This is a genomic window from Flavobacterium reichenbachii, from assembly GCF_002217435.1.
In the GTDB taxonomy this organism is placed as follows: domain Bacteria; phylum Bacteroidota; class Bacteroidia; order Flavobacteriales; family Flavobacteriaceae; genus Flavobacterium; species Flavobacterium reichenbachii.
This window is the reverse complement of the sequence record NZ_MUHF01000041.1, coordinates 1-57671: the sequence shown is the minus strand read 5'-3', so window position 1 is coordinate 57671 and position 57671 is coordinate 1. Positions and strand designations below refer to the sequence as shown.

Sequence of the window (57671 nt, the reverse complement as noted above, 5' to 3'; positions counted from 1 at the left end):
CTCATGGGATAATTTTTTTACTCGTGAGTTCAGACCTGGACAACGTCCTGTAGCAAGTCCAAATGATAATAATGTTATTGCCAATGCCTGTGAATCTGCGCCTTATAGAATTGCTAAAAATGTTGAAGCCAAAACTAAATTCTGGATAAAAGCACAGCCTTATTCTGTAGAATATATGATGGCAGGAGATTCTTTTACAGAAAAATTTATAGGCGGTACTATTTATCAGGCTTTTTTAAGTGCTTTAAGTTATCATAGATGGCACAGCCCGGTTAGCGGAACTATCGTTAAAGCTTACACTGTTGACGGAACTTATTATGCAGAAGCCATTTCTGAAGGGTATGATGATGCCGGACCAAATAATTCTCAAGGATATATTACCGAATTGGCTACACGAGCCCTTATTTATATTCAGGCAGATAATCCGAAAATTGGCTTAATGTGTTTTATGCCAGTTGGTATGGCAGAAGTTTCTTCGTGCGAAATCACTGTGTACGAAGGACAGCATGTAAACAAAGGGGATCAATTAGGAATGTTTCATTTTGGAGGTTCGACACATTGCCTGTTCTTTGGTCCGAAAGTTCAATTAGATTTTGATATGCACGGACAAAAACCAGGATTAAATTCTAAAAATATTCCCTTAAAATCTAAGATTGCAACAGTATTATAAAATATAATCCTGCTTTTTATAGCGCTCCGTCAGTTTTCTGGCGGAGTTTTTTTTGGACATTATTATCGAATTGGTTAAAATATAGCAGCATTCAAACAAAAATGAATTTATATATTTGAACATCGTTTACTTAAAATTAAATACAATCCACCTATACCTAATTCTATAGTATAATAATGAAAGAAGAAAATAAGCCTTTTGAAAATATGAAGTTTAGCGGAGTAGAATTTAAAGTGATTAACAGACAAGAAGCCCACGAAATTATTGGAAATCTGACAGACTTTAAAGATCAAAAAATCTACAATGTTTTTGAAGATACATGGCGTTTTCCTGATTATGAAGACAATGCAATATTTCTATTGGCAGAAAGAGATGTAGAAATGGATTCGTTTGAAATGGATTACAGTACAGAAGAACATGCAGATGTTTTTATACTTGGTTTTATTTTTAAAGGAAATTTAGTAGTGAATAAATTAATCAGTTCATACGATACAGACAATTCCCCTGCATTGATAGTATTCGGCAAAACCATAACTATAAATATTACATTGTTTGGCAGCGTGCATTATCTTGGAGGCGGTGTGCAATGCGATTCGCTTTTTGGAGAATACAATCATGGCGAACTTTTTGTAAAAGGCGAGTCTAGTGCCTGGCTGATCTACAGCGATGATATGGTTATGCATTTTGAAAGTTTTAACAACGTTCAGGCTGTTATTAGTGCAAATCGTCCTGATGTAACAATCTGCAGCAGACTCAGCACAGGAGATGGAGAAACTATTATGATAGAAAGTTATTTTCCCTCTACTCATAAATTATCTGATATTGTAAACGATTTATATATTGAACAATCTGCAGATTACAATAGAGAAACACTAACTTCTGATTATTACGAAAAGGTTTTTAAAGAAGGCCTTTCGCTTATTGACCACAGCAAAGAAGAGCGATATTTATATACCAATTTTCGTGAGGAGTTTGCAGTTATGATACAAACATTATTAGATAATGAAGTTACCATAAAAGATGGAAGTTTGTATGTTGAAGAAGGAATCTCAAAATATAGTTTTGTTAAGTTTTCTCACGAAGGAGAGCAGTACTGCCAGATCGCAGCAACGATTGGAAATGGATTTGATATTAGAATGCGTGCATTATGGAGTATTGATACAAAAGAAATAACACTTTTGTTAGAATATCTTGACGAAGAAGAAAACACTAAATACCAATGGATTAATAATGAAACAGCGGTCGGAATCGAATATTATGCTATAAAAAATGCTGTTAAAGAAGCATTTGAAATATTGAATCAAGAAAGTCTTGCTCAATATGATGAGCCTGAAACCTATGAGGAAGAAGAAGAAGAAGATAAATTATCTCTTGATGAATTTTTAGTGCAGTTTGGAACATCTAAAGCGCCTGATGATTTACTGAAATTATTTGAATTTCAGTCTCAATTTGGCGGAGAGTCATTTTCTGAATCGTTTTATTTATATGCCTTCAATTCTAAAACAGGATTAAAAACATGGTCTGAAGACGAAGAATTCTATAATAGTTTTATCGAATTTGCCACTGCCAACGGATCAGGAAGTTCCTATGCGTATTGGCTTACAGATAAGGATTTAAATAATTGTCCAATTGTAGTTTTTGGTGATGAAGGCGGCATTCATGTCGTGGCAGAAAACACTCAAGATTTTATTAGGCTGCTTACTTACGATACCGAAATTTCTGTCGATCACGAAAATATTTATTTCTATAGAGATGACGAAGAATATGAGGAAAGTGAAAATAAAGAAGAATTTGTTAATTGGGTAAAAGAAAATTTTGGTCTGGATGCTGTTGATACAGAAGAAGAAACAGAATTAATTATTGCTAATGCCAAAGAAAAATTCGGAAAGAAATTAAATGCTTTTTTAGAGAAATTTGACATTGAAACTTTTGAAGAAGTGTATGAACCTAAAGTAAAAGTAAAATCTGATAAATATGACTTTCAAAAAATTGAAGGAGAAAAAATAGAATTTAAAGATTTTAATTTTAAGCTCGCAGTTATCCAGATTCTGATGTACGAAAAAGAACTGCTGCTTCCTAAATTTGATTTGTATGAGTTTGTAGAAATCTATGATAAAAGAGAAATTGATATTGAAGAAGAAGGCTATGATTTTATTCCGGAAGTAACCGAATATTTTGAAAAGCTTGAAATTGATAAGAAATTTGCAGACGAAATAACAGAAATAATTCAAGATGGTGGAGATGATATTTACTTAGAATTATACCGTTTTTGGGATGGAGAAGATGATGCTTTTAATATTAAATCTGCAGAAGATTTTAAGAATTTTAAAAACATCACCAAAGTAGAATTATTTTATGATGAAGATGACAGTCTGATTAATGAGCTTAAGAAAATGGGAATTGAAACAGACTATATTTAGACTTTATAATTTATTAGAATACTTATCTTTGGATAAAACTTATTTAAATGACAACACATTTAGCACTTTTACGCGGTATCAATGTTTCCGGCCACAATATGATGAAAATGGAAGCTCTGAAAACAATGTTGGAAAATATTGGTTTTCAGAATGTTCGAACCTATTTACAATCGGGAAATGTTTTTGTTGATAGTGAAGAAAATGCTTCAAAAGTTGGTTTTAAGATCAAACAGGAAATTTTTAAAGTCTTCGGACATGACGTTCCAGTCGTTGTCATTACAAAAGAAGATCTCGAATTGTGTTTTGCAAACAATCCCTTTTTAAAAGAAAAAGATATTGACACTAAAAAGTTATATGTTGCTTTTATTTCAATCGCTTTGAAAAAGGAAAATATTAATGATTTGAAAATCAGTCAGTTTAAGCCGGATGAAGCGAGTATTGATGAAAATAAAATTTTTATTAAATACGCGGTTGGAGCCGGAAAAACAAGATTTGATCAAAAATATATTGAGAAGAAACTAAATGTTACGGCAACAATTCGAAACTGGAATACCGTTACCAATCTTTTAAATATGTACTCAGAATAATGAAAAAAGCACTAATTCTTTTTTGTATTTTTCTTTTAAATAATTCATTAACAGCGCAGAATAAAGCTGTTTATAAAGAAGAGGTTTTTAGCTCTTTTCTAAAGAAATTTAAAGAAAGTCAGGATTTTCAATTGAGCAGAATTCATTTTCCTCTAACGGTAAAAATGAATAATGATGATTATGAACTGGTTGATTATGTAATTGCTAAAAGTGATTATAAAATGATCAGACTAGATGATAAAGGAAGCCAGTATCAGCAAAAAAATGTTCCTAAAAACAGTACCGTTATTATAAAGCAACGCGGCAAGGATAACGGAATTTTTGTAGAATATATCTTTATCCAAAAGAAAGGTTTATGGTATTTAAAAACCTGGGTTGATATGTCGACTTAAGATTTTATTTCTTTATCAAATCACAATACCAGAATCCGAAATCAAAAGCATCGCTGGTATTGGTATCGCAGGCGGTATTTGACAAATCTTCAGATTTAGGCCTTTCGTATTTTCTATAGACAATTTCACCCTTTTCAAAATCAATTGGTTCTGAGAAAATAGGTCCATCAAAAGTAAATGTGTGAAACTCTCCTTTTTCACCGCAGACATCAACATTTTCGGGTAAATCATTTATAAAATCCTGATCGATAATTCGGCCGACAAAACTTTTGTCTAAATAGCGTTCGTTCACACAAACGACAATTGTTTTAAATCCTAAAGTAATAAATTCTTGAATTAAATCTTTTGTTTCAATTTTCCAAAGCGGAAAAACGCCTTTAAAACCTGCTTTAGCCAATTGATCTTCGCGATATTTGCGTAAGTCTTCCAGAAAAATATCACCAAAAACAGAATGTGTAAAACCTTGATTTTTCATTTCAGTCAAGGTTTCGAGCATGATATTATCATAAACTTCCATCGTTGGCATTTCGGGTATTTGAATAATTTTTAATGGTAAACCAATGCTTTTGGCTTGCGCTTCTAATAATTCAACACGAACGCCATGCATAGAAATTCTCTGATACTGCTGGTTAACACTCGTTACTAAACATTCGATTTTATAATCCGGATTTTGCAGGATTTTATACAATGCAAGTGCAGAATCTTTTCCGCTGCTCCAGTTAAATAAGGCTTTTATTGGTATTGACACGTTGTTGTAATTTTCTGCAGTAAACATACAAATTTCATTCGATTTGTTACTTAAACCTTTGTAACTTTGGGATCTTGGCATTAATTTATTTTCAATGAAATACATCTTCCTGTTTTTTACCAGCTTAATCTTTGCACAACAAACTCAATATGTTGATTTTAAAACTGTTTCAGGACAATTAACATTAGATCCAAAACAAAGATCAGTTGCAGGGGCTGTTGCTTATGATTTTGAAATTTTAAAAACGACCGACACCATAAGCCTTGATGCAAAAAATATGGAGTTTTCTAACGTTAAAATCAATAATAAAGAAGTCATTTTTCTCAATACCACAAAACAACTTAAAATCATAAAAAATTTTGAGAAAGGTCAAAATCACCTCACGTTTAATTATACTGTAAAACCAAAACAAGCATTATATTTTATTGATATTGAAGGTTCTGAAGTGCAAATCTGGACGCAAGGGCAGGGAAGATATACAAGTAATTGGTTTCCGAGTTTTGATGATGTGAATGAAAAAGTAATTTTTAATATCGGAATTACTTATGATGCCGCATATCAGGTCGTTTCAAACGGAATTTTAAAAGAGAAAAAAGCAAACGGAAATTCAGTTCATTGGCAGTACGAAATGGAAAAACCAATGAGTTCCTATTTACTAATGCTTGCAATTGGAAAGTACGATAAAAAGGAATTTAAGGCGAAATCTAAAATTCCGTTAGAATATTATTTAGAAAATAAAGATTCTAATCGTTTTGAATATACTTACCGCTATTCTAAACGTATTTTTGATTTTTTGGAGAAAGAAATTGGAGTAAAATATCCGTGGAAAATTTACAGACAAATTCCAGTTCGTGATTTTCTTTACGCCGGAATGGAAAATACAACTGCTACGCTTTTTGCCACCCGTTATGTAGTTGATTCTATTGGTTTTGAAGATCGAAATTATACAAATGTCGATGCTCATGAACTGGCACATCATTGGTTTGGAGATTTAATTACGGCCGAAAGCAGTACACATCACTGGCTTCAGGAAGGTTTTGCAACTTATTATGCGGCGTTGGCAGAAAGAGAAATTTTTGGAGACGATTACTTTTATTCAAAATTATACGACACAGCGCAACAGATCAAATTTGCCTCCAGGACAGATCCTAACCCTGTATTAAATGCCAAAGCAAGTTCACTTACTTTTTACGAAAAAGGAGCTTGGGCATTATTTGTTTTGCACGAATCGATTGGTGATAAAGCTTTTAAAAAAGCCGTTAAAAGTTATTTGAATAAATATGCTTATCAAAATGTAAACACTCAAAATTTCTTTGATGAAATTAAAAAAGTATCTGATTTTGATTTGGATAAATTTCAAAAAACCTGGCTCGAATCGACTGCTTTTGATACTGCAGCCGCAAATGAATTATTAAGCAAAAATAAAACGATTCAGCTTAGATTAGAGGTTGATAAATTGAAGAAAATACCACTTGCTGAAAAAGAAGTTTTCTTGAAAAAAACATTAGATTCAGATGTTTACTATACTGTAAAAGTGGCTGTTATTGATCAAATTGAAAATGAAAAGTATGAAGCTAAAAAGCCATTTTTGCTAACCGCTCTGCAATCAAATAATATGCAGCTGCGTCAGGCCGTTGCCAATTCTTTAACCAAGATTCCAGAAGATTTTAGAACAGCATATGAAACTTTACTTGATGATAAATCGTATCAAACACAAGAAATTGCATTGTATTGGCTGTGGAGAAATTTTCCCGATCATCGTGCAGAATATCTGGATAAATCTAAAAACTGGATAGGTTTTAACGATTATAATCTTCGCACCTTATGGCTTTCGTTGGCTTTGTCAACGCAAAATTACAGCGAAAATCCTGAAGTATTAATCTCAGAATTGATTGCTTTCTCTTCTACAAAATATGAGGCTACAACCAGACAAAATGCGCTCGAAAAACTGATCGCCTTTAAGATTATTAACGATCAGGTTTTGAGTAACTTAGTGAGTTCGACCACGCATCATATGTGGCAGTTTTCAAAATTTGGAAGAGATACAATTCGAGTTTTATTAAAAAATCCTGAAATGCGTGCTTCGTTTGAAAGAATTTTGCCTAATTTGAACCCCGATGAACAGTTTCAATTGAATCGTTTGTTGAAAGAGTAAAAGAGAATAGAATATAGAGAATAGATCAAAATATGGAAAAGTCTTTGTTCTTTGTTCTTTTTTCTTTTCTCTAAAATAAAACCCAAAAAACAAAACCTACATTATAATTTATGAGAGCATTGGTTATTTCTGGCGGCGGTAGTAAAGGCGCATTTGCCGGCGGTGTTGCACAGTATTTAATAGAAGAAAAGAAACACGAATACGATTTATTTTTAGGAACCTCGACAGGAAGCTTACTAATTCCGCATCTGGCTCTCGGACACATTAAAAAAATTCATTCCGTTTACACGAATGTAACGATGGCAAGTATTTTTAATATTTGTCCGTTTGTAGTCAAAAATAAAGATGGAGTAGATATTGTAACGATCAATCACTTTAATGTAATTCGTCAGTTTTTTAAAGGAAAAAGAACTTTTGGAGAAAGCAAAGGATTAAAAAAATACATAAGAAATAATTTTTCATTATCTGATTTTAATAAATTGAAAAAGCTGAATAATGATGTTGTTATTACAGTGACCAATTTTACCAAGAATGAATCAGAATATAAATCGGTAAAAGATTGTACATATGAAGAATTCTGCGACTGGTCTTGGATCTCTAGCAATTATGTTCCGTTTATGAGTTTGGTTGAAAAAGATAATTTTGAATACGGTGACGGCGGATTTTCAAGCTTAGTTCCGATTCGCGAAGCAATCAATCGCGGTGCCACAGAAATTGATGTTATAATATTGGAAACAGAAGTGAATATGGATAAAATGGTAATAGGTAAAAATCCGTTTTCACTTATGATTGATTTGTTCCGAATTGCTTTAGATCAGGTGGAAAAACACGATATTGCTATAGGAAAACTTATGGCAAATAATAAAAATGTTAAACTTAACTTATATTACACTCCAACAAAACTAACCGACAATGCATTAATTTTCAATAAAGATGTAATGAAAGAATGGTGGGAGCAAGGATATGAATACGCTCAAAATAAATCTGAAGTGATGAGCGATAACAGAAACATGTAAATGAAAATATCTTTCGATTTGGATGATACTTTAATTGCCAAAAATAAATTTACATTAGAAAAGATAAATTTATTTCATAAGCTTTTTGGAATTGAAAGAATAAGAAAAGGAACAATAGATTTGTTTCGGATATTAAAAAAACAAAAGCATAAAATTTATATTTATACTACTTCATATAGAAGTAAATGGAGAATAAAGTGGATATTTTATTCTTACGGTATTTCTGTTGACTGCATTATAAATCAACAGAAACACCTAAGGAAAATTAAAAAGTTAGATTTTCAATGTTCCAAATTTCCGCCAATGTTTGATATCGATATTCATATCGACGATTCGCAAGGAGTAAAAATGGAAGGAGAAAAATATGGATTTAAAACCATTATAATTTCTGAAAAAGATGAAGATTGGACTCAAACAATCTTAAAATCAATCTAAAATATCAATTCCTAATAACTCTTACCAAAGATCAGCAACCTCATTTTTAATATACCCCAAAGCGGCATTACTTGGTGATTGTTTCTCTAATAAATCATGTAAAATAACTTCACGTAATTTATCAGCACTGTCTACGCGGTCGCTCATAGCAGCTTTGCGAATCATTTGTATGGTTGAATTTTTGGCTGTTGTAATAATAGTCCAGCATTCGTCAGACATATAAATCTGCTGTGTCAGATTATGTTCAAATTCTTGTTCGATCTGATCGATTACATAATTTTCATAATCATGTTTTTCATTTGAAATTGGAGCAATTCTAATCAGTAATTTGGTTAAATTAATACGCTCCAAAAATAAAGTCATACGCTCATATGCCTGCAAACGGATTGGTAATGACTCTTTGTGAGCTTCTCTGTTTAATAAAAAATTGCGCTTTTTATCATTGTTTTTTATGTGAAGTTCAAAAAAACTGTAAGCTACAAATCCGGTAACAATGGCTGGCAAAGTATAACTTGCTAATTCGATAATTCTATTAAAATCCATTTTAGTAATTTTTGAACAAAAATATACTTTTTGAGGAGAAATCCACTTTAAATTTTAAGTAATAAACAAAACGGAAAACTTACTTTTGCAACTTGTTTTAAGTTATTGAAATTTACTTCTAAATGGATTCATCTATATTATTTTTTCTATGTCTCGCTGCTTTTGCTGCAGGTTTTATTGACGCAATTGTTGGCGGAGGAGGTTTAATCCAGACTCCAATGGGATTAATTCTTCTGCCAAATCTTCCCGTTTCTACAGTGATCGGAACTCTAAAGATGCCAGCATTTACTGGTACTGCTTTTGCAGCATTTCAGTATCTTAAAAAAGTAGTCATTCAGTGGAAATTGCTTTTAATTATGATGTGTCTCGCAGTTCCGTCAGCATTTTTAGGATCCACAATATTAACATTGGTAAGCAACGATTTTATGAAACCGCTTTTGCTGGTCGTTTTATCTCTGTTATTTGTTTATACTTATGCCAAGAAAAATTTCGGACAGCATGCAGCAAAAGACCATTCTGCTGCAACACAAATTACTTACGCCGTTATAATTAGTATAATTGTTGGCTTTTATGATGGATTTATTGGTCCCGGAACCGGAAGTTTTTTTGTAGTGGCCTTTATTGCGCTTCTGGGTTTTGATTTTTTGCACGCTTCTGCGAATGCTAAAATGGTAAATCTGGCGACAAATTTTGGCTCGATTTGTTTGTTTATGATCAAAGGAAAAATCATTTGGGCGATTGCAATTCCTATGGCAGTCAGCAACGGACTTGGCGGCTGGCTTGGAGCAAAACTCGCTATTAATAAAGGAAATGGTTTTATTAGAATTTTCTTTTTGATAGTTGTAGTAGGAACATTGATTCGATTTGCCTATGATGTGTTTTTTAAATAGAAGGTGCTAAGGCTCTGAGAGGCTAAGGTTTATTTAACTTATATTTCTGCTAAATATCATTTTATTAGATTATTTTTGTTAAATAATAATACTCAAAATATCATTTTATGATAGAAATAGTCGAAAATTACGAGAATTACATTAATACTCTGCCTGAATTGATAAGCAAATCCTACTATAAAGCAGATTTCTTTATACAGAAATTAGGCTTAAAGCATGCAACGTATTACAGAAAATTAAAATCTAATAGTTTTACTCATCAAGAAGTAAAGCTGATTACAACCTTACTGTTTCCAGAAGAAATTTTAATGCAGGAATTGCAAAAAAGTGAGGAAGATATTAAAGCAGGCAGAACTATTAATTTTGAAGATTTTAAACAAAAATTAAAAATTAAGTATAACATCTAACTCCGTTGGATTTCTTTTATTATCCCAGAATAAAGCAATGTATATAGTTTGTTTTTCGATTGTATAAAATAAATAGACTTGATTTGATATTAAAAACTTACGAAAGCAAGTTTTTTTATATTTAGAACCAATATGATTGTTTTGCGCAATCATTTGAATAACTGAAAGAGTTTGGCTTGAGAACTTAGCTGATTTAGAGTCGTTATAATTGCTGATAATTTGATAGAAAGTTTTCTCTGCAATTTCTGTTATTTCTACATTCATTTATAAATTTAATAGGTGTTACAAATATATAGTTTTTTAAGTTTTTTCTTTCAAAATATTTAAAAGAAGCCCATTGTTTGAAACTAGCCCCGATTGAGGCGGTATCCTCGAAATGAAATGGAGAGATAAAGCCGAAGCGGGAAACCGTGTTTAATAAAATGCCAATTGTTTGGCTACTAAAGAAAAAAAATTCAGCGTCTCAGAACCTCAGAATCTTAGTAGCTAATTAGAGTATTAATTCTTATTTTTGCATAAAAGGAGAAAATTAAATGCATAAATATATAGACCAGCTCAACGAAGCGCAGAGAGAACCCGTTTTGCAGAAAGATGGGCCAATGATTATTATTGCTGGTGCAGGTTCGGGAAAAACGCGTGTGTTAACGATCAGGATTGCCTATTTGATGCATCAGGGTGTTGATGCTTTCAACATTTTATCGCTTACGTTTACCAATAAAGCGGCGCGTGAAATGAAACACAGGATTTCTGATATTGTGGGCCCAACAGAAGCAAAAAATCTTTGGATGGGAACTTTTCACTCTATTTTTGCTCGTATACTTCGTTCTGAATCAGAGCATTTAGGATATCCGTCTAATTTTACCATTTATGATTCGCAAGATTCACAGCGCCTTATTTCTTCTATTATTAAAGAAATGCAGCTGGATCGCGATATATATAAACCTAAACAGGTTTTAGGAAGGATTTCGAGTTATAAAAACAGTTTGATTACGGTAAAAGCTTACTTTAATAATCCGGAATTGGTGGAAGCTGATGCAATGGCAAAAAAACCAAGATTAGGAGATATTTATCAGCAGTATGTTGAGAGATGTTTTAAAGCGGGTGCAATGGATTTTGATGATTTATTATTGAAAACCAATGAATTACTTACTCGTTTTCCTGAGGTTTTATCGAAGTATCAAAACCGTTTTCGTTATATTTTGGTTGATGAGTACCAAGATACGAATCACTCTCAGTATTTGATTGTAAGGGCATTATCAGATAAATTTCAGAATATTTGTGTGGTTGGAGATGATGCGCAGAGTATTTATGCGTTTCGTGGAGCAAACATTAATAATATTTTGAATTTCCAGAAAGATTATGAAGGTGTAAAAACATTCAGGCTGGAACAAAATTACCGTTCAACACGAAATATTGTTGAAGCAGCAAATACTATTATTGACCATAATAAAACCAAACTGGATAAAATTGTATGGACGGCAAATGATTTTGGTCCGAAGATAAAGATTCACAGAAGTTTGACCGATGCCGAAGAAGGGCGTTTTGTAGCCAGCACAATTTTTGAGCAGAAAATGCAAAATCAGCTTCATAATGGTTCCTTTGCTATTTTGTATCGTACCAATGCACAATCTCGTGCCATGGAGGATGCTTTAAGAAAAAGAGATATTCCGTATAGAATTTACGGAGGTTTGTCATTTTATCAGCGTAAAGAAATTAAGGATGTTTTGTGTTATCTGCGTTTGGTAATTAATCCAAAAGACGAGGAAGCCTTGATTCGTGTGATCAATTATCCGGCACGTGGAATTGGTGATACTACTGTAGAAAAACTAACAATTGCAGCCAATCACTACAAACGCTCGATTTGGGAAGTAATGGTTAATATTGATAAAATAGATTTAAAACTAAATTCTGGTACGAAAAACAAATTGAAAGATTTTGTGACTATGATTCAGAGTTTTCAGGTAATAGATCAGAATCAGGATGCTTTTTATATTACAGATCACGTTGCTAAGAAAACTGGTTTAGTTCAGGAATTGAAAAAAGATGCTACTCCAGAAGGAATGGCGAAAATTCAGAATATAGAAGAGCTCTTAAATGGTATTAAAGATTTTACCGAAGGTCAGAAAGAAATTGACGGCGCAAGAGGTGCATTATCTGAATTTATGGAGGATGTAGCGCTTGCAACTGATTTGGATAAAGATACAAACGATGAAGATCGTGTGGCTTTAATGACAATACACTTGGCTAAAGGACTTGAGTTTCCTCATGTTTTTGTGGTTGGAATGGAAGAGGATTTGTTTCCGAGTGCAATGAGTATGAGTACACGAAGCGAACTGGAAGAAGAACGTCGTTTGTTTTATGTGGCTTTAACTCGTGCAGAACATCAGGCTTATTTGACTTATGCACAATCGCGTTACCGCTGGGGAAAATTAACGGATAGTGAACCTTCTCGTTTTATTGAAGAGATTGATCCTCAATATTTAGAACATTTAACTCCTGCAGAGAGTAATTACAGATATAAGTCTCCAATAGATGGTGATATTTTTGGTGATGTTGATAAATCCAAACTCAGATTATCAAAACCGGTAGGAGGAACACCTCCTAAATACATTACAGATAATGAACCTAAACCAGATTTGGGTATTCGAAAGCTGAAACCTGTTTCTGGAAATGCGCCAAGCAGCGGTAATTCGAATTTATTTGACAGCAAATTAACGGTTGGAAATATTGTAATGCATGAGCGTTTTGGAAAAGGCGAAGTGGTTAATTTAGAAGGTGTTGGAGCTGATAAAAAAGCTGAAATCAAATTTGAAGTAGGCGGAATTAAGAAATTGCTTCTAAGATTTGCTAAATTAGATGTCGTAGGTTAAGAAAAAATATTTCAAGTTTTAAGTTTCGGGTTTCAGGTTGCTTAGGTTTGAAAATAAATTTATCTTAAAGTCTTCAAAGTTTTGTGGTTAAACGATATTAACCTCAAACTTGAAACCTGAAACAAATTAAAACAAAAAAGAAAAATGGCTGAGTTCATAAAAATATATCCTGATAAACCTAGTGAAGCTGCTATAGCAAAAGTGGTAAAAGTACTTCAAAACGGAGGTTTAGTAATTTATCCAACTGATACCGTTTATGGTTTAGGATGTGATATTACAAATTCAAGAGCATTAGAAAAAATTGCAAAAATTAAAGGTGTAAAACTAGAAAAAGCAAATTTTTCATTTATATGTCATGATTTAAGTAATCTTTCAGATTATGTTCGGCAGATCGATACGGCTACTTTCAAAATTTTAAAAAGAGCTTTGCCTGGGCCTTATACTTTTATTTTGCCTGGAAATAATAATCTTCCAAAAGAATTTAAAAAGAAAACTACCGTTGGTATTCGTGTTCCCGATAACAATATTATTTTGGAGATTGTGAGACAATTAGGGAATCCGGTAGTATCAACTTCTATACGTGATGAAGATGATGTAATAGAATATACGACAGATCCAGAACTAATTTTTGAAAAATGGCAGAATCTTGTAGATTTGGTTATAGATGGTGGATATGGTGATAATGTGGGGTCTACTATTATAGATTTATCAGAGCATGAGGCCGTTGTAGTAAGAGAAGGTAAAGGAAATATCGATATTTTGTAAAAAAAAACTTTAATTGTATAATTTTATAAAATAAATAACTAACTTTATTGTAGTTAAAATTTAGTTAGTTAATTAAAATAATGCTATCCTTAATTTAGATTTATTGCTTATAAAAAAAATTAAGGATACATAAAAAAGCAGGTCAATTGACCTGCTTTTTCTGTTTTTATAAATAAACAAGAGATTATTTCGCTTGTTTCTTCATTTCTTTTTCAATCATATCATAAAATTGATCGATTTTTGGCATAACCACGATACGAGTTCTTCTGTTACGTGCTTTGTTTTCTGGAGAATCATTTGCTACTAAAGGAACATATGAACTTCTACCAGCAGCAATCAATTTAGCAGGATTAACACCTAGCTCACCTGATAATACACGTACGATAGAGGTAGAACGCTTAACACTTAAGTCCCAGTTGTCTAGCAAAACACCATTACTTTTGTATGGTACGTCATCTGTATGACCTTCAACCATACATTCGAAATCTGGTTTATCGTTTACAACTTTTGCAACTTTAGCTAAAACAGATTTTGCTTTATCACTTACGTCATAACTACCACTTTTAAATAATAGTTTATCTGCAATAGAAATAAATACAACACCTTTTTCTACATTGATTTCGATATCCGGATCATTAATCCCAACAGCACCTTTTAAGCTTGTTACTAAAGCAAGTGTAACACTGTCTTTTTTGGTTAAAGCATCTTGAAGTCTAGATATTTTTAAATCTTTCTCTTTTAAGCTTTCTAATGATTTTTCAAGGTTTTCAGCCCCTTTTGTAGTCAATACAGTTAAATCTTTAGATGTGCTTATTAAGTCTTGATTATGTTGTTTGTAGCTTTCTGCTGTAGCTGCCAATCCAGCTTTTTCTTCAAGGCAAGAATTAAGTTTTACAGTACAAGAATTTAATAAATCTTGAATTTCCTTGTTTTTAGCTTCCAAAGCTGCATATTCCTTTTTTGAAACACACGACGTTAAAGCCATTAATACTGATAGTGCGACAACTATTTTTCTCATAGGTATTATATTTAATTAAACGTTGATTACAAATTTAGTTTTTAATATTTTGAATAGTGTTAAAGATTTCTTTAAAAATCGTCAATTTCCTTATGTAGTATAAGTAAACGACACTTTTTACGGTATAGTATTGCTGAATTTGGAAATCTTTTCTTTGTCTTAGATATTTTAAAGATATACAATAAAATGAAAAATGTGCTTTTAAAATAGCAAAAGTATGTTTGAACTTTCCTTGTGTAAGAAAACGAATACCGGCCACTCCATCTAAAACCATTCTAAAGAAAATTACAAAAAACAAGCCTTTTTTTGGCAGGTTTTTTACAAGCATCAATAGTGAATTTCTAAAATTTAAAAAAGTTTTTTTAGGGTTTCCTTGTTGTAAAGTAGCGCCTCCAACATGATATACTACTGATGCAGAGTTGTATTTTATAATGTGGCCTTCATTTGCAGCACGCCAGCATAAATCGATCTCTTCCTGATGCGCAAAGAAACTTTCGTCAAAACCTTCTAATTCGTCATAAACGTCTTTTCTTATAAAAAAACAAGCTCCGGAAGCCCAGAATAATTCGCAGTTATCATCATATTGACCGTTATCTTTTTCTATAGTTTCAAAGACGCGGCCTCTGCAAAATGGGAATCCGTATTTATCAATAAAACCTCCAGCCGCACCCGCGTATTCAAAATATTCCTTATTCTTAAAATCAAGAATTTTCGGCTGAATAATAGCGGTTTGCTTTTCAGAATCAAAAGTATGAAGAATAGGCTGAAGCCAATTTTCTGTTACTTCAATATCAGAATTAACCAATGCGTAAATTTCTGCATCAATGTGTTTTAAGGCGTCGTTATAGCCTTTTGCGAATCCGTAATTGCCAGTGTTTTTTACAATTTCAACTGAAGGGAAATTCTGTCTGACAAAATTCACAGAATCATCAGTTGAAGCATTATCCGCAACGTATATTTTTGCTTCTTTAGAAAATTGAATAATAGAAGGCAGAAACTGTTCTAAAAGTTTTACTCCATTCCAATTTAAAATTACGACAGCTATTTTATCCAAAGTCTCTATTAATTTTTAATTATTCTTTATAGTCTGGCAGATTTCTCAAAAACTCATATCTTTCATTTTCAAAATCCATTTGACAGTAAAAATGGCTCAGACCGTTTGTGACATTCAAAAACCGTGCCTTCATTGTCATATTATAACGTGCAATCTGATCAAAAGTTGCCTGCGATATTTTTACTTCCGGAGCTTTACATTCGACCAAAATATGTATAGAACCATCAGAATTAAAAACTACTACATCATAACGTTTTCGTAATCCATTGACTGTTAAAACCTTCTCTACGTTTATAAGTGATTTTGGATATTTTTTTTCATTCATTAAGTAATGAACTACATGTTGTCGTACCCATTCTTCTGGAGTAAGAATGATAAATTTTTTCCTGATTTCATCAAAAATAGACACTTTATTTTCGCTATTTTTGAATCGAAAAGTATAAGTAGGGAAATTTAGCTTTAACATAAGGCAAAAATATAAAATAGTTTCAGGTTTCAGGTTTAAAGTTTCAAGTTATTGAAGCCAGAAACTTGAAACCTGAAACTTGAAACAGATATTGAATGGATGAAGTTGTAAAAATTGTAAACGATATTAAAGCTGGAAATATAAAGCCGATTTATTTTTTAATGGGAGAAGAACCTTATTATATAGATAAATTATCAGAGTATATTGAGCAAAACGTTCTTGCAGAAGAAGAGAAAGGTTTTAATCAAACAGTATTATACGGAAGAGATGTTTCTGTTGAAGATATTGTTTCAACGGCCAAGCGCTATCCGATGATGGCTGATCGTCAGGTTGTTATTGTAAAAGAAGCACAGGATTTGTCAAGAACAATTGATAAAATTGAATCTTATGTTAATAATCCGATGGAAACCACCGTGCTTGTTTTTTGTTACAAATATAAAACGCTTGACAAACGCAAAAAAGTAACTAAGTTATTGGCTCAAAATGGTGTCGTTTACGAAAGTAAAAAATTGTACGAAAATCAAGTTGGAGATTGGATAAAACGTGTGTTGGCGGGGAAAAAATACACAATTGACCCAAAAGCAAATGCCATGCTGGTAGAGTTTTTAGGTACCGATTTGAGTAAAATAAATAATGAACTTGAAAAACTTCAGATTATTTTACCAGCGGGAACAATGATTACTCCGCAGCATATAGAAGAAAATATAGGTTTTAGCAAAGATTACAATGTCTTCGAATTGAGAAAAGCAATTGGTGAACGTAATCAGTTAAAAGCGTATAAGATAGCCGAAAATTTCGCACATAATCCTAAAGAATATCCTCTCGTGATGACTACAGGTTTAGTTTTCGGATTTTTTATTCAGCTTTTAAAATACCACGGATTAAAAGATAAAAATCCTAAAAATGTGGCTTCGGCTATTGGTGTAAATCCTTATTTTTTAAAGGAATATGATTTAGCAGTAAAAAATTACCCAATGCGAAAAGTAAGTCAGATTGTGGGAGCACTGCGTGAGATTGATGTAAAAAGCAAAGGTGTTGGCGCCAACGCACTTTCTCAATCAGATTTATTAAAAGAAATGCTGTATAAAATATTTAATTAAGCCATAGAAATTCACGATATTTGCATTTCCGAAAAAATTAAACGACGTTAAAAATATACAATTATGGGAATGAATAAAAATACCGTTTTAGGATGGGCTACTTTTATAATGGTGCTTATGGGATTGTTGCTTATAGGTCTGGGTGCATTTAGATACAGAGATGTTTCAGGCTGGGGATTTGTTGCTGTAGGTGTTGGTTTTTTTGCTAATGCGTGGGTTTTTAATGCATTAAAGGGAAGAGTTTAACAAAATCAATAAAATTCTTAAAGATATTTTGAAATTCAATTTTAATTGAGTTTTGATAACCCTAAAGCTTCATTTTTGCCTAATAAAAGATGAAATATAAATTTGAAAAATATAATTATTTCGACGAAAGAGATCATATTAATAAATCAACTGCAATAATATTAATTGAAAATGAAGAAAATTACGGTGAGCATTTTTCTACAGAAATTAAAAATCTAAAAATTGATTATTTAAATGAAATTGTAGTTTTTTTGGAACAAGTTCTATCGGGAGAATTACAGTATTACGATTTTGGATATGAAGTTTATTCTATCGAATGTAAAAAAGAAATTTCATTAGTAATTGATACTTATAATGATTGTAAATGTATTTCAGAGATTAAAACAAAAGAAATCTATGAATTTATGAGAGATTGGAGAAATTATATTATTGAAGATACTCATACATAATTAAATTGTTGTTTTCAATAAAGAAGTTACGGTAAGTAATCAATCTGGTCTAATTTGTATATATATATATCGATTATGAAATAAATCTAAATAATCTGTTCATAGATAAATGATTTCCTCATTTAGTAAATTTTCATCAGTCCAACGTTGTAAAAGTCTAAAATCTATCAAAATAAATTAATTAATAAAAATAAAAAAATTATATGTCAGACGATAAGAAAGTAATTTTCTCAATGCAAAAATTGAGTAAAACCTATCAGGGAGCAGACAAACCTGTACTTAAAAATATCTATTTGAGTTTCTTTTACGGAGCAAAAATTGGAATTTTAGGACTTAACGGTTCAGGAAAATCTTCTCTATTAAAGATTATTGCAGGAGTTGATAAAAATTATCAGGGAGATGTTGTTTTTCAACCAGGATATACTGTTGGATATTTAGAGCAAGAGCCAATTCTTGATGATTCTAAAACCGTTATCGAAATTGTTCGTGAAGGAGCAGCAGAAACTATGGCTGTTTTAGAAGAATACAACCAGATTAATGATTTATTCGGTCTTGAAGAGAACTATTCAGATCCAGATAAAATGGATAAATTGATGGATCGTCAAGCCGCTTTGCAAGATAAAATTGATGCTCTTGGTGCTTGGGAAATCGATACCAAATTAGAAATTGCAATGGATGCGCTTCGTACACCAGAAGGTGATACACCTATCAAAAACCTTTCTGGAGGTGAGCGTCGTCGTGTAGCTTTATGTCGTTTGTTATTACAACAGCCAGATGTATTGCTTCTAGATGAGCCTACCAACCACCTTGATGCTGAGTCAGTTCTATGGTTAGAGCAGCATTTAGCACAATATGCAGGAACTGTAATTGCGGTAACGCACGACCGTTATTTCCTTGATAATGTTGCGGGTTGGATTCTTGAGTTGGATAGAGGAGAAGGTATTCCTTGGAAAGGAAATTATTCATCTTGGTTAGACCAAAAATCTAGTCGTATGGCGCAGGAAGAAAAAGTAGCTTCTAAAAGAAGAAAAACTTTAGAACGTGAGTTGGAGTGGGTTCGTCAAGGTGCAAAAGGTCGTCAGACAAAACAAAAAGCACGTTTACAGAATTACGATAAATTATTAAACGAAGATCAAAAACAGCTGGATGAAAATCTGGAAATCTATATCCCAAACGGTCCGCGTTTAGGAACAAATGTTATTGAAGCAAAGAATGTTGCAAAAGCTTTTGGGGAAAAATTATTGTATGATAATTTGAACTTTACTTTACCACAAGCTGGAATTGTTGGAATTATCGGACCAAATGGTGCTGGTAAATCGACTATTTTCAAAATGATTATGGGCGAACAAGCAACTGACAGCGGCGAATTTTCTGTTGGAGAAACTGTAAAAATCGCTTATGTAGATCAGTCGCATTCTAATATTGACCCGAACAAATCTATTTGGGAAAATTTTGCAGACGGTCAGGAATTGGTTATGATGGGAGGAAAGCAAGTGAACTCTAGAGCTTATTTGTCACGTTTTAACTTTGGCGGCGGCGAGCAGAATAAAAAAGTATCAATGCTTTCTGGTGGTGAGCGTAACCGTTTGCACTTAGCAATGACATTAAAAGAAGAAGGAAACGTACTTTTGCTGGATGAGCCTACGAATGACCTTGACGTAAATACACTTCGTGCACTTGAAGAAGGTTTGGAGAATTTTGCTGGTTGTGCTGTAATTATTTCGCACGACAGATGGTTTTTAGATAGAATCTGTACACATATTCTAGCATTTGAAGGAGATTCTGAAGTTTATTTCTTCGAAGGAAGTTTCTCTGATTATGAAGAAAACAAAAAGAAACGTCTTGGTGGTGATTTAACTCCAAAACGTTTGAAATACAGAAAGTTAATTAGATAATATTTTCTATTAAATTTAAATAAAAAATCCCAAATTCCAATTAATCGTGAATTTGGGATTTTATTATTTACAAAAATTTAGTTTTCAATTCTGGAGTTGGAACCATACAGCTTTCTTTTTTACCGTACCAATTGTATCTGTTTTTTGCAATATAATCATAGATTTTGTCGCTAAGAAATATTGGAACAATTCTGAAAATCTGAACCAGATTCCAAAACCCGCCAAAATTTTTAGCTATTTCAATAACTGCCGAAGATTTGTAAAAATATGCCGTTCCTGGATTGTATAAAATAATACTATCCATTTTGGAAAAACTGATTCCAAGATATTTACATATTGAAATCCCTAATTCTGATTGCAATGCTACAAATCTAAAAACATCTTTTTTGTCGTGCTTAATGATGAACTGAACTGCGCTGTCACATAAATTACAAACTCCATCAAAGAGGATTATTTTTTTGTTTTTTTCTAAAGTTATTTCGGGAAACGAAGCAATCTCATTTTGTGTTTTCATTTATTAGTTCTTTATTTAGTGTGATTGTTTCGTTCCTCGAAAAGACAAAACTAAAGAGTAAAGCTAAAAAATAAGATTTTTATTATAATTGGTTTTTATTATGGAAATTCAATTTTGTATTATTTTTATATATCAAAAACGACTTTCATAAATTGTTTTTAAGCTATTTTTTTAAAACATCTATCTTCTTAATTGTATTTTTTAAAATATCTTATTAAATCTCTTTATTTTGGTTTTAGACCAATTTTTGTGATTTTTACCTTTGAAAATGTAATTTAAATTGAAAACTTATTTTTTTACAGCTTCGACCAATTCCAACTCGTCCAAACTTACTTTAGAAGTAAAAACACCGTAATTTACTGTGGCTTTATTTTTTTCGATCGAATCGATACTTCCTACAGATCTTCCTTCAAGCATTCGTACTCGGTCGCCAACTTTTAAAATTGGTTTTGGTTTTTCGATAACGGGTTTAAGTTTCTTTTCTTTTTTCTCTTTTCGTATTTCTTCTACTTGAACAGAAACTTCAGCAATAACTTCTTTTTTCTTTTCGATTATGGCCTTGCTTTCTTTGGGAGTTGCTTTTTTGCGTTTTGAGTTTTCAATTTCAACAATTTTTAAAAATTCACCAATTAGTTCTTTTTTGTTTTTGTTGTTGAAATATTTCTCTGAAATATCTTCAATTTTTTGTCCAATGTAAATTGTCTTCTGATTGCTGTCATACAATTCCTGATAGCTTTCGAGTTTTTGCTTGATTTTTACATTGATGTTTTCCATCTTTTTGCTTTCCTCTCTTGCTCTCGTTTCTTCTTCTTTTAGATTTATAGAGGTTTTTTCGAGTTTCGAACGTTCTTTTTGAAGTGTTGCAATTGTTTTATCAAAACGTACTTTTCCAACTTCGATTTTCTTTTTGGCACGATTTATTAATCCAAACGGAATTCCGTTTTTCAATGCTACTTCAAAAGTAAATGAACTTCCTGCTTGACCAAGAGCCAATTTGTACATTGGTTCGAGAGACTTTTCATCAAACATCATATTGGCGTTTGTTGCAAAAGGCAGTTCGTTTGCAAGAATTTTTAAGTTTGAATAATGCGTTGTAATAATACCAAAAGCTTCACGATGGTAAAATTCTTCTAAGAAAATTTCAGCCAAAGCTCCTCCCAGTTCAGGATCAGAACCTGTACCAAATTCATCAATTAAAAACATGGTTTTCTTGTTGCATTTCTTCAAGAAATAATTCATGTTTTTTAATCGGTAACTATAAGTACTTAAATGATTTTCAATAGATTGATTGTCTCCAATATCGGTCAGAATTCTATCAAACAAGAAAGTTTCGCTTCTTTCGTGCACCGGAATCAGCATTCCTGATTGCAGCATTAATTGTAATAACCCCACTGTTTTTAGCGAAATTGTTTTTCCGCCTGCGTTGGGTCCGGAAATTACAATAATTCGGTTATCTTGTTTTAATTCAATTGTTTGCGGATGTGTAATTTCGTTTTTTTGTTTGTTGTTCAAATACAAAATAGGATGGTACGCTTCTCTAAAAAATAACCTTCGTTCTTCAGTAATTGTTGGTAAGATTCCGTTAATTCTATTAGCATATTTTGCTTTTCCCGCAACAACATCAATATCACTTAAAAAATCCTGGTACTCAATTAACAAAGGTAAAAATGGTCGAATCTGATTTGATAATTGTTTCAGAATTCTCGTAATTTCTTCTTTTTCTTCGTATTCAAGATTAGCTAATTCTCTGGAATATTGTAAAGTAGCCTCTGGTTCGATGTATGCAATACTTCCTGTTTTGGAACTGCCTAAAATAGAGCCTTTTACCTTTCTGCGGTACATCGCTAAAACGGCTAAAACTCTACGGTTTTGTACAAAACTTTCTTTGATATCATCTAAATAACCAAGACTGTTATTGTGTGTAAGTGCGACTCCAAAGCTTTGATTTACTTTTCCGCGAACTATATTCATGTTTTGGCGAATGCTCAAAAGAGCAGGAGAGGCGTTGTCTTTTATTTCTCCATATTTGTCTACAATGGCATCTATAAGAGTAACAATATCTTTAGTATATTCTACTCGTGAAGCTCTTGCATTTAAGTTTGGATAATAGTCATCAAATTTTTTAAGGAAATTTAAAAGAAAATTTGAAGTAGACGAAAGTGTGGCAATTTTTCTAAAACTGCCAACTTCAAGAAAGCTGTCTTCTATGGCTAAGAATTTGATTTCGTTTGTAATAGCATCAAAACCGTGATTCGGGATTGCGTTATTATTCTGAAATGACGAAACATACTCTGACGTTTGCATCAAGGCCTGCATCAAAGTTTCTTTATCTCTAAAAGGAGTTATATTTAAGGCTTTTTCTTTTCCAATGTCTGTATTACATCCTGCCGAAATGGTTTCAAGAACTGTTGGAAATTGTAAATCCTGTAATGTTTTTTCTGTAATGCTAATCATTTAATTTTTATAACAATATAATGTATACACAAAAGTACAAAAACTAAATCATTGCACTCTACAAAGTTTAAGGCTAAATTTTACTGTTGTCAAATATGATTTCAATAGAAAATTTACGAATTTAGCCTAAAAAAAAAGATATGGACGTAAAAATGCATGATTCGTGGAAACCAGTTTTGAATGAGGAATTTGATAAACCATATTTTAATGAATTAATTTCCTTTGTTAAATCTGAATATGCAGCTAAAGTTTGTTTTCCAAAAGGGAGTCAGATTTTTTCGGCTTTTGATCATTGCCATTTTGATCAGGTAAAGGTTGTAATTATTGGGCAGGATCCTTACCATGGACCTAATCAGGCAAATGGTTTATGCTTTTCTGTAAATGATGGGATTCCGTTTCCGCCGTCACTTCAAAATATTTTCAAAGAAATTGAAAATGATTTAAATATACCGATGCCCAAAACAGGAAATTTAGAGCGATGGGCAGATCAGGGAGTTTTTCTCTTAAATGCTACTTTAACCGTTAGACAAGCTGAAGCGGGAAGTCATCAGGGAAAAGGCTGGGAAAAATTTACAGATGCTGTAATTAAACAAATTTCTGCTGAATCAGAAAATGTGGTGTTTTTACTTTGGGGTGGTTTTGCTCAAAAAAAAGCAGCTTTGATTGATGCATCAAAACATCATATTTTAAAATCAGGACATCCTTCACCTTTAAGTGCTAATAGAGGATTTTGGTTTGGAAATAAACATTTTAGTCAAACAAATGCTTTTTTGAAATCAAAAGGATTGAAGGATATTAAATGGTAGGTTGTACTATTTTAAACCATATAAGTGATGTAAGTCAAATAGTAAGATTTTATGAGGCGACTAATTATTTTACTATATCAACGGATTAAAAGGAATTTAAGAAAGAGTTCTGTAGGAATAAAACATATTGTTGGGATGGATTTTAATCCATCCTTCGCAATTACAATCGCCAATCTTTGTCGAGTTTCTAGTTGATTTCTTCTTCGACAAAATGACAAAAAAGGGAATTATTTTTCGATAGGTTTCTTAATAATTTCTTCTAAGACTGCTTTGTTTTCGTAGTTGATTACTTTTAAAATAATCTCCTGATCTTTGATCGTTTTACCTTCAATTACATATAATTTTCCTTTTTTGAACGGAACATTACTTTGATCAAAATCGACATCGCCGTATGTTAATGTTTTTCTCACATCTGCAGTGTCAACCCATTTTTCGTTTAAAGTCTGAATTGCTTTATCTGAATATTGGAAAGGTTTTGTGCGTAAATTATTTAAAACTCTGGCATTTGGAAAATAGTTGCATCGAGTATCTTTTCCACTAAATACAAGGGCTACAAAAAAGCATCCCATAATTAAACCAATCAAATAATATGCAAAACGGTGTACGAACTTCATGAAATATTTTTTTTGCAAATGTACATTAAAGTTCCCTTAAAATACAAGTAAATTAATATCATTGTCTGGTAAATCAAACCAGTCGCCAATTGCTTTATTTGTTAGGATTCCGTGGTATAAATAGATCCCGTTTTTAAGGCCTTTGTTACATCTGATGGCACTTTCTAAACCACCATCTTCGGCTATCTGATGCAGGTACGGTGTAAGAATGTTACTTATTGATAATGAGGCAGTTTTAGAATATCGAGAAGGTATATTTGGTACACAATAATGCAAAACATTATTTTTGATGAAAGTCGGTTTCTCGTGAGTAGTAACTTCAGAGCTTTCAAAACAACCGCCGGTATCAATACTTACATCGACAATTACTGCGCCCTTCTTCATATGTTCTACCATAGTTTCTGTGACTACAATCGGGCATCTTTCTTTACCACGCATGGCGCCAATCGCGACATCACAACGTCTTAATGCTTTTAAAAGACCTTTTTGCTGAATAGTAGATGTAAAAATTCTTTGATTTAAATTGTTTTGTAAACGACGTAATTTGGTAATCGAGTTATCAAAAACTTTTACGTTTGCACCAAGTCCGATTGCGGTTTTTGCAGCAAATTCTCCAACAGTTCCAGCGCCTAAAATGACAACTTCAGTAGGAGGGACACCAGTAATATTTCCGAATAAAAGTCCTTTTCCAAATTCATCCGTGATCATTAACTCTGCAGCAATAAGTATTGAAGCAGTTCCGGCAATTTCGCTTAAAGATTTTACAGCAGGATAAGAGCCGTCTTCGTCTTTAATATATTCAAATGCAAGTGCGGTAATTTTTTTCTGAGCTAAAGCTTCGAAGTAAGCTTTCTTTTTGGTTTTTAGCTGAATGGCAGAAATTATAATCGTTTCAGGATTAATCATTTCAATTTCTGCTAATGTTGGCGGTTCAACTTTAAGTAAAAAAGGACAGCCAAAAACTTTTTTAGTGTCTTTAGTAACTTCTGCGCCAGCATCACTGTATTCTTTGTCTGTATAACTTGAACTTTCTCCTGCTCCGGATTCAATCATAACGCGATGACCTTCATACGTTAATGAATTTACAGCGTCTGGTGTCAAACAAATACGACGTTCCTGATAACTTGTTTCTTTAGGTATTCCTATAAAAAGTTCTCTTTTAAATCGGCCAATTTCAAGTTTTTCTTCTTGTGGCAGTAATTGTTGTTTCGTAAATGGAGTTAAAGTAATTGACATGGGGTTATACAAAAAATTAAGAGTACAAATTACGTAAAAAGTTTTAAAATTAGTAGAATAAATCTGCTAATAAAACATTAATAATTAAGGTAGTATTTTTTCCATTTTAATATCGGCTCTGTCGTAAACACCATCTTCCAGCGGAATCTCAACAAAACCAAATTTTTTATATAAATGAATTGCAGGAAGCAGCATTGTGTTTGAATATAAAATCAACTTTTTAATGTTGTTTTCTTTTGCTGTAGTCATGCAGTGTAGTAACATTTTGTTTCCAACACCAAGACCTTGTGCTTTATCAGAAACTGCCATTTTACTTAATTCATATGCCTCATCATCAATTTTTAATAATGAATATGTTCCCAGAATTTCTCCATTATATCGAGCGTAAAAAATCTTCCCGCCTTTTTTTATAATTTCTTCTTGCGGATTTGAAAGTGTCAGTTCGTCTTTTTCTTCAACTTTGAAATATTTTTCAAGCCAGGCGACGTTTAAGATTTTAATATGTTCTTTTAGATCTGAAGAAAAGGGAATTATTTCTACTGTTTTTTCCGAGTTCATTAGTATTGTTTTAAAGAAGATGTATTTTTATTAAGCTTACAAACCTCTATTAGATGCAGTTATTTATGGTTTTTTCAAGTTTAACAGCCAAAATGCCTCCTCGATATTCTTACCTTTGTTTGATACCAATTGTCGGAAAGTTTTTTTACATATTCGGCATAATTTGGGTCGCCAATAGGACTGTCTTTACAATTGCATCTAGGAGTTTTTTCGTAGATTATAAACATCTTTTTATATTTTCCTATAATGCTCCAATTGTGATTAGATGTTTTCATGCAAAACATTATGCAGTTTTTAGGTTCTCCAATTTCGACATATTCACAAAATTTACTTTTAATCAATTCATTGAATCTTTGCTTGTCTGTCTGGCTGATTTTGGAAAATAATTTATCGATATCTTTTTCGTTTTCAATAAAATATCTAATGCACTCACCATCTCCATCGGCATCTTTAGAGATACTGTCTTTGATAAATGCTTTGTTTCTTTCTATAATAGTTACAATTTCTTTGCATTTTACAATGTCAGCATCTTCAATTTTATCAGATAAAAAATCGGTTGTTATTCCAATTAAAAATACAAAAAACAATACTATTAAGGATATTGTAATTAATCCAAATGAAATAAGTATTTTTTTTGTTGACATATAAAATTTGTTTTATAATAATTCTAATTCTCTCTTCCCGTCAGTCAATAATTGAATATTAACAGTTGAATATTCCTCTGGAAGCAGATTAGCAATTTTTTCAGACCACTCAATAAAGCACCAGTTTCCAGAATATAAATAATCATCAACTCCCATATCAAGCGCTTCGGTTTCTTTGTTTAATCGGTAAAAATCAAAATGATAAACGATTTGATTGTTGTTGGTGTAATATTCATTTACCAGAGAAAAGGTAGGACTGCTGGTAGCATCTTCAACACCCAAACTTTTACATAATTGTTTGATTAAAGTTGTTTTACCAACGCCCATATCTCCATTAAAAAGAATAATTTTTTTTGGATTCGATGCTAGAATCTGTTCTGCAGTTTCTTGAATTTGATCTAAAGAAAAAACGATGTTCATTGTTATGTTTTTTTGCCACGAATTTCGCTAATTTTCACGAATTAAATCATTTTTCTATTATAATTTGTAGAAAAAAAATTAGTGAAAAGTTGTGTAATTCGTGGCAGCTTTTTTATTTAGGATTAAAAATCAAAAACGGAATAATCATTTCTTCTAAAGAAATTCCGCCATGCTGATACGTGTTTTTGTAATAACTTACATAATGATTGTAGTTGTTTACGTAAGCCAAAAAGTAATCATTTTTGGCAAAAATAAACGAACTGCTCATATTTATGGCGGGAAGACCAATAGTTTTGGGTTCTTTTACTACATAAACATCTTTCTGCTCGTAGGTTAAACTACGGCCTGTTTTGTAGCGCAAGTTTAAACTTGTATTTTTATCTCCGACTACCTTAGATGGGTTTTTTACATTAATTGTTCCGTGATCTGTTGTCAGGATTAATTTGAAACCTAAAAGCTGTGCTTGCTGAATAATTTCTAATAAAGGAGAATTTTTAAACCAGCTTAAAGTAAGCGATCGATACGCTTTGTCATCAGAAGCAAGTTCTTTTACAACTTCCATTTCTGTTTTGGCGTGAGATAACATATCTACAAAGTTGTAAACAACTGTTACTAAGTCATTTCCTTTTAATGCTTTGAAGTTTTCAGAAAGCTTTTTACCGCCTGCGTAATTAGTGATTTTAAAATAATCTTCCTTAATATTAAGTCCCAATCGCTTTAATTGTGCTGATAAAAATTCGGCTTCATAAAGATTTTTTCCTCCATCTTCTACGTCGTTTTTCCAATATTGAGGAAATTGTTTTTCCATTTCAACCGGCATAAGCCCGGAAAATATTGCATTTCTGGCATATTGTGTAGCAGTTGGAAGAATGGAATAATAAGGAACTTCTTTTTCTAATTTGTAATAATTTGAAATTACAGTTTCAAAAGATTTCCATTGGTCGTAACGTAAATTGTCAATTACAACAAATAAAATCGGTTTATCTTTCTTTTTTAATTCAGGAACTACTAATTCTTTAAATAAAGTATGGGACTGAATTGGTTTGTCTGCTTTTGGTGCAAACCAGTCTTCGTAATTACGTTCGATATATTTTCCAAATTGAGAATTAGCTTCAACTTTTTGAGATTCAAGGATTTCAATCATCGCAGTATCATTGATGTCTTCTAGTTTTAATTCCCAAAAAAGTAATTTTTTGTACAGTTCAACCCAGTCTTCGTAAGAATTAACCATAGCTAATTCCATCGAAATTTTCCTAAATTCTTTCTGATAATCTAAAGTTGTTTTTTCGGTAATTAATCTCGAATCATCCAGATTCTTTTTTAAACTCAATAAAATCTGATTTGGATTTACTGGTTTTATTAAATAATCAGCGATTTTAGAACCAATGGCTTCTTCCATTATATATTCTTCTTCACTTTTTGTGATCATAATCATTGGGATGGCCGATTTTTTTTCTTTCATTTCAGAAAGTGTTTCCAAACCGCTCATTCCCGGCATATTTTCATCCAAAAAAACAATATCAAAATTATCTTCTTCAAATAAAGTAATTGCGTCCAGACCGTTATTACAAGTTGTTACAGCGTAGTTTTTCTTTTCAAGAAATAATATATGAGGCTTTAAAAGATCGATTTCGTCATCGACCCAAAGTATTTTAATCTTATCCATAAACAAATTTATTTTTAATGCAATTTAAAAGTATAGAACTTAAAAAGTATTAAAAATAGTATAAATTTCAGAATAATGAATTGTGATTTTAAAGTAAAATATATTTTGCATACTATTTTGCAATTGAAAATCAAGAGTGTATTATGTTGATTTTTAAATGAAAAACAAAGGAAGAATTATACTTAATTACTTATATTTGTTGACCTAAAAAAGAATAAAATAGTGAGTCAAATCAACAAGTTAAAAATATTCAACGATCCCATATATGGCTTTATAAGTATTCCGAACGAACTTATTTACGATTTAATTCAGCATCCGTATTTTCAGCGTCTGCGCCGTATTTCGCAAATGGGCTTATCCTATTTAGTATATCCGGGAGCAAATCATACTCGTCTGCATCATGCTTTAGGTTGTATGCATTTAATGCAGAAGGCTGTCGAAACACTTCGATTTAAAGGTGTTGCGATTTCAAATGAAGAGGAATGCGCTTTATTAATTGCCATTTTGCTGCATGATATAGGTCACGGGCCATTTTCGCATGCTATGGAAAAAAGTATTGTTGAAGATGTAAATCATGAGGCTATTTCCTTATTGTTCATGAACCAGCTTAATGAAGAATTTGATGGGAAATTAAGCTTGGCTATTCAGGTTTTTAAAGGAGATTATCATAGAAAATTCATGCTGCAGCTTATATCAAGCCAGCTGGATATGGACAGAATGGATTATTTAAAACGAGATAGTTTTTATACCGGAGTTGCAGAGGGAAATGTCAATTCTGAACGTTTGATTCAGATGATGAATGTGGTTGATGATGTTTTGGTTATTGAAGAAAAAGGAATTTATTCTGTTGAGAAATTTCTTCTTTCCAGACGTTTAATGTATTGGCAGGCCTATTTGCATAAAACAAGTTTAGTTGCCGAATTAATTTTGATGAAAGTACTTAAGAGAGCAAAAGAACTGACTCTAAAAGGAGTAAATCTGCCTTGCAGTGAGCCTCTTTTGTATTTTATGCAAAATAAAATTACTCTTGAGAATTTTGATGCCGAAAAATTAGATTTGTTTTCTCAATTGGATGATTTTGATATTATCAGTGCCTTAAAAGCTTGGCAGAGGCAAGATGATTTTATACTTTCTACGTTAAGTAAAATGATCATTAATAGAGACTTACTGAAAATTAAACTAAGTGCAGAGAAAATTCCGATGGAGGAATCTCAATCTTTAAAAGAAGAATTTGCTAATGCTCATAATATAACCCAATTAGAAGCGGGTTATTTTATTTTTAGAGGAAAAATAAAAAATCAAGCCTACAGCAAAGAGGCAGAACCAATACGCATTTTGAAAAAAGATAAGACAATTGAAGATGTTGTCGAGGCTTCTGATCAGTTGAATTTGAAATCGTTATCTAAATTGGTAACAAAATATTACATCTGTTTTCCAAAACAACTTATCTAAAATTAACATTTAGAATCTATTTTTTATATTTTTGTCGCGATGAAATTTACAGCAGAACAAATAGCAGGAATTTTAGAAGGAGAAGTTGTTGGGAATCCCAATGCAGAAGTTTCTAAGCTTTCTAAAATCGAAGAAGGCGAGAACGGATCGCTTACTTTTTTGGCTAATCCCAAGTATATTAAATATATATATAGTACAAAAGCAACAGTTACGATTGTTAACCTTAGCTTTATCCCAGAACAGGAAATTAGCACTACATTAATAAAGGTAGAAGATGCGTATGCAGCATTTTCTAAGCTTTTACATTTTTATAATCAGGTAAAATTAAATAAAACAGGTGTTGAACCGCAGTCTTTTATTTCTGAAGGAACTAAATATGGCGAAAATCTATATTTAGGCAGCTTTAGTTATATAGGACAAAATGTGGTTTTAGGTGATAATGTAAAAATTTATCCTAATAGTTTTATTGGTGACAATGTTACAATTGGTAATGATGTTTGTATTTTTGCCGGTGCCAAAATTTATTCAGAAACGATAATTGGTAACAATTGTACAATACATTCTGGGACAATAGTTGGTGCAGACGGTTTTGGATTTGCTCCTAATGAAGCTGGAGAATATAGTAAGGTACCGCAGATTGGTAATGTTATTATAGAAGATAATGTAGATATTGGTGCTAATACCACTATAGACAGAGCGACTCTTGGTTCTACGATTATTAGAAAAGGAGTAAAATTAGACAATCAAATCATGATTGCTCATAATGTAGAAATTGGCAAAAATACTGTAATTGCTGCTCAAAGCGGTGTTGCAGGTTCAACAAAAATTGGTGAAAACTGTATTATAGGAGGACAGGTTGGTATTGCAGGCCATTTAATAATTGGAAATAATGTTAGGCTTCAGGCACAGTCAGGAGTAGCAAGAAACATTAAAGATGATGAAGTTTTGCAAGGTTCACCATCACTTGGATATAGTGATTTTAATAAATCGTATGTTCACTTTAAGAATTTCCCTAAGATCGTTGCCGAAGTCGAAGAATTAAAAAAACAAATAATAAACCCAAAAAATGGAAATAATGGTTAAACAGAAGACCATCAAGAATGAAATTTCACTAACAGGCGTTGGATTACACACTGGAAAAGAAGTTACAATGACTTTTAAACCAGCTCCAATTAATAATGGTTTCACTTTTGTAAGAGTAGATTTGCAAGGTCAACCAGTCATTGAGGCTGATGCTAATTATGTTGTTAATACACAAAGAGGTACTAATTTAGAAAAGTTAGGGGTTAAAATTCAAACTCCGGAACACGTTTTAGCTGCGTTAGTTGGATGTGATTTGGATAATGTTATCATAGAATTAAATGCTTCAGAACTTCCTATTATGGACGGTTCTTCAAAATATTTTGTTGAAGCGATTGAAAAAGCAGGAATCGAAGAACAAGATGCTAAACGTAATGTTTATGTGGTAAAAGAAGTAATCTCTTTTACAGACGAAACAACTGGAAGCGAGATTCTTGTGATGCCAAGCGATGAATATCAAGTGACAACAATGGTAGATTTTGGTACTAAAGTTTTGGGTACTCAAAATGCTACAATGAAAAACTTAGGCGATTTTAAAGATGAAATTGCTAATTCAAGAACTTTTAGTTTCCTGCATGAACTTGAGTCTTTATTGGAGCACGGATTAATAAAAGGCGGTGATTTAAATAATGCTATTGTATACGTAGATAAAGAGATTTCTGAGTCTACTATGGAAAATTTAAAGAAAGCTTTCGGGAAAGAGAAAATTTCTGTAAAACCAAATGGTGTTTTAGACAATCTTACATTGCATTACCCAAATGAGGCTGCTCGTCATAAACTGCTTGACGTTGTAGGTGATTTGGCATTAATAGGAGTTCGTATTCAAGGTAAAATTATTGCAAATAAACCAGGGCACTTTGTCAATACTCAATTTGCTAAGAAAATTGGTAAAATCATTAAAATAGAGCAGAGAAATCATGTTCCTGTTTATGATTTGAATAAAGAGCCTTTGATGGATATTCATAAAATCATGGCAATGCTTCCTCACAGACCTCCATTTTTATTGATCGACAGGATTATAGAAATGTCTGATCGTCATGTTGTTGGGTTGAAAAATGTAACAATGAATGAGAATTTCTTTGTTGGGCATTTTCCAGAAGCACCAGTTATGCCAGGAGTTTTAATTGTAGAAGCAATGGCTCAGACTGGAGGTATTTTAGTTTTAAGCACAGTTCCGGATCCAGAGAATTATTTGACATATTTCATGAAAATTGACAATGTTAAATTCAAGCATAAAGTTTTGCCAGGTGACACCTTAATTTTTAAGTGCGAGCTTATTTCTCCTATCAGAAGAGGGATTTGTCATATGCAGGCAAATGCGTACGCAAATGGAAAATTGGTAACTGAAGCAGAATTAATGGCGCAAATTGCAAGGAAACAATAAGAATTTATCAAATTTATTGTTTACGTTTGTTGCCCAAAATCAGAGTATTTTAATTAAAAAATATAAAACTTACATATGAATCAACCATTAGCATATGTTCATCCTGGCGCTAAAATCGCTAAAAACGTTGTAATTGAGCCCTTTACAACGATTCACAATAATGTTGTTATTGGTGACGGCACTTGGATTGGTTCAAACGTGACAATCATGGAAGGTGCACGAATTGGAAAAAATTGTAATATTTTTCCAGGAGCTGTAATTTCTGCGGTACCCCAAGATTTAAAATTTGGAGGAGAAGATTCTCTTGCTATAATTGGAGACAATTGTACTATTAGAGAATGTGTAACTATAAATAGAGGAACAATTGCTTCCGGACAAACTGTTTTAGGAAATAACTGTCTGGTTATGGCTTATGCTCACATTGCACACGACTGCGAGATTGGTAATAATGCCATTATCGTAAATGGTGTTGCTTTGGCTGGTCACGTTGTTGTTGGTAATCACGCTGTTATTGGCGGTTTGGCAGCTATTCACCAGTTTATTCATATTGGAGATCACGCCATGATTTCTGGAGGATCTTTGGTTAGAAAAGATGTGCCTCCTTTTACAAAAGCTGCAAAAGAACCTTTATCTTATGTTGGTATAAATTCTGTTGGTTTAAGAAGAAGAGGTTTTAGTACTGATAAAATTAGAGAGATTCAGGAAATTTATAGAATTTTGTATCAAAAGAACTATAATACGACTCAAGCCTTGAGTATTATTGAGGCAGAAATGGAAGCTACTCCTGAGAGAGATGAAATTTTGGATTTTATCAGAAATTCATCAAGAGGAATTATGAAAGGTTATTCAGGAAACTATTAAATAAAAGTTTAATCGTTTATTTGTTTATTCGTTACATCGAAAACAGATAGACGATTTAACGGTTAAACAAAATATTAAATAAAACAAGAACAAAATGGCATCTACATCAGATATTAGAAACGGATTATGTATTAAATTTAATCATGATATATATAAAATCGTCGAATTTCTTCACGTTAAACCTGGAAAAGGTCCAGCTTTCGTAAGAACAAAGTTGAGAAGTTTAACTACAGGAAGAGTATTAGATAATACATTTTCTGCAGGACACAAAATAGATGATGTGCGTGTAGAGACGCATAATTACCAATTTTTATATGCTGAAGGAGATGAGTTTCATTTTATGAACACAGAATCTTTTGAGCAGATTTCTTTGAATAAAAACATCTTGGATGCTCCAGGATTATTAAAAGAAGGAACAAGTGTTATGGTGCAGGTAAATACTGAAACTGATTTGCCTTTATCAGTAGATATGCCATCTTCTGTAATTCTTGAAGTTACATATGCTGAGCCGGGAGTAAAAGGAAATACAGCAACAAATGCTACTAAATCTGCTACGGTAGAAACAGGTGCAAATGTAAACGTACCTTTATTCATTAACGAAGGTGATAAAATTAAAATCGATACTGCTTCAGGGAATTACATGGAGCGTGTAAAAGAGTAGTTTTTTAATTAGATAATTTGTCAATGAGTCAATTAGAAAATTGATGCTTCAGCAGAAATTGAATATTTTTATTTTCTAATTAACACATTTTCTAATTGACACATTCTCTAATTGATAAATTTTCTAATTTAAAAATATGAAATTTCCAAAAGTTCACTCTTTAGAAGAAATTGCAAATTTGCTTAACTGCGAATTTATTGGTGACAAAAACTTTGAGGTTTTAGGCATGAACGAAATTCATGTTGTAGAACCAGGAGACATAGTTTTTGTAGACCATCCAAAATATTATGATAAAGCTTTGCAATCTGCAGCAACAATTGTTTTAATTAATAAAAAAGTTGACTGCCCGGAAGGTAAAGCACTTTTAATCTCTGATGATCCTTTTAGAGATTTTAATACCTTAACAAAACATTTTAAGCCTTTTCACGCATCAAATTCGGCGATATCAATTTCTGCTGAAATTGGAGAAGGAACTGTTATTCAGCCTAACTGCTTTATCGGAAACGAAGTTAAGATTGGTAAAAACTGTTTGATTCATTCAAATGTTTCTATCTACGATCACACTGTCATTGGCGATAATGTTATAATTCATGCCGGAACTATTCTTGGTGCCGATGCATTTTATTATAAAAAACGAGCAGAAGGTTTTGATCAGTTAATTTCTGGCGGAAGAGTTGTAATTGAAAATAATGTTGGTATTGGGGCGCTTTGTACAATTGACAAAGGGGTTACTGGTGACACAACAATTGGAGAAGGTACAAAAATTGACAATCAGGTGCATGTAGGCCATGATTCTGTAATTGGAAAAAAATGTTTAATAGCGTCGCAGACCGGTATTGCAGGATGTGTTGTTATAGAAGATGAAGTTACAATTTGGGGTCAGGTAGGAACTACGAGTGGTATCACGATAGGAGCGAAGGCTGTTATTATGGGACAGACAGGTGTTACTAAATCGGTTGAAGGAGGGAAGTCTTATTTTGGTACTCCAATCGAAGAATCAAGAGAAAAGTTGAAGCAAATGGCTAATATCAAGAAGATTCCTGAAATTCTAAGTAAATTGAAGTAATATGTCTATTAAAGAATTTGTTCAAAAATTTTATAAGTCAGACGCCTTAATAGACAGTGAGGAGTTAAAGACTTATCTGCATCCGGACTTTATATTAGAATGGAACAGCAGTAAAGGATTGATTCAAATGAATTATGATTCGATGCTTGAGATGGCAAATGAGTTAAGTCGAGCATATGTTCGCTCTAAGGTGCGAATCAGTCATATTATAGCCGAAGAAGATTTGGTATCGGTGCGCTATTCTCATTTTGTAAAAACGATAGAGAATCCCAGAGAAGAGATGTTATTGGCTCATTTTGTTACAATTTGGCAGATAAAAGATGATAAACTTTTTAGAGGTTATCAGATGAGTCAATTTTCTTAATATTTTTTTGACATTATAAGGGTTAAAATACATTACAAAACCTTATTTTTGCAACACAATTTTAAAAACTACATAAAATATATATCATGAGTGTTTTAGTTAATAAAGATTCCAAAATAATTGTTCAAGGATTTACAGGAAGCGAAGGAACTTTCCACGCTTCTCAAATGATTGAGTACGGTACTAATGTTGTTGGTGGTGTTACTCCTGGAAAAGGAGGTACTAGCCATTTAGATCGTCCAGTTTTTAATACAGTAAAAGATGCTGTAGATCAGGCTGGGGCAGATACATCTATCATTTTTGTTCCGCCGGCTTTTGCTGCTGATGCAATTATGGAAGCTGCTGATGCTGGAATTAAAGTAATTATTGCTATTACAGAAGGAATTCCTGTAGCAGATATGATTAAAGCAAATAACTATGTAAAAGAAAGAAATTCTAGATTAATCGGACCAAACTGTCCAGGTGTAATTACACCAGGTGAAGCTAAAGTTGGTATTATGCCAGGTTTCGTTTTCAAAAAAGGAACAGTTGGTATCGTTTCTAAATCTGGAACTTTAACGTACGAAGCTGCTGATCAGGTTGTAAAACAAGGTTTAGGAATTACTACAGCTATCGGTATTGGTGGAGATCCAATTATTGGAACTACAACTAAAGAAGCTGTTGAATTATTAATGAACGATCCAGAAACTGAAATTATCATCATGATTGGTGAAATTGGAGGTCAATTAGAAGCTGATGCTGCTAAATGGGTTAGAGCTGATGGTAACCGTAAGCCAGTAGTTGGTTTTATCGCTGGAGAAACTGCTCCTGCAGGTAGAACAATGGGTCACGCAGGTGCTATTGTTGGTGGTTCTGATGATACAGCTGCCGCTAAAAAACAAATTATGAGAGACAACGGAATTCACGTTGTTGATTCACCAGCTGAAATTGGTAAAAAAGTAAAAGAAGTATTGGGTTAATTTCCGATCTGATAATAACAAATTCCAAAAAAGTCTCAATATTTGTTGAGACTTTTTTTACATTAATAGAATGAATGGAATTTAAACAAACACTTAGTTTCTTAGAATCTTAGAACCTTCGTGACAAAACAAAAGATAATATGTACAAAGAATTAGAAAAGTTTAAAGTAAGCAGCAGTTTTACTTTTACAATTGAAGATAGTTTAGAACAAGCATGTAATGCTCCAGAATCTGGCGCAGGAGTTTTTGTAGTTTATGCTGTTGAAGGTGATGCAAAAGAATTAATCATGGTTGGTTCTACAGGAACCGTTCAAAATGATGGGACTTTGAAAAGTAAAAATGGCGGTTTATATGATAAAATCGTAAACGGACATCAGTTTGCTAAAACAGGAAGAAAATATTCTTGGCCTGCTCAAATGAAATTAGAAAATATTTCGGCTCTTGAAGTAGTTTGGTATGAAACTTTTAATACTGATATAAAAGGAATTCCAACAACAGTTGAAGGTCAGGTTTTACAAAATTTTCTTGATGAAAATAGTAAACTTCCACGATGGAATGTAGCTTTCTAAAAGTGTAATATACATCATAATTTATCTCAAGCCTTGCTGTTTTTAGTAAGGCTTTTTTATTTAAAAATTTTTAAAAGGTGTTATTTGTGTTTTAAGGTTATGAGATAAATTAAATTTTAACAATGTTAAATTAAGATTAAGAATTAAATACAGGGATTATATTGTTAATTTTAAAAAATTAAGATTTTTTTTGTAATAAAATTGGTTTTTGAAATTAGTCTTTTATATATTTATCAAACAAAAACTAAATATAATGTTAAAATTTAATTCTTAAACCTAAGAGTTAGTTTGTTTTTTAATGTAAATAAATTGATAATTTACTTAAATCAGAATTAATTGCCGCCTTATATTAGAGTTAAGTCTTCGGTTTTAATTTTCATTCTCACAACTATGTCAAACCAAATTATAAAAAAGAGTAAAGGATTTAATGATGATGTGCTTTGGAGTAATTTAAAGGAAGGTGATGAAAAATCATTTTCGATTCTTTTTGAAAGATATTACAAAGATTTGATTTGTTATGGAAATTCCCTTTCGCCATTTTCAGAAAAAGTTCAGGACTGTGTTCAGGATGTTTTTGCAGATGTTTGGGTATATAGAAATTCACTGCAGGATAACGTTGTTGTAAAAGCATATCTGCTGTCTAGTGTTAGAAAAAGAATTGCCCGCTTATTTGAAAGAGATCATATATTTCGTAAAACCACTTCGACAGAGGCAATTGAATTCTTATTTGATTTTTCTATAGAAAATGAACTTGTAGAAGATGAAGTAACTGCAGAGCGCGTTTTATATCTCAATAAATTATTAAATGATTTACCTCCACGACAAAAAGAAGCACTGTATCTGCGTTATCACCAAGGATTGTCGGTAGAACAAATTGCTGAATTGCTGGATGTTAATTATCAATCTGCAAACAATTTGTTATATCGTGCCCTTTTAAGTCTTCGTAAAGAATGGAAGGGTTCAATTCCCCTTATTTTACTGATATCTTCGAGCGTTTTATGATTATTTTAATAAAATATCAAAAAAAAATCATAAATAGGTGAGTATATAATAGTAAAGCTGTCCTCTATGTTTTTGTAACCTTAATAATAAGATGCAAAAACGAAACAATTATACCGAAATAGAAGACTTTCTAACAGATGAATCATTTCAATTATGGGTTTTATCTAAAATTGATGAAGAAGGCTGGGAAGAGTGGACTTTAGAAAATCGCCAGCGTGCTAAATTAGTTGAAGATTCAAGACTTTTATTGTTGGCAATGAAAGTGCAGGATGTTAATTTACCATCAAGTGAAATTCACTCTGCATTAGAAGCTACTTGGGAAAAAATAGAGGAAAAGGAACTTCTTCTAAGAAATAAATCTTTTCTTAAAGTAAATAAAATACCGCGTTACTGGCTTAATAGTGCTGCAGCTGTATTATTATTCGTTTTTTTATCCGTCTGGTTTTTTAAAGGTAATAGTTTAAAAAGCAGTTCAGAAGTTACTTATAAAGAGCTGATTGCTGAAACAGATGAAGGACTTCTCGAACAGACAAATAACTCAGACAAACCTCAAAGTATTACATTATCTGACGGAAGTTCTGTTTTATTACAGCCTAACAGCAAATTAAGTTATCCTAAAATTTTTACTGGAAACGAAAGAAAGGTTTATCTATCTGGCGAAGGTTTCTTCGAAATTAGTAAAAATCCAAAAAAACCTTTCTACGTTTATGCAAACGAGATTGTAACAAAGGTAGTTGGAACTAGTTTTAGAGTTAAAGCTTATTCTGATCAACCAGATGTCGAAGTACTTGTTCGTACTGGTAAAGTGAGAGTAAAATCTAATGATTTGGTTAGTGATGTTAAGAAAGAAGAAATTATTCTTCTTCCTAACCAAGCGCTGCGTTTTACTCGCAAGGATTTGATCTTTAATAAAATAAATAATATTACTGAAGATGAAATTTTAGTAAAAAGTGTCGGCAACATCGAGCAGTTAAGCTTTGAATTTACCGATATCCCTGTTGAACAAATCTTTGAAACTATAGAACAGGCTTATTTAATTGATATTGATTACCCAAAAGATAAACTAAAAGACTGCCGATTAACCACTTCGCTAAGCGATCAGCCATTACAGGAAAAACTTAAAATTATTTGTAAAAGCATAGGCAATGACACAAAGTGTGAAATGGTAGGAAATCAAATTATTATAACGTCGCGTGGCTGCGAATAATCTAAACAAGAACTAACTCAATAAATTATATAAAACTAAATTTTTCTTAAAGCCTATGTAAAAAAAATTGCATAAAAAAAGTGCCGTAATGCTGTAACATTATCGACACTTAATACTGTAAATCACTCTCTGTAAAGGGTAATTTATGATGTTTCTTAAAATACACTCGAATAGTATTAATCAAAACAAACCAAAATTATGAAAAAACCAGTTGTTAAGCAACGATTACTCCACCAAATCATGAAAATAACGCTATTTCAGCTTGTTCTAGCACTTGTATTTTCAAGTGTCACGATGGCAAACACTGTAAATGGACAGAAAAAATTAGATACTAAAGTTACGATCACAGTTACTGATTTAACTTTGGATAATGTATTGTCTAAATTAGCAAAGTCTGCACATGTAAAATTTTCGTATAACTCCAGAATGCCTCAGCTTAGTAATAAAGTTACTATTGATGCAGACGAGGAAGTTCTTTCGAGTATCTTAAACCGAATTTTAAAACCATTTAATATTAGTTTTTCAGAAGTTAGTAATCAGATCGTATTACAAAAAACAGCTTCTGCAAATCCTCTTGAAAATCTGGATGCCTCTAATTCTATTTTTGAGACATTAGTTCCGGGTCCAATCATTAGAGGAAAAATTACAGACCAGACAGGAAGTCCGCTTCCAGGTGCTACAGTAATGGCAAAAGGAACAAAAGTGGCAGTTTTAACTGATTTTGATGGTAATTTTTCTATAGAAATGCCTGCAAATTCAGACCGACTTGTAATTACTTATGTGGGTATGGAAACCAAAGAAATTGGTATCGAAAATACTTCTCCTACTGTAATCTTAAACGAAGCAGGTCAAAATTTAAAAGAAGTTGTAGTCACTACAGGTTACGAAAAAACTTCAAAAAGAACATTTACAGGAGCAATCAGCAAAATTTCTGGTGCAGAGCTTAAAGTAGATGGTGTAGTAGATGTGAGCAGAATGATAGAAGGAAAAGCAGCGGGTGTTACTGTGCAAAACGTTACAGGTACATTTGGTACAGCTCCTAAAATTACAGTTCGTGGATCTTCTTCAATTTTTGGAGATACAAAACCTTTATGGGTAATTGATGGTGTTGTTCAGGAAGATATTATCAGTTTATCTTTTGCAGATTTAGCTTCAGGAAATTCTGAAACTTTGTTAAGTTCTTCTATTGCAGGATTAAATGCAAATGATGTACAAAGTATTGAGATTCTAAAAGATGCATCGGCTACTTCTATTTATGGTTCAAGATCATTAAACGGAGTTGTGGTTGTAACTACAAAACAAGGTCGTAGAGACGCACCGTTAAAAGTAACTTATGGTTTAGAGCAATCTGTTAGAACAGTTCCAAACTATGGTCAATATGATATTTTGAATTCTCAGGAAACAATGAGTATTCTAAAAGAAATGGAATCTAAAGGATATTTGGATCTGCCGTCTACCGTAAACGGAAGATATGGAGGTGCTTATAATATTATGGGTAGAGCTATTAATACTTATGTGCCGGAAACAGGTGGTTATTTGGTTAATAATGATCCGGTTAGCCGTAATAATTTTCTAAAAAAATATGAACTTGCCAATACAGATTGGTTTAAAGTTTTATTTAGACCTTCTATGACGCAAAATCACTCTTTGAGTTTTTCCGGCGGTGGTAAAAACAATACATTTTACGCTTCTCTTGGTTATTATACAGATCCGGGATGGACTATTGCCGATGATGTAAAACAGGTTTCGACTAATATTAAAGGAACTTTCTATGTTAATGACAGATTAAATGTTACACTTTCTACAATGGCTTCTGTACGTGATCAGGGTGCGCCTGGAAGTTATGAGAGCGAAAAAGATGTTGTTTTCGGGAAAGTAACTCGTGATTTTGATATTAACCCATTCAATTATGTTCTTAATACCAGTAGAACTTTAAGACCTTATGATGATAATGGAAATTTAGAATATTACAGAAATAACTGGGCTAAAATGAATATTATCAACGAATTAGAAAATAACTTTATGGAAATTGAGGTTAAAGATATTCGTTTTCAATTGGATTTAGATTATAAAATTACGCCTCATTTAACCTATAATCTGACAGGATCAGCTCGTTATGCAAATACGAGCCGTGAGCACAAAATTATGGAAAATTCAAACGTAGTTGGAGCTTACAAAGCAGGTACGCCAGATGGAGAAGACGGAGTAAACACATTGGTGAGAGATCAAAATATTTTCTTGTATCAGGATCCTAATGACTTGACAGCACCAAAAGTTTCGGTATTGCCAAATGGTGGTTTTTTAAGAAAATTTACAAATGACTTAACGTCTTATAACTTAAGAAACAGTGTGAATTACAGAAATGTATTTTCAGATAAACACGAGTTAGAAGGTTTATTTGGAACAGAAATGAGAGTTGTAGACAGAACAAGTGATCAATTTACAGCAGCTGGTTTACAATATGACAGAGGATTAACGGCTTTTACTGATCCAAGAATAATCGAAAAAATCATTAATGCCGGTGATTCATACTACGGATTTAACGAAGAAAAAGAAAGAACTGTTGGTTTCTTCGGAAAAGTTGGTTATACCTACGACCGTCGTTATACAGCTTCTATTACAGGTCGTTATGACGGATCTAACAGACAAGGAAACAGTGATTCATCTAGATGGCTGCCAACTTATACTTTTAGTGCAAAATGGAATGCTGCCGAAGAGAAATTCATGAAAAATATAGAGTCAATAAATACTTTGGCACTTAGAGCTTCTTATGGTTTAACAGCTACAGCCGGACCAGCAACAAATTCATTAGCAATCTACAAAAGTTACATAACTGATCGTTTTGCTCTAGATGACAGAGAAACTTCTATCAGAATTGATGAATTGCAAAACGGAAGTCTGACTTGGGAAAAACAATTTGAAACAAATATTGGTGTTGACTTAGGAATGTTTAATAACAGATTACAATTGACTACAGATATTTACAGCCGTAAAGCATTTGATTTGGTTGATTATGTAATTACTTCTGGAATTGGAGGACAAAGAGTGAGACAAGGAAATAATGCCGACATGGAAACTAAAGGTATTGAACTTGGTATTACAACAAGAAACATTGACAGTAAAGATTTTAAATGGTCTACAACTCTTAACTTTTCAGTTTACAATCAGGAAATTACAAAACTTCAAAATACACCGACAGCATTTGATTTGGTAGATGCTAATGGAGGTAATACAGTTGGACATCCTAGAAATTCTTTATATTCTTATCAATTTACAGGTTTAAATAACCAAGGTCTTCCAACCTTTATATTGCAGGATGGAGCAGATAATAATATTACAGGAGCAAATTTTCAGGATAACTTAAATGTTACAAAATATTTGAAGTATGAAGGATCTATTGAGCCAAACAAATCTATAGGTTTATCAAATACATTTACTTATAAAAATTGGTCTTTATACGTATTTTTTGTTGGATCTGGAGGAAACAAAGTTCGTTTAAACCCAGTTTATGATAGCACTTATGATGATTTAACTGTATTTACCAAAGATTTTACAAATCGCTGGATCAATCCTGGAGACGAGAATATTACAAATGTACCAGTAATTGCAGATAAACGTTTGAATGCTAATTATGAAGGAGAACGTACACTTGCTAGAGCTTACAATACTTACAACTATTCTGATGTTCGTATTGCCGATGGTGATTTTGTGAGATTAAAAAACATCTCCTTAAGCTGGGAATTTCCAAAAGATTTCAAGAAAAAATTAGGAGTAAGCACATTTACTTTAAAAGGATCTGCGGTGAACCCTTGGTTAATTTACTCAGACAAAAGATTAAATGGTCAGGATCCTGAGTTCCGTAATTCTGGAGGAGTAGCTTTACCAGTTACATCTCAATATACTTTTACTTTAAATCTTTCATTATAATAGTCAAAATCATGAAAAACTTAAAAATAGCATTATCCCTTTTAATACTAATAAGTATTACCAGCTGTGATGATTTTCTATCTGAAAAACCAGATAATAGAACCGAAATAGACACTCCGGACAAGATATCGGAAATATTAGTACAAGCTTATCCGCAAATGAGTTATTTTGAAATTGCAGAAACGATGTCTGACAATGCATTTGACAGCGGACTGCCTGAAACCTTAAGAAATAACGAGCAAAATTACAACTGGGAACTTCAAACAGAAACAACCGATATTGATACTCAGGCTTATTATTGGGATGCCTGCTACAAAGCTATTGCACATGCAAATACAGCATTGAAGGCAATAGAAGATTTAGGAAGTCCGTCGAGTCTTAATCCTCAAAAAGGAGAAGCATTGATAGCGAGAGCTTATTCTCATTTTATGCTGGTTTCTTTATGGTCAAAACGTTATAATCCGGATACTGCTTCTAAAGATTTAGGAATTCCTTACGTAACAAAACCAGAATCTGATTTAGATACAAAATACAAAAGAAATACTGTAGCAGAAGTTTTTGATTTTATTCAAAAAGATATTGAAGAAGGTTTAAAAAATGTTACCAATGATTACAAAGAGCCGAGATTTCACTTTAATGTAAGTGCTTCAAAAGCATTTGCAAGTAGATTTTATTTAGTAAAAGGCGACTGGGACAGAGTGATTGAATTGTCAAATGATTTAGGCGACAGACCAGTAGGTAAATTAAGAAATTATGCATCTTATGAAAATCTTGCTGTTGATGATCAAAAACTTAAATATTCTGGAAGTGATGCAGAAACAAACTTATTAATCGTTTCAGCAAACACTGTAATAGCCAGAGGATATTATTTAAACCGTTTTAATCTTTCAGGAACAAGAAGACCAGAAATTGCTTCAGCAAGTACCAATCTGTTTAATAAAAACTGGTATTATAATTTTTATTCTTCTAATGGAAGTATGACTGTTTTTATTCCTAAGTTTTACGAATACTTTAAATATTCTAATGTAACTGCTGGTATTGGAGATCCTTATGTAGGTGAAGTTTTATTAAGTAATGATGAGTTTTTCCTGAATAGAATGGAAGCTCATGTGATGAAAGGACAAATAGCTTTAGCAAATGATGAGCTGGAGTATTTCTTATCTACCAGAACGGACGGCTATGCAGCTACAGATAAAGTGACACAGGCAAAAGTAGTAGCAAAATATCCGGTGATAAGTAATGAATATACGCCATTTTATGCTATGACGGCAGTACAAACATCTTATGTAAAAGCTATTGCAGAAACAAGAAGAAGAGACTTTCTGCACGAAGGACTTAGATGGTTTGATGTTAAACGTTTTAATATCGTTGTAACTCACGAAACGGCCAATAAACCAGCCAATATTCTAGTAAAAGACGATAATAGAAGAGCGCTTCAAATTCCGCTTCATGCCTCAAGTACAGGTATTGAATTAAATCCTAGATAATTTAAAATTTAATCGTATGAAACTATTCAGATATAATAAAACAGCCATTTTAGCAATGGTTTCCATAGTTCTAATTTCATGTGCCAGCGACGACCAGCCGGGAGAAAGTCAATTAGACTTTACGCAGCCAGTAAAAACACAATTAGATACTTGGATAACAAGTAATTATTTAACTCCATATAATATTAACGTTCAATATAAATGGAATCAAAATACGGTTGATAACAGTCGTTATTTATTTCCTCCAACAACCGATAAAGTACTTCCGGCACTCGAAATCGTACAGCAGATTTGGCTTAAAAGCTATTCTACTGTTGGAGGTGCAGATTTTGTGAAAAAAATTGCACCTAGAGAAATTGTTTTAGTAGGAGGTGTGAATTTAAATAGTGTTGGAACCAGAACTTTAGGTATAGCAGAAGGAGGACAGCGCGTTACCTTGTTTGAGACAGATTATATTGACAAGTCAAATCGCGCAAATGTTTCAGAATTTATTCATACCATACAACACGAATACATTCATATTTTAAATCAAAACAAACCTTTTGATGAAAAAGCATGGGCAGTAATTACTCCGGTTGGGTATACAGCAGATTGGTATAACTTTGATATTCCGGAATCTAACGAAATCGGATTTATTACAAGTTATGCAAGATCAAATATTAATGAAGACTTTGCAGAAACAGCTTCGATGATATTAATTTATTCAAAAGCAGAATACGCGACTTTTTTAAATGGTATTCAAAGCCCCTTTGCTTATCAAGCTTTAAAAACAAAAGAAGCACTTGTAGTTAAGTATTTTAAAGAAGCATTTAATATGGATTTTTATGCCTTGCGTGACGAAGCTGAAAAAAACACTAGTGCTGTAATTAACAACTAAATAAAAGTATTATGAAACTTAAAAATATATTTAAATATTTAATTGCAGGGATTTTAATATTGTATTTAAATGCTTGCAGCAACGCCACAGAAGCTGATCAATTATTTGAGCAAACACCAACAGAACGTCTAAATGCTAGAAAAACCGAATTAAAAGACGCTTTATTATCTTCAGAATTTGGATGGAAAGCAGTTTATTTTACAGACAATACAGTTCTGGGAGGTTATACACATTTATTTAAATTCGCTCCGGATGGTACAGTACAAATGGCATCTGATTTTGACGGCGATACAGCAGTTTACAAAAGCGAATACGAAATTCAGTTAGGAAGTACGGTTAGTGTAACCTTTACAACCAAAAACAGAATTCATCTTTTGTCAGATTCTGATAGTTATCCTATAGCAGCCTTAGAAAGTGAAGGATACAAAGGAGATTTTCAGTTTTTGTATTACGGTCAGGAAAACGGAGATATTGTTTTTAGAACCAATAGAACCGTTAAGGAATTACGTTTTGTAAAAGCAACAGCAGCAGATTGGGCAGATCTTCCGAAAAATTTAATCATGGAGCAAAATGTAATCGGAGGAGCCAGCCGACCGCTTTTTAGACTTTTAGAAACCAATGATGGAAGTACAAAACATCAATTTGATTTTACCTATACTACACCAACTCGTTATGCCGAAGCAAATTCTATAGAAGCTGGATATACAGTAAGTTATGATATGGGCATTGGATTTACTCCAACAGGAATTGTAGTGAGTCCAGCCGTAGAAGTAGGAGGTCAGAAACTGACAAATTTTGTTTATAATGATGTCGATGGAAGTTTTACTGCAACTGGTACTGGTGGTGTAACTGCTGTAATAAAATATACCGATAAGCCACTGCTTCTAACAGATGATTATAAAATGCTGCTTCCAGGACAGCCTCTGGCGTGGTTTGGTTTTTATGCCGACGATTATACGGTTGATGCACCAACTAATTCGCCGTTATTTTATGCTGAGCTGGCAAAAATTAATGCAGCGCTTCCGGCGGGTCAGGAAATCTCATCCATACAAATATATACCAACCATAGTCTCGGAACTTTCATTTATTACACATTTGTAGGCAGAGCGGCTTTATTCCACTTTGTAGATGTCGTAGAAGATGCACCGGGTAAAAAAGTTATTCTGAAACATAAATCATGGAGTAATGCTACAACGGCTGCTTTTGTAACAAGTTTAGATAAATATTTAACAGATCCAAACGGAATTTATTTAAAGAGAGAAAGCTTTAGATTGTTTTACAGTGAGCCGGTTTACACATTCACAAGTTCATCTAGCCCTTTTAGAATGACAACGTGGAAACTTAATTAGTAGTTTTAATTTTGAATTTTTATTTTGAAGAAGGCAGCTCAATTTGAGCTGCTTTTTTTATCTTTAATCACTGAAGTAAATATTCCAAAGTGACAAACCCTTTTTTTATACCACAAATTTTATAAAACGACCAAATAATCTATATTTGTATTTTTAAAAAATAAAAAACGAATACCTTAATATGAAATTACTAGAAGGAAAAGTTGCAATTATTACTGGCGCTAGTCGCGGAATAGGAAAAGGAATTGCTGAAGTTTTTGCTAAACACGGAGCAAATGTAGCTTTTACATACAGTTCATCTGTAGAATCAGCTCAAGCTTTAGAAGCTGAATTAAACGGTTTAGGAATTAAAGCAAAAGGTTACAAATCTAATGCAGCCGATTTTAATGAAGCACAAACTTTTGTTGAAGCTGTTTTGGCTGATTTTGGAACTGTTGATATCTTAATCAATAATGCAGGAATCACAAAAGATAATTTATTAATGCGTATGTCAGAAGCAGATTTTGATCAAGTAATTGATGTTAACCTGAAATCTGTATTTAATATGACAAAAGCGATCCAAAAAACTTTCTTAAAACAACGTGCGGGTTCAATTATCAACATTAGTTCTGTAGTAGGAGTTTCTGGAAACGCAGGTCAAACCAACTATGCTGCATCAAAAGCGGGTGCAATTGGTTTTACAAAATCAGTAGCGTTAGAATTAGGATCTCGTAACATTCGATGCAATGCAATTGCTCCAGGATTTATCGAAACCGAAATGACTGCCAAATTAGGAGAAGAAGTAGTAAAAGGATGGAGAGAAGGAATTCCTCTAAAACGCGGCGGTACAACAGAAGATGTTGCAAATGCTTGTTTGTTCCTGGCTTCAGATTTAAGTTCTTATGTAACAGGACAAGTTCTAAATGTTTGTGGAGGAATGTTGACCTAAGGAGCTAAGTTACAAAGGTTCAAAGCTTTTATTAAAAACCTTTGAATTATTAAATCTTCCAATCATTAAATTAAAATTATGACAACAAACACGATTCTATTATTATTACTTTCTTTAGTAATAGCGGGTGGGTTATCGTATTTTCAATATTTTTTTAAAGCCAAAAGTAAATCAAATGTGATTTTTCTTTTGGCTTTTTTACGTTTTCTGGCAATTTTCGGATTATTACTTTTATTAATTAATCCGATTATTACAAAGAATGCGCTTGAAGTTACCAAAACACCTTTGGCCGTTGTTGTCGATAATTCAAGCTCAATTACAGCTCTAAAATCAGATAAAAAAGTTGTTGAATTATACCAGAAAATAATTTCGAACCCTGCTATTCGAGAAAAATTCGAAATTCAGTCTTATCAATTTGATGCCGATTTTAAACCCTCAGATAAATTTGATTTTAAAGGAAATCAAACCAATTTAGATGAAGCGGCAAAAAACTTAAAAAGCATCAACAAAAACCTGATTTTTCCAACCGTTGTTATTACCGACGGAAATCAGACTACCGGAAACGATTACGTATATCGTTTTGATCCGGTTAATAAAGTTTATCCTTTGGTTGTAGGAGATACAACCACTTTTCTGGATTTAAAAATTAATCAGCTGAATGTAAACAAATATGCATTTCACAAAAATAAATTTCCAGTTGAAGTTTTTTTACAATATGCCGGAGACAAACCAATAAATGCTGATTTTACTATTGCTCAGGGAAATTCTATTGTTGCCAGAGAAAAAGTTTCTTTTTCTCCATCAAAAAAAACAGCAGTAGTCAATTTATTGCTTCCTGCCGATAAAGTAGGATTGCAGGTTTTTAAAGCATCAGTTTCGTCAAACACAAAAGAGAAAAACAGCTATAATAATATTAAAAATTTTGCTGTCGAAATTATAGATCAAAAGTCTGTTATTGCAATCGTTTCCTCTGTAAATCATCCGGATATTGCCGCATTAAAACGTTCTATTGAATCTAATGCGCAACGTAAAGTGATTTTAGTTAAACCCAATGAAATCAATTTATTGCAAGATGCTTCAGTTTTGATTTTGTATCAGCCGACGGCAGCTTTTAAAACAGTTTTTGACAACAATAAAGCAGCAGGAAGAAATACCTTTATTATTACTGGAAATAATACCGATTTTAATTTTTTAAATCAGCAGCAAAATAATCTGATATTTAAAATGAGCGGACAACGCGAAGATTATTTATCTGAATTTGATTCACATTTTAATTTATTTGCTGTAGATAATCTAGGTTTTGAAAATTTCCCGCCCTTACAGAATTTATTCGGTACCATTACAACAAGCGGAAATGTTTCTGTGTTACTTTCATCAAAAATTAGAAATGTAGCGACAAATGCTCCTTTATTGGCTTTCGCCGAAAACCAAGGAAAAAGAAGCGCTTTTCTTTTAGGAGAAAACAGCTGGAAATGGCGTCTGCAAAGTCATATCGACAATCAGTCGTTTGAAAAATACGATGTTTTTGTAGACAAAATAATTCAGTTTTTAGCATCAAGTTCTACAAAAAAATCATTAGTTGTTACGCACGAAAGTTTTTATAATTCGGGAGAAGAAATTATAATCAATTCGCAGTACTTTAATAAAAATTATGAATTTGATGAAAAAGCCAGACTCACCATTTCTGTTACAAATACAGCGACTAAACAAAGTAAAAATTACGATTTACTAAAAGGAAATAATTCTTTTTCTGTAAACCTGGACGGATTAACAGCCGGAAAATACAATTTCACTGTAAAAGAATTAAATTCTAATACGTCGTACTCAAGTCATTTTGAGATCTTAGATTTTGATATCGAAAAACAATTTGTAAATCCAGACGTTTTAAAATTGAAACAATTAGCATTACAAACAAACGGAAAAGCTTTCTTTGAAGATCAGGCAGATGACTTGATCAATACACTTTTAGAAAGCAAAGAATATAAATCAATCGAGAAAAACAGCACCACCAAAACTCCAATAATTGACTGGGTTTGGTTATTGATTTTAATTACTGTTTTATTGACTACAGAATGGTTTGTGAGAAAATATAACGGATTGTTGTGATGAAATATAATCGAATTCCTTCTAGGATTTTGTAATCGTATGGTTATAAATTAAAAGTCTAAATTATGAAAGTTAAATTCTTTTTTATTGCAGCAATTTTGATGGTAATTTTTTGTTTTTTTTCATTTTCAGAAACAAATAATACCAACAAAAGCAATCTTTTGGGAAACACGATTCAGCAGCGTTTTCAACTGCCTCAGGGATTTGTAAGAGAAGAAGAATCTAAAACTTCGTTTGGATTTTTTTTGCGAAATCTTCCATTAAAACCGTCAGGTTCTAATGTTTTGTATTTTGATGGAACTATAAAACCAAATCGAAACGTTTATGAAGCGGTTGTGGATTTACCCATTGGAAAACAGGATTTGCATCAATGTGCTGATGCCGTGATGCGTTTACGAGCGGATTATTTTTATAGCCAGAAACAGTACGATAAAATACATTTTAATTTTACAAATGGTTTTCGAGCTGATTTTAGCAAATGGGCGGCAGGTTACAGAATTGCAATTAAAGGCAACAAAACCAGTTGGGTTAAAACTGCAAAACCATCTGACAGTTATCAAACCTATTGGAAATACTTAGAGACGGTTTTTATGTATGCAGGAACGGCTTCGTTAGAAAAAGAACTGAAACCAATTAATGTTTTAGACATAAAAACAGGAGATGTTTTTATAAAAGGAGGCTTTCCAGGTCACGCTGTTATTGTAGTTGATATAGCTGTGAATCCAAAAAATAAGCAAAAAATTATGCTTTTAGCACAAAGTTATATGCCAGCACAGGAAATTCAAATATTGAAGAATCCAAATAATGGTTCGTTGAGTCCTTGGTACGCTGTCGATTTTGGAACCTCTCTGCAAACACCTGAATGGACTTTTAGTTCTTCACAATTAAAACGTTTTTAAATGAAACGATTCTTTTTTTTAGTATTTATATTTCAAAATGCTTTTTCTCAAGAAATCCCATTCAATGTTCAAAAATTAATTAAAGCATATCCAGATCAAATTGTTGGTTATAAAGACAATAAAATTATTTTTAGTGATAAATCAAATTTGATTTATGATGATTTTAAAAATAAAACGAATCAAGAATTATTAGATAATCCTGATATTGAGGATCAATTTAAGTTTGTTTATAATAAAGCAAATAAGAATTTAATTCCAAAGGAAGACGCAGGAAGAATTCGAAATGAAGCTTTTTTTAAGAAAATTTACGGAAATTCAAAATCAGAAGTTGAATCAAAAATGACTACAATTATTTGGTGTCCGAAATTAATCAATCAGAATATAAAAGTAACAACCGTAAATGGAATTGATAAAATAGTAAAAAAACTATCAGCAGAATTAGATAATAATCCAGAATTTAAAAAATACATTAATGCTATTGGGGGTACATTTAGTTGGAGAAAAATTTCAGGAACAAACCGATTGAGTATGCATAGTTATGGAATGACAATAGATATTAATGTCAAAAATTCCAATTATTGGCAATGGGATTGTAAATGTAAAAATGAAGAAGTTACTCTTTCGTATAGAAATCAAATTCCCCTCAAGCTAGTTTCAATTTTTGAAAAATACGGCTTTATTTGGGGAGGAAATTGGAAACATTATGATACAATGCATTTTGAGTATCGACCTGAACTTTTGTTATAAATTCTCGATTATTTTATTGCAAAAAAAATATTACGGAAGAAAGTGGATTAGGAATTAAAAATTTATGATTATGGATTTCAGGCTAAAAGTTTTTTACACTGTTGCACTCCGCCTTAGTTTTACTAAAGCTGCTACAGAATTGTATATTACGCAGCCTGCAGTTTCCAAACATGTTCAGGAATTAGAAGAAACCTATAAAACCAAACTTTTTGAGCGTAATGGATCTAAAATTGCCATAACGCCCGCAGGTGAAATTTTACTAAAGTATACCAAAAGTATTTTTGAAATCTATCGTGAAATTGATTTTGAGATGAGTTCCTTCAATACCGATCGTCAAGGTTTACTGCGATTGGGAGCAAGTACGACAATCTCGCAATATATTATTTCTCCAGTTTTGGCTCGTTTTCATCAAAAGCAAAAAGACATAAAAGTTAATTTACTGAACGGAAACACAGAGCAAATCGAAAATGCTTTAATCAATAAAGAAATAGAAATCGGAATTGTCGAAGGGCAGACCAAAAATCAGTCTATTAAATATATTCCATTTCTAAAAGATGAATTGGTTTTGGTTTGCAGCAGCAAAAATCCTTTTGTGCTGCAAAATGAAATTTCGGTAAATGATTTGAAATCAATGAAATTTATAACTCGCGAACGCGGATCAGGAACACTTGAAGTTATAGAATTTGCTTTAAAAAAAATAAATTTCAAACTCACCGATTTACAAATCGAAATGCAGCTTGGAAGTACAGAAAGTATAAAATCCTATTTATTAAATTCAGATTGTTTTGCTTTTATGTCAATACATGCAGTAGGTAAAGAGCTTAAAAACAATGAATTAGTTGTAATAGATATAGAGAACTTATCTATCGAAAGATATTTTTATATCATAACTTTACAAGGAAAATCAGATCCTTTATCCGAATTATTTATTCAAAATATAGCTTCTCATTATAATTTTAAGTTATAGCAGATTGTTATTTGCGATTGGTGATTTCCGTTTAAACAACGGAACTTTGCAGAGTAAATAATAAATCTATTTTGAAAACAAAACAGCATTCAGCTTCACAACTTTTAGAAATTAATCATTTTTTGCAGCAATTGCTTTTTGCAGCCGTTATCATTTTATGTTTATTTTCGATTATTTCTCCGCCCATTGCTTTATTGTTTGGAGTAATTCTTGTAAATATTTTTGGGAATCCTTTCGTAGAATTTAATAGCAGAGCAATTACCTTTTTATTACAGTTTTCTGTAGTTGGTTTAGGTTTCGGGATGAAGGCTGCCAGTGCAGTTTCAGTAGGAAAAGAAGGTTTTACGTTGACGGTATTTTCAATTTTCAGCACTTTAATTTTGGGGTTTCTATTAGGAAAATGGTTGAAAACTGATAAAAAAACTTCGCATTTAATTTCATGCGGAACTGCAATTTGCGGCGGAAGTGCCATTGCTGCACTTTCGCCCGTAATTAAATCAGATGAAAATCAAACTTCGATTGCTTTGGGAGTGATTTTTATACTGAATTCAGTTGCGCTGTTTGTTTTTCCTTTTATCGGACATCAGCTTGATTTATCACAAAAAGACTTCGGATTATGGTGCGCTATTGCCATTCACGATACCAGTTCTGTTGTTGGCGCTGCCAATAAATACGGTGCAGAAGCTTTGCAGATTGCCACGACAGTCAAATTGGCCCGAGCATTATGGATCATCCCAATTTCTCTCCTAACTGCAGTAATTTTTAAAAATAAATCTCAAACTGCTGGTACAAAAAAAATCCCTTATTTTATCGGTTTATTTATCCTGGCAATGTTATTGAATTCTTATGTTCCCAATGTTTCAGTTTTTGCACCTCAAATAGTAGATATTGCCAAAATAGGATTCACTATAACTTTGTTTCTAATAGGTACAACTTTAAATATAAAAACTTTAAAATCAGTAGGAGTAAAGCCTTTGCTTCAAGGTATTTTACTATGGATATTTATTGCAGGTTTAAGTTTAACGGCAATACTTTATCTGGGCTGATTTATTATTTTATCTTCGAAAACTTAACAACAGGTTTGCCTGCAAGAGTGTATTTTTTTCCTTTAAAAGAAAAACGTTTTTCGATCACAAAATCAAACTCTTTTTTAGTTTTTGCCATTGCTGCAATTTCTTCGGGAACGCCAACTTCATAATCATCCTCCGTATTTTTAGCTTTTTTATAAGAGCCAGTGGTTGTAATAATGAAATCGCGAAAAAACTTTTTACCATTATCAGTAACAACATTATAAGAACTTGACCATTCTGAATTAGGACTATTAGAAAGTGAATAATAATCTACTACCATTATAGACTGATACTTTCCTTCAAATCCAGCAATAAGATACAAATAACCATAATAAGGTGCGCCCGGTCCTCCGTTAGAATGTCTTATGGTAAAAGCATATTGATCTTCGCCAATTTGAATCAGTTTTGGTTTAGGTGATTGAGAAAAAGAACCAAATGCGGTAATTGCAGGTTGAAAAGACTTCATTTCCCACAAATTTCCATTTTTAGCAAACTTAGCCAAACCCATTAATCCGCCTGTAAAACGACTCACTTGTAAACCATCTTCGTCACCTGCTGAGTGATTAAAAAATAGTAACTTAAATTGATTTCCTTTTGAATCTGAATAATCTATGTTTTCAAGTATTCTTGTAGTAACGCCTTCCGTATACGGAAATAATTGATCTCCATCCATCTCATTTGCATCGGGATAGCCTTGTGTTTTACAGGTTTTACAGATCCAGTTTATAAATGTGCTTTTATCTGAATTATGAAAAATTTTACCAGGAAACAATTTCAGCATCGTTTTTTCGGTATTAAAAGGATCAGAAACTTTTAATGTTCTTGAAGTATTTAAGATAGTATCGCTGACTTTTTTGAGGTAAGTTTCTTGATTTTGAGAAAAAACAGAAGTTGAAAATCCAACCAGGAAAACAAGAGAATAGATAAGGCGCATATATTGAAAATTTTAAGTACAAAAACGAGACGAATTTACAAAGAAACTTTTAATGTGGACTTATATCATTTGTATGGTTTTAAAAATAATAAAAATTAAATTGAAAGAATATTTAGCAGTATTCCTTTGAATTATCTTTAAATAAAATAAATTTGCACCTCAAACAAAAACAAATGAAAAATTTTAAAATGAAACCAAAACTAATCGCTTTTCTTGTAATAGGGATTGGATTTTTGACATTATCGTGGGGAATCGTTGGCCACGAACGTATTAACAAAGCTGCTGTTATGGCTTTGCCTCAGCCTCTTCGCGTATTTTTTTACAACCACATTGATTTTATTACTCAGGAAGCATCTGTACCAGATATTCGTAAATATGCTTTAAAATATAAAGACGAAAATCCAAGACATTATATAGATTTAGAAAATTTTGGATCAATTGACAGTCTGCCTAAAACAATGGAAGAAGCAACAAAAAAATATGATGCTAAATTTCTAAATGATAATGGAACACTGCCTTGGTTTATAGAAGAAATGATGGTGAAATTAACCAAAGCTTTTAAAGATAAAAACAGAGCAGAAATCTTATTTTTGGCAGCAGATTTAGGACATTATGTTGGAGATGCGCATATGCCTCTGCACACTTCTGCAAATCATGACGGACAGTTGAGCGATCAAAAAGGAATTCATTCGCTTTGGGAAAGCAGACTTCCGGAATTATTTGTAAAAAACTATAAGTTAAACGTACCTCAAGCGCACTATTTTAACGATGTTCACCAGGCAACTTGGGATATTATTAAAAACACACATACTTTAGCACAGCCTTTATTAGACGTTGATAAAAAATTACGAACTTCAACTGCTGAAAATAAAGTATTTAAATTGGATGCAAACGGAAAAGTATTAAAAAGCAAATACAATACTGCCGTTTTCTCTGATGAATATGCAGCAAAACTGCACGCTCAGCTTAACGGAATGGTAGAAAGCCAAATGAAAAAAGCGATAGAAGCGACAGCAAGTTTTTGGTATACTGCTTGGGTTAATGCAGGACAGCCAGATTTAAGTGATCTAGATGCACCGGCAGTAACACAAAGAAACAACCAATTTTTAAAAGAAGATTTGAAACTGTATCAGAATGGAGATTTATTCGGAATGCAGAATCAAAATGACTAATTTTTGGTTTTATATTTAAAAGTTTAAGGTTTCTGTAAACCGCAAAAAAGAAAGGCTCAAATTTATTTTGAGCCTTTCTTTTTTTATAGATTTTAATGAAGATTTGCGTACAATTTGGTATTTTTCTCTTTCAAATCCTTAAATTGATATTTCTTTTCTTTCAACATATAAGAAGCTGCCTGATAAAAAGAAATCGTTTCATTGACTAAATTTGTTTTCTCTTTTTTAAGCGGAACTTCTTCATAATTAAGCTGAAAATCTGCAGATACACCCGTTTGCGGTGCCAATTTTAATTGATATTGTCTAATTTGTTTTTTTGGTGATAAAATAGTCAGCACATTATCCTTTATTAAACCCAAATCCTGATAAGTTGCAATAAAAGCTCTGGGTTTATAATTTGCTTTTAAAACATCCTGTCCAAAGAATTTACTTTGATAATTAAAATGCAGTAAGCCAAAAACTGTTGGCATTAGATCAATTTGCGACATTAATTTATTACATTTTTCTGGTTCAAATCCGGGGCGGTAAATAAAAGCCGGAATTCTGTACTTATCAAGCGGAAGCTCTATTTTTCCCGCGCTCGAAGCACAGTGATCTGCCACAATAACAAACACAGTATTTTTAAACCAAGATTGTCTGCTTGCCATTGCAAAGAATTTTCTAAGCGAATAATCGGTGTATTTTACGCCTCCGTCACGAGATTTTATATCTCCCGGAATATCAATTTTATTGTTCGGATACGTAAAAGGCCTGTGGTTGCTCACGGTCATAATATGGTTAAAGAATGGTTTATTTTCCTTTGCCTCAGCATTCATAACCTTTATTGCTTTGTTGTACATGTCTTCATCGCACACGCCCCAAACATTAGAAAATGTAATTTCTTCGGGTTTAAAGCTCGATTTATCAATGATTTGGTATCCGTTTCCAGAATAAAAATCCTGCATATTGTCAAAAAAAGCATCGCCTCCGTACATAAATTTTACATTATATCCTTTTGTCTTAAAAACGGCACCTGTCGTAAATTTGTTTTTATTGTCTTCTCTTTTTACCACACTTTCGCCCGCTGTTGGCGGGAGGCACAATGTTACCGCTTCAAGTCCGCGAACCGTACGGTTTCCAGCAGCATATAAGTTAGTAAACTGAAGACTCTTTTGAGACAAGCTGTCAAGAAAAGGCGTAATATTTTCTTTGTTTCCGTACATTTTCATAAATGCAGCGCTGTAGCTTTCAATCGTGATAAGTACCACGTTTTTATGGTTTTCTGTGCTGTCACTTTCAATGTTTCTCGAAGTGTTTTCATCTGCAGTAGTTGGGAACTGATCTTTTAAAAGAGCAAAAGCTTTTTCGTTTGAAATCGTTTTGTAAAATTTAAAATAATCTAATTTATTGTTCTGAAAAGCGAGATAAAATTTATACAATCCGTTTGACTGTAATTCATTTACAAATATATTTTTAGAATAAAGAGCCAAAAAATAAACCAATGTAAAGAACAGAAATTTTTATTTTTTGATTGAAAGATGGAATGTTGCTAATAAAATCTCTGGAATTTTTAAGTATGAAATAAG

Annotated in this window: 53 protein-coding genes and 1 pseudogene (1 of these 54 running past the window's edge); 38 read left to right on the top strand and 16 right to left on the bottom strand. The window is 32.4% G+C overall.

Annotated features, from left to right (window positions below):
- The 4 genes from B0A68_RS24185 to B0A68_RS24170 all read left to right on the top strand — a co-directional run.
- Positions 1-670, top strand: partial view of a phosphatidylserine decarboxylase family protein gene (locus B0A68_RS24185; protein WP_051892434.1) — the 3' portion only. It extends 611 nt beyond the left edge of the window; the window shows 670 of its 1281 coding nt (coding positions 612-1281); its start codon lies beyond the left edge, outside the window; its stop codon occupies positions 668-670.
- 176 nt (positions 671-846) lie between these two features.
- Positions 847-3090, top strand: coding sequence for a DUF6892 domain-containing protein (locus B0A68_RS24180; protein ID WP_205623777.1), 2244 nt, complete (start codon positions 847-849; stop codon positions 3088-3090).
- Between the two features lie 47 nt (positions 3091-3137).
- Positions 3138-3677 carry a DUF1697 domain-containing protein gene (locus B0A68_RS24175; protein WP_035680870.1) on the top strand — a complete coding sequence of 180 codons (540 nt, stop codon included), beginning with the start codon at positions 3138-3140 and terminating at the stop codon, positions 3675-3677.
- Positions 3677-4069, top strand: coding sequence for a DUF4348 domain-containing protein (locus B0A68_RS24170; RefSeq protein WP_035680874.1), 393 nt, complete (start codon positions 3677-3679; stop codon positions 4067-4069). Before B0A68_RS24175 ends, B0A68_RS24170 begins: the two co-directional genes overlap by 1 nt.
- Positions 4070-4073: 4 nt before the next feature.
- On the opposite strand, the gene B0A68_RS24165 is transcribed toward B0A68_RS24170, so the two are convergent.
- Positions 4074-4811 (bottom strand): Dph6-related ATP pyrophosphatase, encoded by a 738-nt coding sequence (locus tag B0A68_RS24165; protein WP_035687704.1) that lies wholly within the window; start codon positions 4809-4811, stop codon positions 4074-4076.
- 100 nt (positions 4812-4911) lie between these two features.
- On the opposite strand from B0A68_RS24165, the gene B0A68_RS24160 reads away from it, so the two are divergent.
- The 3 genes from B0A68_RS24160 (at position 4912) to B0A68_RS24150 (ending at position 8423) form a co-directional block, all read left to right on the top strand.
- Positions 4912-6972 carry a M1 family metallopeptidase gene (locus tag B0A68_RS24160; protein WP_035680879.1) on the top strand — a complete coding sequence of 687 codons (2061 nt, stop codon included), beginning with the start codon at positions 4912-4914 and terminating at the stop codon, positions 6970-6972.
- A gap of 110 nt (positions 6973-7082) precedes the next feature.
- Positions 7083-7988, top strand: coding sequence for a patatin-like phospholipase family protein (locus B0A68_RS24155; RefSeq protein ID WP_035680882.1), 906 nt, complete (start codon positions 7083-7085; stop codon positions 7986-7988).
- Positions 7989-8423 (top strand): hypothetical protein, encoded by a 435-nt coding sequence (locus B0A68_RS24150; RefSeq protein WP_035680884.1) that lies wholly within the window; start codon positions 7989-7991, stop codon positions 8421-8423. It begins immediately after the preceding gene.
- Between the two features lie 21 nt (positions 8424-8444).
- Here B0A68_RS24150 and B0A68_RS24145 read toward each other — a convergent pair whose 3' ends face one another.
- Entirely contained in the window at positions 8445-8966 is a 522-nt protein-coding gene (locus tag B0A68_RS24145) for a DUF7935 family protein (protein WP_035680887.1), read from the bottom strand.
- Positions 8967-9088: 122 nt separating this feature from the next.
- On the opposite strand from B0A68_RS24145, the gene B0A68_RS24140 reads away from it, so the two are divergent.
- Together B0A68_RS24140 and B0A68_RS24135 are read left to right on the top strand one after the other, a co-directional pair.
- Positions 9089-9856 carry a sulfite exporter TauE/SafE family protein gene (locus B0A68_RS24140; RefSeq protein WP_035680890.1) on the top strand — a complete coding sequence of 256 codons (768 nt, stop codon included), beginning with the start codon at positions 9089-9091 and terminating at the stop codon, positions 9854-9856.
- Between the two features lie 107 nt (positions 9857-9963).
- The gene (locus B0A68_RS24135; protein WP_035680892.1) at positions 9964-10263 is read left to right on the top strand and encodes a hypothetical protein; all 300 of its coding nucleotides are present in this window, start codon (positions 9964-9966) and stop codon (positions 10261-10263) included.
- Here B0A68_RS24135 and B0A68_RS24130 read toward each other — a convergent pair.
- The gene (locus B0A68_RS24130) at positions 10240-10527 is read right to left on the bottom strand and encodes a type II toxin-antitoxin system RelE/ParE family toxin (protein WP_035680895.1); all 288 of its coding nucleotides are present in this window, start codon (positions 10525-10527) and stop codon (positions 10240-10242) included. The genes B0A68_RS24135 and B0A68_RS24130 overlap by 24 nt on opposite strands.
- A 269-nt stretch (positions 10528-10796) precedes the next feature.
- On the opposite strand from B0A68_RS24130, the gene B0A68_RS24125 reads away from it, so the two are divergent.
- Both B0A68_RS24125 and B0A68_RS24120 read left to right on the top strand, forming a co-directional pair.
- Positions 10797-13133 (top strand): ATP-dependent helicase, encoded by a 2337-nt coding sequence (locus tag B0A68_RS24125; protein WP_035680898.1) that lies wholly within the window; start codon positions 10797-10799, stop codon positions 13131-13133.
- A 144-nt stretch (positions 13134-13277) separates the two neighbouring features.
- Positions 13278-13898 (top strand): L-threonylcarbamoyladenylate synthase, encoded by a 621-nt coding sequence (locus tag B0A68_RS24120; protein ID WP_035680901.1) that lies wholly within the window; start codon positions 13278-13280, stop codon positions 13896-13898.
- A gap of 184 nt (positions 13899-14082) precedes the next feature.
- Here the strand turns inward: B0A68_RS24120 and B0A68_RS24115 are convergent, their stop codons facing one another.
- Genes B0A68_RS24115 through B0A68_RS24105 form a run of 3 tightly spaced genes read right to left on the bottom strand, consistent with a single transcriptional unit; the run spans position 14083 to position 16436 of the window.
- Entirely contained in the window at positions 14083-14916 is an 834-nt protein-coding gene (locus B0A68_RS24115) for an OmpA/MotB family protein (protein WP_035680904.1), read from the bottom strand.
- A 34-nt stretch (positions 14917-14950) separates the two neighbouring features.
- Positions 14951-15970 (bottom strand): glycosyltransferase family 2 protein, encoded by a 1020-nt coding sequence (locus tag B0A68_RS24110; protein ID WP_035680907.1) that lies wholly within the window; start codon positions 15968-15970, stop codon positions 14951-14953.
- Positions 15971-15989: 19 nt separating this feature from the next.
- On the bottom strand, positions 15990-16436 hold the full coding sequence (locus B0A68_RS24105) for a type I restriction enzyme HsdR N-terminal domain-containing protein (protein WP_035680910.1): 447 nt from the start codon (positions 16434-16436) through the stop codon (positions 15990-15992).
- 95 nt (positions 16437-16531) lie between these two features.
- On the opposite strand from B0A68_RS24105, the gene holA reads away from it, so the two are divergent.
- From holA to ettA, 4 genes are all read left to right on the top strand, one after another.
- Positions 16532-17536 carry a DNA polymerase III subunit delta gene (holA, locus tag B0A68_RS24100; protein WP_035680912.1) on the top strand — a complete coding sequence of 335 codons (1005 nt, stop codon included), beginning with the start codon at positions 16532-16534 and terminating at the stop codon, positions 17534-17536.
- 63 nt (positions 17537-17599) lie between these two features.
- The gene (locus B0A68_RS24095; protein WP_035680915.1) at positions 17600-17782 is read left to right on the top strand and encodes a CAL67264 family membrane protein; all 183 of its coding nucleotides are present in this window, start codon (positions 17600-17602) and stop codon (positions 17780-17782) included.
- Positions 17783-17871: 89 nt separating this feature from the next.
- On the top strand, positions 17872-18231 hold the full coding sequence (locus tag B0A68_RS24090; RefSeq protein ID WP_035680917.1) for a hypothetical protein: 360 nt from the start codon (positions 17872-17874) through the stop codon (positions 18229-18231).
- A gap of 203 nt (positions 18232-18434) precedes the next feature.
- Entirely contained in the window at positions 18435-20126 is a 1692-nt protein-coding gene (gene ettA, locus B0A68_RS24085) for an energy-dependent translational throttle protein EttA (RefSeq protein ID WP_035680920.1), read from the top strand.
- 67 nt (positions 20127-20193) lie between these two features.
- Here ettA and B0A68_RS24080 read toward each other — a convergent pair whose 3' ends face one another.
- Together B0A68_RS24080 and B0A68_RS24075 are read right to left on the bottom strand one after the other, a co-directional pair.
- The gene (locus tag B0A68_RS24080) at positions 20194-20640 is read right to left on the bottom strand and encodes a thiol-disulfide oxidoreductase DCC family protein (RefSeq protein ID WP_051892435.1); all 447 of its coding nucleotides are present in this window, start codon (positions 20638-20640) and stop codon (positions 20194-20196) included.
- Positions 20641-20928: 288 nt separating this feature from the next.
- Complete coding sequence (locus tag B0A68_RS24075) at positions 20929-23094, bottom strand: endonuclease MutS2 (RefSeq protein WP_035680923.1); 2166 nt, start codon at positions 23092-23094, stop codon at positions 20929-20931.
- A gap of 140 nt (positions 23095-23234) precedes the next feature.
- Here B0A68_RS24075 and B0A68_RS24070 point away from each other — a divergent pair, with 140 nt between their 5' ends.
- Complete coding sequence (locus B0A68_RS24070) at positions 23235-23900, top strand: uracil-DNA glycosylase (protein WP_035680926.1); 666 nt, start codon at positions 23235-23237, stop codon at positions 23898-23900.
- A 227-nt stretch (positions 23901-24127) separates the two neighbouring features.
- Here B0A68_RS24070 and B0A68_RS24065 read toward each other — a convergent pair whose 3' ends face one another.
- The 6 genes from B0A68_RS24065 to porX form a co-directional block, all read right to left on the bottom strand.
- Positions 24128-24514 (bottom strand): DUF4258 domain-containing protein, encoded by a 387-nt coding sequence (locus tag B0A68_RS24065; RefSeq protein ID WP_035680928.1) that lies wholly within the window; start codon positions 24512-24514, stop codon positions 24128-24130.
- 36 nt (positions 24515-24550) lie between these two features.
- On the bottom strand, positions 24551-25750 hold the full coding sequence (locus tag B0A68_RS24060) for an alanine dehydrogenase (protein WP_035680930.1): 1200 nt from the start codon (positions 25748-25750) through the stop codon (positions 24551-24553).
- 84 nt (positions 25751-25834) lie between these two features.
- On the bottom strand, positions 25835-26308 hold the full coding sequence (locus B0A68_RS24055; protein WP_035680933.1) for a GNAT family N-acetyltransferase: 474 nt from the start codon (positions 26306-26308) through the stop codon (positions 25835-25837).
- 80 nt (positions 26309-26388) lie between these two features.
- On the bottom strand, positions 26389-26952 hold the full coding sequence (locus B0A68_RS24050; RefSeq protein ID WP_035680935.1) for a hypothetical protein: 564 nt from the start codon (positions 26950-26952) through the stop codon (positions 26389-26391).
- Positions 26953-26964: 12 nt separating this feature from the next.
- Positions 26965-27372: a tRNA (adenosine(37)-N6)-threonylcarbamoyltransferase complex ATPase subunit type 1 TsaE gene (tsaE, locus tag B0A68_RS24045; protein ID WP_035680937.1), complete on the bottom strand. Its 408-nt coding sequence runs from the start codon at positions 27370-27372 to the stop codon at positions 26965-26967.
- Positions 27373-27484: 112 nt separating this feature from the next.
- Complete coding sequence (porX, locus tag B0A68_RS24040) at positions 27485-29038, bottom strand: T9SS response regulator signal transducer PorX (protein WP_035680941.1); 1554 nt, start codon at positions 29036-29038, stop codon at positions 27485-27487.
- Positions 29039-29260: 222 nt separating this feature from the next.
- Here porX and B0A68_RS24035 point away from each other — a divergent pair, with 222 nt between their 5' ends.
- The 21 genes from B0A68_RS24035 (at position 29261) to B0A68_RS23935 (ending at position 53976) form a co-directional block, all read left to right on the top strand.
- The gene (locus tag B0A68_RS24035) at positions 29261-30490 is read left to right on the top strand and encodes an HD domain-containing protein (protein WP_035680945.1); all 1230 of its coding nucleotides are present in this window, start codon (positions 29261-29263) and stop codon (positions 30488-30490) included.
- Between the two features lie 39 nt (positions 30491-30529).
- Positions 30530-31573 carry a UDP-3-O-(3-hydroxymyristoyl)glucosamine N-acyltransferase gene (gene lpxD, locus B0A68_RS24030; RefSeq protein WP_035680948.1) on the top strand — a complete coding sequence of 348 codons (1044 nt, stop codon included), beginning with the start codon at positions 30530-30532 and terminating at the stop codon, positions 31571-31573.
- Positions 31566-32954 (top strand): bifunctional UDP-3-O-[3-hydroxymyristoyl] N-acetylglucosamine deacetylase/3-hydroxyacyl-ACP dehydratase, encoded by a 1389-nt coding sequence (locus tag B0A68_RS24025; protein WP_035687708.1) that lies wholly within the window; start codon positions 31566-31568, stop codon positions 32952-32954. The genes lpxD and B0A68_RS24025 overlap by 8 nt, the downstream gene beginning before the upstream one ends.
- Positions 32955-33029: 75 nt before the next feature.
- The gene (lpxA, locus tag B0A68_RS24020) at positions 33030-33815 is read left to right on the top strand and encodes an acyl-ACP--UDP-N-acetylglucosamine O-acyltransferase (RefSeq protein ID WP_035680951.1); all 786 of its coding nucleotides are present in this window, start codon (positions 33030-33032) and stop codon (positions 33813-33815) included.
- Between the two features lie 94 nt (positions 33816-33909).
- On the top strand, positions 33910-34476 hold the full coding sequence (gene efp / locus B0A68_RS24015) for an elongation factor P (RefSeq protein ID WP_035680954.1): 567 nt from the start codon (positions 33910-33912) through the stop codon (positions 34474-34476).
- Positions 34477-34612: 136 nt separating this feature from the next.
- On the top strand, positions 34613-35542 hold the full coding sequence (locus B0A68_RS24010) for a UDP-3-O-(3-hydroxymyristoyl)glucosamine N-acyltransferase (RefSeq protein WP_035680956.1): 930 nt from the start codon (positions 34613-34615) through the stop codon (positions 35540-35542).
- Position 35543: 1 nt separating this feature from the next.
- A complete protein-coding gene (locus B0A68_RS24005; protein WP_035680958.1) occupies positions 35544-35906 on the top strand; it encodes a nuclear transport factor 2 family protein in 363 nt (120 codons plus the stop codon).
- A gap of 86 nt (positions 35907-35992) precedes the next feature.
- The gene (gene sucD / locus B0A68_RS24000; RefSeq protein WP_007808093.1) at positions 35993-36865 is read left to right on the top strand and encodes a succinate--CoA ligase subunit alpha; all 873 of its coding nucleotides are present in this window, start codon (positions 35993-35995) and stop codon (positions 36863-36865) included.
- Positions 36866-37005: 140 nt separating this feature from the next.
- Positions 37006-37434, top strand: a complete 429-nt coding sequence (locus B0A68_RS23995) for a hypothetical protein (protein ID WP_035680960.1) — start codon at positions 37006-37008, stop codon at positions 37432-37434.
- 390 nt (positions 37435-37824) lie between these two features.
- Positions 37825-38436 (top strand): RNA polymerase sigma factor, encoded by a 612-nt coding sequence (locus tag B0A68_RS23990; protein ID WP_035680961.1) that lies wholly within the window; start codon positions 37825-37827, stop codon positions 38434-38436.
- A gap of 91 nt (positions 38437-38527) precedes the next feature.
- Positions 38528-39643 (top strand): FecR family protein, encoded by a 1116-nt coding sequence (locus tag B0A68_RS23985; RefSeq protein WP_035680964.1) that lies wholly within the window; start codon positions 38528-38530, stop codon positions 39641-39643.
- Between the two features lie 198 nt (positions 39644-39841).
- Entirely contained in the window at positions 39842-43570 is a 3729-nt protein-coding gene (locus B0A68_RS23980; RefSeq protein ID WP_035680967.1) for a SusC/RagA family TonB-linked outer membrane protein, read from the top strand.
- A gap of 11 nt (positions 43571-43581) precedes the next feature.
- The gene (locus B0A68_RS23975; protein ID WP_035680970.1) at positions 43582-45057 is read left to right on the top strand and encodes a RagB/SusD family nutrient uptake outer membrane protein; all 1476 of its coding nucleotides are present in this window, start codon (positions 43582-43584) and stop codon (positions 45055-45057) included.
- A 16-nt stretch (positions 45058-45073) separates the two neighbouring features.
- Positions 45074-45934: a substrate import-associated zinc metallohydrolase lipoprotein gene (locus tag B0A68_RS23970; protein WP_035680974.1), complete on the top strand. Its 861-nt coding sequence runs from the start codon at positions 45074-45076 to the stop codon at positions 45932-45934.
- Positions 45935-45945: 11 nt separating this feature from the next.
- Positions 45946-47283: a DUF4302 domain-containing protein gene (locus B0A68_RS23965; RefSeq protein WP_035680976.1), complete on the top strand. Its 1338-nt coding sequence runs from the start codon at positions 45946-45948 to the stop codon at positions 47281-47283.
- 181 nt (positions 47284-47464) lie between these two features.
- Complete coding sequence (gene fabG, locus B0A68_RS23960; RefSeq protein ID WP_035680978.1) at positions 47465-48211, top strand: 3-oxoacyl-[acyl-carrier-protein] reductase; 747 nt, start codon at positions 47465-47467, stop codon at positions 48209-48211.
- Positions 48212-48289: 78 nt separating this feature from the next.
- Entirely contained in the window at positions 48290-50317 is a 2028-nt protein-coding gene (locus B0A68_RS23955) for a hypothetical protein (RefSeq protein ID WP_035680981.1), read from the top strand.
- A 65-nt stretch (positions 50318-50382) separates the two neighbouring features.
- Positions 50383-51216, top strand: coding sequence for a DUF4846 domain-containing protein (locus tag B0A68_RS23950; RefSeq protein ID WP_035680983.1), 834 nt, complete (start codon positions 50383-50385; stop codon positions 51214-51216).
- The gene (locus B0A68_RS23945) at positions 51217-51963 is read left to right on the top strand and encodes a M15 family metallopeptidase (RefSeq protein ID WP_035680985.1); all 747 of its coding nucleotides are present in this window, start codon (positions 51217-51219) and stop codon (positions 51961-51963) included.
- A gap of 70 nt (positions 51964-52033) precedes the next feature.
- The gene (locus B0A68_RS23940) at positions 52034-52930 is read left to right on the top strand and encodes a LysR family transcriptional regulator (protein WP_035680987.1); all 897 of its coding nucleotides are present in this window, start codon (positions 52034-52036) and stop codon (positions 52928-52930) included.
- A gap of 71 nt (positions 52931-53001) precedes the next feature.
- Entirely contained in the window at positions 53002-53976 is a 975-nt protein-coding gene (locus B0A68_RS23935; RefSeq protein ID WP_035680989.1) for a YeiH family protein, read from the top strand.
- Between the two features lie 4 nt (positions 53977-53980).
- Here the strand turns inward: B0A68_RS23935 and B0A68_RS23930 are convergent, their stop codons facing one another.
- Positions 53981-54934: a hypothetical protein gene (locus tag B0A68_RS23930; RefSeq protein WP_035680992.1), complete on the bottom strand. Its 954-nt coding sequence runs from the start codon at positions 54932-54934 to the stop codon at positions 53981-53983.
- A 173-nt stretch (positions 54935-55107) separates the two neighbouring features.
- On the opposite strand from B0A68_RS23930, the gene B0A68_RS23925 reads away from it, so the two are divergent.
- On the top strand, positions 55108-56106 hold the full coding sequence (locus B0A68_RS23925; RefSeq protein WP_035680994.1) for a zinc dependent phospholipase C family protein: 999 nt from the start codon (positions 55108-55110) through the stop codon (positions 56104-56106).
- A 92-nt stretch (positions 56107-56198) separates the two neighbouring features.
- On the opposite strand, the pseudogene B0A68_RS23920 reads toward B0A68_RS23925, so the two are convergent.
- Positions 56199-57671 (bottom strand): annotated as a pseudogene (locus B0A68_RS23920) (LTA synthase family protein); the annotation flags it as partial.

Bases quoted from the DNA above. Each gene is read 5' to 3' on its own strand.
- B0A68_RS24180 (WP_205623777.1), top strand. From the start codon at position 847: ATGAAAGAAGAAAATAAGCCTTTTGAAAATATGAAGTTTAGCGGAGTA.
- B0A68_RS24175 (WP_035680870.1), top strand. From the start codon at position 3,138: ATGACAACACATTTAGCACTTTTACGCGGTATCAATGTTTCCGGCCAC.
- B0A68_RS24170 (WP_035680874.1), top strand. From the start codon at position 3,677: ATGAAAAAAGCACTAATTCTTTTTTGTATTTTTCTTTTAAATAATTCA.
- B0A68_RS24160 (WP_035680879.1), top strand. From the start codon at position 4,912: ATGAAATACATCTTCCTGTTTTTTACCAGCTTAATCTTTGCACAACAA.
- B0A68_RS24155 (WP_035680882.1), top strand. From the start codon at position 7,083: ATGAGAGCATTGGTTATTTCTGGCGGCGGTAGTAAAGGCGCATTTGCC.
- B0A68_RS24150 (WP_035680884.1), top strand. From the start codon at position 7,989: ATGAAAATATCTTTCGATTTGGATGATACTTTAATTGCCAAAAATAAA.
- B0A68_RS24145 (WP_035680887.1), bottom strand. From the start codon at position 8,966: ATGGATTTTAATAGAATTATCGAATTAGCAAGTTATACTTTGCCAGCC.
- B0A68_RS24140 (WP_035680890.1), top strand. From the start codon at position 9,089: ATGGATTCATCTATATTATTTTTTCTATGTCTCGCTGCTTTTGCTGCA.
- B0A68_RS24135 (WP_035680892.1), top strand. From the start codon at position 9,964: ATGATAGAAATAGTCGAAAATTACGAGAATTACATTAATACTCTGCCT.
- B0A68_RS24130 (WP_035680895.1), bottom strand. From the start codon at position 10,527: ATGAATGTAGAAATAACAGAAATTGCAGAGAAAACTTTCTATCAAATT.
- B0A68_RS24125 (WP_035680898.1), top strand. From the start codon at position 10,797: ATGCATAAATATATAGACCAGCTCAACGAAGCGCAGAGAGAACCCGTT.
- B0A68_RS24120 (WP_035680901.1), top strand. From the start codon at position 13,278: ATGGCTGAGTTCATAAAAATATATCCTGATAAACCTAGTGAAGCTGCT.
- B0A68_RS24115 (WP_035680904.1), bottom strand. From the start codon at position 14,916: ATGAGAAAAATAGTTGTCGCACTATCAGTATTAATGGCTTTAACGTCG.
- B0A68_RS24105 (WP_035680910.1), bottom strand. From the start codon at position 16,436: ATGTTAAAGCTAAATTTCCCTACTTATACTTTTCGATTCAAAAATAGC.
- holA (WP_035680912.1), top strand. From the start codon at position 16,532: ATGGATGAAGTTGTAAAAATTGTAAACGATATTAAAGCTGGAAATATA.
- B0A68_RS24095 (WP_035680915.1), top strand. From the start codon at position 17,600: ATGGGAATGAATAAAAATACCGTTTTAGGATGGGCTACTTTTATAATG.
- B0A68_RS24090 (WP_035680917.1), top strand. From the start codon at position 17,872: ATGAAATATAAATTTGAAAAATATAATTATTTCGACGAAAGAGATCAT.
- ettA (WP_035680920.1), top strand. From the start codon at position 18,435: ATGTCAGACGATAAGAAAGTAATTTTCTCAATGCAAAAATTGAGTAAA.
- B0A68_RS24080 (WP_051892435.1), bottom strand. From the start codon at position 20,640: ATGAAAACACAAAATGAGATTGCTTCGTTTCCCGAAATAACTTTAGAA.
- B0A68_RS24075 (WP_035680923.1), bottom strand. From the start codon at position 23,094: ATGATTAGCATTACAGAAAAAACATTACAGGATTTACAATTTCCAACA.
- B0A68_RS24070 (WP_035680926.1), top strand. From the start codon at position 23,235: ATGGACGTAAAAATGCATGATTCGTGGAAACCAGTTTTGAATGAGGAA.
- B0A68_RS24065 (WP_035680928.1), bottom strand. From the start codon at position 24,514: ATGAAGTTCGTACACCGTTTTGCATATTATTTGATTGGTTTAATTATG.
- B0A68_RS24060 (WP_035680930.1), bottom strand. From the start codon at position 25,750: ATGTCAATTACTTTAACTCCATTTACGAAACAACAATTACTGCCACAA.
- B0A68_RS24055 (WP_035680933.1), bottom strand. From the start codon at position 26,308: ATGAACTCGGAAAAAACAGTAGAAATAATTCCCTTTTCTTCAGATCTA.
- B0A68_RS24050 (WP_035680935.1), bottom strand. From the start codon at position 26,952: ATGTCAACAAAAAAAATACTTATTTCATTTGGATTAATTACAATATCC.
- tsaE (WP_035680937.1), bottom strand. From the start codon at position 27,372: ATGAACATCGTTTTTTCTTTAGATCAAATTCAAGAAACTGCAGAACAG.
- porX (WP_035680941.1), bottom strand. From the start codon at position 29,038: ATGGATAAGATTAAAATACTTTGGGTCGATGACGAAATCGATCTTTTA.
- lpxD (WP_035680948.1), top strand. From the start codon at position 30,530: ATGAAATTTACAGCAGAACAAATAGCAGGAATTTTAGAAGGAGAAGTT.
- B0A68_RS24025 (WP_035687708.1), top strand. From the start codon at position 31,566: ATGGTTAAACAGAAGACCATCAAGAATGAAATTTCACTAACAGGCGTT.
- lpxA (WP_035680951.1), top strand. From the start codon at position 33,030: ATGAATCAACCATTAGCATATGTTCATCCTGGCGCTAAAATCGCTAAA.
- efp (WP_035680954.1), top strand. From the start codon at position 33,910: ATGGCATCTACATCAGATATTAGAAACGGATTATGTATTAAATTTAAT.
- B0A68_RS24010 (WP_035680956.1), top strand. From the start codon at position 34,613: ATGAAATTTCCAAAAGTTCACTCTTTAGAAGAAATTGCAAATTTGCTT.
- B0A68_RS24005 (WP_035680958.1), top strand. From the start codon at position 35,544: ATGTCTATTAAAGAATTTGTTCAAAAATTTTATAAGTCAGACGCCTTA.
- sucD (WP_007808093.1), top strand. From the start codon at position 35,993: ATGAGTGTTTTAGTTAATAAAGATTCCAAAATAATTGTTCAAGGATTT.
- B0A68_RS23995 (WP_035680960.1), top strand. From the start codon at position 37,006: ATGTACAAAGAATTAGAAAAGTTTAAAGTAAGCAGCAGTTTTACTTTT.
- B0A68_RS23990 (WP_035680961.1), top strand. From the start codon at position 37,825: ATGTCAAACCAAATTATAAAAAAGAGTAAAGGATTTAATGATGATGTG.
- B0A68_RS23985 (WP_035680964.1), top strand. From the start codon at position 38,528: ATGCAAAAACGAAACAATTATACCGAAATAGAAGACTTTCTAACAGAT.
- B0A68_RS23980 (WP_035680967.1), top strand. From the start codon at position 39,842: ATGAAAAAACCAGTTGTTAAGCAACGATTACTCCACCAAATCATGAAA.
- B0A68_RS23975 (WP_035680970.1), top strand. From the start codon at position 43,582: ATGAAAAACTTAAAAATAGCATTATCCCTTTTAATACTAATAAGTATT.
- B0A68_RS23970 (WP_035680974.1), top strand. From the start codon at position 45,074: ATGAAACTATTCAGATATAATAAAACAGCCATTTTAGCAATGGTTTCC.
- B0A68_RS23965 (WP_035680976.1), top strand. From the start codon at position 45,946: ATGAAACTTAAAAATATATTTAAATATTTAATTGCAGGGATTTTAATA.
- fabG (WP_035680978.1), top strand. From the start codon at position 47,465: ATGAAATTACTAGAAGGAAAAGTTGCAATTATTACTGGCGCTAGTCGC.
- B0A68_RS23955 (WP_035680981.1), top strand. From the start codon at position 48,290: ATGACAACAAACACGATTCTATTATTATTACTTTCTTTAGTAATAGCG.
- B0A68_RS23950 (WP_035680983.1), top strand. From the start codon at position 50,383: ATGAAAGTTAAATTCTTTTTTATTGCAGCAATTTTGATGGTAATTTTT.
- B0A68_RS23945 (WP_035680985.1), top strand. From the start codon at position 51,217: ATGAAACGATTCTTTTTTTTAGTATTTATATTTCAAAATGCTTTTTCT.
- B0A68_RS23940 (WP_035680987.1), top strand. From the start codon at position 52,034: ATGGATTTCAGGCTAAAAGTTTTTTACACTGTTGCACTCCGCCTTAGT.
- B0A68_RS23930 (WP_035680992.1), bottom strand. From the start codon at position 54,934: ATGCGCCTTATCTATTCTCTTGTTTTCCTGGTTGGATTTTCAACTTCT.
- B0A68_RS23925 (WP_035680994.1), top strand. From the start codon at position 55,108: ATGAAAAATTTTAAAATGAAACCAAAACTAATCGCTTTTCTTGTAATA.